Here is a 56,079-nt window from a genome sequence, read left to right on the forward strand (position 1 = left end):
TTCATGCTCAGCCGCGACGTCCTGGTCACCGCGGGCCACTGCGTGCACTGGGGCGGCCAGTGGGTCACCTCGTACACGGTGACCCCGGGTCGCACCGGCAACACCAAGCCGTTCGGCACGTGCAGCGGCGGCATCAACGACGTCTGGACGACCGGGAACTGGATCAACGGCTACCCGTCCGACCACGACTACGGCATCGTCAAGCTCACCTGCGACATCGGCTACTCGACCGGCTGGTTCGGCTGGTGGTACAACCCCAGCGAGAACCTGGTGAACCAGTACTTCTACGTCGAGGGATACCCGGGCGACAAGCCGTACGGGACGATGTGGTGGGACGGCGACACCACCTATTCGCAGACGGCGAACAAGCTCTGGTACTGGATCGACACCGCGGGCGGCCAGAGCGGTTCCCCGGTCTACCACTACAACTCCGTCACCCCGGGACTCTGCGGCGGCTGGTGCGTGACCGGCATCCACACGAGCGGCGTGGCAGGGAGCAACCCCACCAACAGCGGCACCCGGTTCCGGCCTGATGTCATGTCGTTCATCAACTACTGGATCTCGCGGCCGTAACGGCTCCGGCACGTGGGCGTCCCCGCACGCGGGGACGCCCACGTGGCGAGTCCGGGCAACCTGGGAGGGTCTGTGTTCCGTCTCTGTGGCATGACGATTCGACTGGTGGTTCCCGCAGTGCTGGCGCTCGGTCTGGTGCTGGCCGGGTGCGGACAGCGGCCCGACGCGGTCGGCCCCGGCGCCCCGGCCATCGGGACCGCGGACGGCGGGGCCGAGCTGCGTGGCAAGACGTTCGTGTCGACCGCGGTCACCGACCAGGGGCAGCCGCGGACGATGGCCGAGGGCACCAAGGTGGAGCTCAAGTTCACCGCCGACGGCCTGCTGAACGCCAACGCCGGGTGCAACATGCTGACCGGCCCCGTCCGACTGGACCGCGGCACGCTCACCATGACCGACCTCAGCATCACCGATCTGGGCTGCGACCCGGTCCGGCACCAGCAGGACGAGTGGCTGTCCGCGTTCCTCGACGCGAAGCCGAGCTGGAAAGTCGCGGGCGAGGAGTTGTCCCTGTCGACGCCGACGGGCGCGATCGTGCTCGCCCAGCAGCGGGCGCTGCCGCTGATCGGCACCCAGTGGCAGGTCGACACCCTGGTCGACGGCCAGACGGCGGGCTCGGTGCCCGCGGGCGCGACGTTCGTGTTCAGCGCGGACAAGGTGACCATCACCGGCCTGTGCAACCTGCGCGAGGTGCCGTACCAGGCCGCAGGCACCACGCTCACCTTCGAGTTGGGCCCGATGACCCTGATGGCGTGCGCGCCGGAGATCATGACCGTCGAGAGCGCGGCCGTCGCGGCGTTCTCCGGCGCGGCCACCTACCGGATCGAGACCAACACCCTCACCATCACCAACGGCGACAAGGGCCTGCGCCTGCTCGCCCGCCCCTGACCACAGCGCTCCCGGCAACGGTCCGGCCCGCCGACCCGATGCACCCAGTACCCACCGGTGTATCAGCGGCGGCGCCCGAGGCATCACGGGTATGACCACCCACGAGGAGCGCACCATGACCGACGACCATCCACCGCTGAGCTGCAAGCAAGACGACCTGGTGGTGCACGTGCCCCACCTGGACCTGGTGACCTCCGTGCTGGCCGGGCTCGGCTACGGGTTCGCCCGCGAACCGGAGGTCGACCAGCGGCTCGACCTCGCTCTGCTCACGCTGACCGAGCCCGCCGAGTCCGGGCCCAAGCGGGTCGAGGACATCGAGACCGTGTTGTCCGAGGTGCGGGAGAACGCCCGTGGCCGCTTCGGCGGATGGGTACCGCTGATCGGCAAGAACCGCCATCTGGAGCATGTGATCGGCTTCCCGCAACCGCAGTCGCACTCGGCGCGGGACCCGAAGCCGGTGCCGCGCGGCCCGAAGGTGAACCCGAACCGGGAGGCAGGCCGAGGTGTGCGGGTGGGCATCCTGGACACCCGGTTGTACCCGCATCCTGATCTGATCGGCCGGTTCATCGCCGATCGAGCCGACCTCCGGTTCCCGGCGCCCACGGAGATCCTGCACCAGCGCGCGGGCCACGCCACCTTCGTCGCGGGTCTGGTGCTGGCCGCCGCCCCGGCGGCGGAGCTGGTCGTGCGGGCGGTGCTCGACGACAGCGGTCGGGCCACGACCTGGGACACCGTGCGCAGGATGGCGAGCTTCGCCGACAGCGGGATCGACATCCTCAACCTCTCGCTCGGCTGCCGCACCGCCGACGGCAAACCGCCGCTGCTCATCGGCCGGGCCGTCGAAGTCCTGAACACCGGGATGCTGATCGTGGCCGCCGCGGGCAACCACGCGCTGGCGCCCAATGGCAACGCACCCACCTGGCCTGCCGCGTTGCCCGGGGTCATCGCGGTCGGGGCCACCGAAGCCGGGGGAACCAGCACCGCGGCCTTCAGCCCGAACCTGCCGTGGATCACCTGCACGGCGCCGGGGACGAACGTGGTCGGTCTTTACCTCACCGCGACGGTCGACGTCGAGCCGCGCCCCACCCAGTTCACCGGATACGCCGACTGGGAGGGAACCTCGTTCGCCACCGCCATTGTCAGCGGCGCCGTCGCGGCCGCTGTCGTGCCGGGCAAGGTCACCGCGCGCGAGGCACTGAAGCGGCTGCTGGCCGAACCCGGCAACGCGGTCGCCGAGTTCGAGCTGCGGCGTCCGGCGCTCAGCGGGTGACCGGGACCGACCACCGGCCCACACGCGGCCATTCGCGCGTCGTCTGGCATCACTGGGTCGGGTGCCTGCGTCTCGGGCGGTAGGTTCGCCCGGACGGTGATCAAGCGTGCGGGATGGGAGCCGGCGTGACGCAGGGCGAGCAGGCGGAGCATCAGGTCGTGATCACGACCACTGATGGCGAGGACGCCGCCGGTGTCCTGGCGAAGGGCATCGTTGGTGCTCGACTGGCCGCGTGTGTGCAGGTCGTTGGTCCGATTCGAAGCATCTATCACTGGGACGGCGAGGTTCAGGACGATCAGGAGTGGCAGTGCTGGATCAAGACCACCGGTGACCGCGTTGCTGAACTGACCGAGTGGATCAAGGCGAACCACAGCTATGACGTGCCGGAGGTTGTGGCATTGCCGGTGCTCGGCGGTAGCCCGGAGTACCTCGCGTGGGTCACCTGCGAGACCCGCCGGAACTGACTCCCGTGGTGTGCGAGCCCCTTCGCATGCGGCTGAGCTGCGCCAAGGGAACCGCTGAGCGGGTGACCGGGACCGACCACCGGCCCCGGTCACCCGCCGCGGCGGCTACGGCTGGAGGTCGGTGGCGGTCAGGAACGAGCCGTCCATGTAGAACGGCGTGGACGTGTGCTCGTGGGTGATCCACCAGGTGCCGTCGACCTTGCGCAGGCACACGGTCGCGCGGAACCACATCTCGAACCCCTCCGGGGCCTCGTGCGGGGTCGCGGCGAGCTTGTTCAGGCTGTGGCAGTAGGCGATGTCGCCGCCGACGGTCACCTCCAGGTCGCGGATCGTCAGGCCGATGGGGCCCGCGAACCCGTCCATCCAGCTCTGCCGGGCGGCGGCGTCGCGCACGTCCGGGCCAAGGTGGCGCAGCGGCGGCGCGAGGTCGTACTGCACGACGTCCGGCGCGTAGTGGGCGACGAGCCGCACGGCGTCGCGCGCCCACAGCGCCGTCGCCTGGTCGGCGATCACCTCGCGGATCTGGGCCTCGTCCTGGCTTGTGCGGACGCTGACGGTGCTGGTCATGGTGCCCTCCCGGGCTCCGGCGCCCCGGCTGGGCGCCACTCATCCGGGATGTAGAAGCAGCGGGACCGGTTTCGACATCCGGGTGAGAGTATTTTTCCGCAGCTTCGTGGAGGCACCGATGAAGTACTTGATCATGGTCTACAGCAACCCGGCGTCGCGGGCGCGCTGGGAGACGCTCACCGACGAGCAGCAACTGGAGTTCGGCCGCGGCCACCTCGGTCTCACCGAGAGCCTGGCCCAGTCCGGCGAACTGGTCGTGTCCGAAGGCCTGGCGGACCCGGCACTGGCCAAGCGCGTCTCGGTGCGCGAGGGCAGGACACTGACCAGCGACGGGCCGTTCGCCGAGGTGAAAGAGCTGCTCGCGGGCTTCTACCTGGTCGAGTGCGACAGCATCGACCGGGCGGTCGAGCTGGCCGCGCGGGTGCCCGACGCCGAGTTCGGCGAGGTCGAGGTGCGCCCGGTGCTGGACATGAGCGGGTGGGAGCTGTGACCCGCGGGTGAACACGACGACGGAGGTCGAGGACCTGCTGCGCGAGTTGGCGCCGCGGGTCCTCGGCGCCCTGGTCCGGCGCCACGGCGGGTTCGACGTCTGCGAGGACGCGGTGCAGGAGGCCCTGCTCGCCGCCGCGCTGCAATGGCCGACCGAAGGCGTGCCGGACAACCCGCGGGGCTGGCTGACCACCGTCGCGTCCCGGCGGCGGACCGAGTCGTGGCGGGCCGACTCGGCGCGGCGGCGCCGGGAGGAGACCGCCGCCGCGCAGGCGCCGCCGAACCCCGACCCCGCCCCTGCCGTCGACGACACGCTCACCCTGCTGCTGTTGTGCTGTCACCCGTCGCTCACCCAGGTCTCGCGGGTGGCGCTGACCCTGCGGGCGGTGGGCGGGCTGAGCACCGCGGAGATCGCCCGCGCGTTCCTGGTCCCGGAGGCCACCGTGGGCCAGCGGATCAGCCGGGCCAAGCAGCGGATCAAGGCCGACGGCGCCGAGTTCCGGCTGCCGCCGCCCGCCGAGGTCGCCGAGCGGACGGCGGCGGTGCTGCACGTGCTGTACCTGATCTTCAACGAGGGCTACACCGCCAGCTCCGGGGCCGCCCTGCACCGCGTCGAGCTGACCGGCGAGGCGATCCGGCTCACCCGGCAGGTCCGCGACCGGCTGCCCGACGACGGCGAGGTCGCCGGGCTGCTCGCCCTCATGCTCCTCACCGACGCCCGCAGGCCCGCCCGGACCAGGCCGGACGGCGCGCTGGTCCCGCTGGCCGAGCAGGACCGCACCCGGTGGGACGCTCAGACCATCGCCGAGGGGGTCACGCTGATCACCGCGACGCTGGCGAGCGCGCCGATCGGCCCCTATCAGCTCCAGGCCGCCATCGCCGCCGTGCACGACGAGGCGGCGAGTTCGGCGGACACCGACTGGCCGCAGATCCTCGGCCTCTACCACCTGCTCGACGCCATCGCGCCCGGGCCGATGGTCACCCTCAACCACGTTGTCGCGGTGGCCATGGTGCACGGCCCGCGGGTCGGCCTGCGGCGGCTCGCGGCCGCGGCGGCCGACCCGGCGCTCGCGGGCCACCACCGGGTGCACGCCGTCCGCGCCCACCTGCTCGACCTCGCGGGCGACCGGGACGCCGCGCGCACCCAGTACGAACTGGCAGCCCGCAGCACGCTCAGCGTCCCGGAGCAGCGCTACCTCAACTCCCGCGCCGCCCAGCTCACCTGAACCGACTCAGCCCTCGAAGTCGTCCGGGTTCGGGCCGTAGCGCGTGCCGGTGTCCAGGCCCGCGAGCACCGCGAGGTCGTCGTCGGCCAACTCGAAGTCGAACACCTCGATGTTGGCCTTGATCCGCGCGGGCGTCACCGACTTCGGGATCACCACGTTGCCGAGTTGGACGTGCCAGCGCAGCAACACCTGCGCGGTCGACTTGCCGTACTTCTCCGCGATGCGGCTGACCGTCGGGTCGGCGACCAGGTTGCCCTGGGCCAGCGGGCTCCACGCCTCGGTCGCGATGGCGTGCGCGGCGTGGTACGCGCGCAGCTCGGCCTGCGGCAGGTTCGGGTGCAGCTCGATCTGGTTGACCGCCGGAACCGTGTCGGTCTCGGCGAGCAGGCGCTCCAGGTGCGGCACGTGGAAGTTGGACACGCCGATGGACCGGGCGCGACCCTCGGCGCGGATCTTCTCGAACGCGCGCCAGGTGTCGACGTAGGCGTCGCGGCCGGGCGAGGCCCAGTGGATCAGGTACAGGTCGACGTAGTCGAGCTTGAGCTTCGCCAGGCTCTCGTCGAACGCGCGCAGGGTCGAGTCGTAGCCCTGGTCGGAATTCCACAGCTTGGTGGTGACGTACAGCTCCGCGCGCGGCAGGCCGGACGCGGCGATCGCGGCGCCGGTCCCGGACTCGTTGCCGTAGATCGCGGCGGTGTCGATGCCGCGGTAGCCGGCCTCGATCGCGGTGGTCACCGCGTCGCCGACAGCGGCGTCGGGTACCTGCCACACGCCGAAACCGAACTGCGGGATGGTGGTGCCGTCGTTGAGCTTGACGTCAGGAACGTTGGGCATGAACCGACTTCCTCTGCGTGACCGGCTTGATTCGTCCACCAGCGAACAACTGCCTGCCGCCCGGTATTTCTTCCCGAACCGCCGCGCGGCCCCACCGATTCACTCGATAGGGCCGCGCGGTGCAGGTGCTCACCCGCTGTAGGCGTCCAGCGGCGGACAGGAGCAGACCAGGTTGCGGTCGCCCTTGGCGCCGTCGATGCGGCGGACCGGCGGCCACACCTTCGCGGCGGTGATCCCGGCCGGGTACACGGCCTCCTCGCGGGTGTACGGGTGGTCCCACTTGCCCGCGATCGACGCGGCCGTGTGCGGTGCGTTGGCCAGCGGGTTGTCGGCCGCGGGCCAGTCCCCCGCCGCGACCCGGTCGATCTCGCCCTTGATGGCGATCATGGCCGCGCAGAAGCGGTCCAGCTCGGCCAGGTCCTCGCTCTCGGTCGGCTCGACCATCAGCGTGCCCGCAACGGGGAACGACATCGTCGGCGCGTGCAGCCCGTAGTCGGCGAGCCGCTTGGCCACGTCGTCCACGGTGACGCCGGTGACCTTGGTGATCCCGCGCAGGTCGAGGATGCACTCGTGGGCGACGAAGCCGCCCGCCCCGGTGTAGAGGACCGGGAAGTGCTCGTCGAGCCGCCGGGCGACGTAGTTGGCAGACGCGACCGCGGTGAGCGTCGCGCGGCGCAGGCCGTCGGCGCCCATCATCCGTACATACGCCCAGGAGATCGGCAGGATCGACGCGCTGCCCCACGGCGCGGCGCTGATCGGGCCGACCCCGGTGGCCGGTCCGGCCAGCGGCTGCAGCGGGTGGTTGGGCAGGAACGGCGCGAGGTGCGACCGCACGCCGATCGGGCCGACGCCGGGGCCGCCGCCGCCGTGCGGGATGCAGAAGGTCTTGTGCAGGTTCAGGTGCGAGACGTCCGAGCCGAACTTGCCGTAGCGGGCCAGGCCGATGAGCGCGTTGAGGTTCGCGCCGTCGACGTAGACCTGGCCGCCCGCGTCGTGCACCAGCCCGCACACCTCGCGCACGGTGTCCTCGTACACCCCGTGCGTGGACGGGTAGGTGATCATGATCGCGGCCAGGTCGGCGCGGTGTTCCTCGACGGTCGCGCGCAGGTGGGCCAGGTCGATGTTGCCCGAGTCGTCGCACTTGACGACCGCGACGCGCATGCCCGCCATGACCGCGCTGGCCGCGTTGGTGCCGTGCGCGCTCGACGGGATCAGGCAGACGTCGCGCTCGCCGTGGCCCTGGCTCCGGTGGTACGCGCGGATCGCGAGCAGGCCCGCGAACTCGCCCTGGCTGCCCGCGTTCGGCTGCAGGCTCACCGCGTCGTACCCGGTCAGCTCGGCCAGCCATGCCTCCAGGTCGGCCACGATCCGCAGGATGCCCGCGGCGTCCTCGGCGGGCGCGAACGGGTGCAGGTCGGCGAACGCGGGCCAGGTGATCGGCTCCATCTCGGCGGTCGCATTGAGCTTCATCGTGCACGAGCCGAGCGGGATCATGCTGCGGTCGAGCGCGACGTCCTTGTCCGACAGGGTCCGCAGGTAGCGCAGCAGCGCCGTTTCGGAGTGGTGCGTGGCGAACACCGGGTGCGTCAGATAGTCCGACGTGCGGACCAGCGCGGCGGGGATGGCGTCGGCGGTGTCGGCGTCGAGCGCGTCGACATCGCCGGTCACGCCGAACGCCTGCCAGACAGCGCGCAGGTGCTCGCGGGTCGTGGTCTCGTCGGCGGCGACGCCCACGTGGTCGGCGTCGGCCAGGCGCAGGTTGACGCCCAGCTCGCGCGCCGCGGCGACGACGTCGGCCGCCTTGCCGGGCACCCGGGCGAGCACGGTGTCGAAGAAGGCGCCGTGCGCCACGTCGACCCCGCCCGCGCGCAGCCCGGCGGCCAGCACCGCGGCCATCCGGTGCGCGCGGGTCGCGATCGCGCGCAGGCCCTCGGGGCCGTGGTAGACCGCGTACATCGACGCCACGACAGCCAGCAGCACCTGCGCGGTGCAGATGTTGGACGTGGCCTTCTCGCGGCGGATGTGCTGCTCACGGGTCTGCAGGGCGAGCCGGTAGGCCAGGGCGCCGTCCGCGTCGGTGCTGACGCCGACCAGGCGGCCGGGGAGCTGGCGCTCCAGGCCCTTGCTCACGGCCATGTAGCCCGCGTGCGGCCCGCCGAAGCCCATCGGCACCCCGAAGCGCTGCGTGGTGCCCACGACGACGTCCGCGCCGATCTCGCCGGGTGGGCGCAGCAGGGTGAGCGCCAGCAGGTCGGCGGTGACCGCGACCTTGGCGCCGCGCGCGACCGCGTCGGCGATCAGCGCCTCGTGGTCGCGCACCGCGCCGGACGCGCCGGGGTAGGACAGCAGCACACCGAAGAAGTCGCCCTCGGGCAGCCCGTCGGCCAGGTCGGCGACGACGACCTCGATGCCGAGCGGCTCGGCGCGGGTCTCGATGACCGCGATCGTCTGCGGGAAGGTGTCCGCGTCGACCACGAACCGGGCCGACTTCGACCGACCCGCCCGGCGCACCAGCGTCATCGCCTCGGCCGCCGCGGTGGACTCGTCGAGCATGGAGGCGTTGGCCGTGGGCAGCCCGGCCAGGTCGGCGACCATGGTCTGGAAGTTGATCAGCGCTTCCAGCCTGCCCTGGGAGATCTCCGGCTGGTACGGGGTGTAGGCGGTGTACCAGGCGGGGCTCTCCAGCACGTTGCGGCGGATCACCGGCGGGGTGAGCGTGCCGTAGTAGCCCAGGCCAATCATCTGGGTCAGCACGCGGTTGCGCCCGGCCAGCTCGCGCAGCTCGGCCAGCGCGCCCGCCTCGGTCGCGGGCGCGGGCAGGTCGAGGGTCAGCTCGCCCTCGCGAATCGACTCCGGCACCGCGTGCCGCGCCAGCTCGTCGAGCGACCCGACGCCGATCGCGGCGAGGATCGCGGCCAGCTCGGCGGGCCGGGGCCCGATGTGGCGGTCGGCGAACGGGGTGCCGTGCTCCAGCGCGGCGAGGGGGATGCGGTCCATGTGCGAGCCTCCGGCGTTCGGGGTCGGGCCGAGAGCGGGCGCGTGCCCGCTGGGCCCTCCCCCTCTGTCCGTGCCCGGTTGGCCGGGCGCCTGAGAGCTTCGTCCGCGGGCGGACTTGCACCTTCGGCGGGGCGCCCCGGTGGTGACCGGGAAACCCGCTTTCCAGAGGCGTCTCGCCCGCGCGGTCCGTTTGCCTGAGAGGTTCCGGGGAGGAGTTGCTCCTTCGGCGCCGATCCGGTGGGTGCACCGGTCGACTCTCCCGCGCGGGTTTGTGCGACGACCAGGTGAGTCTAACCCGTCGGGGCGTAACTCGATTGCCCGCGGCCGGGTGTTCGCGGTCCACTGCGGACATGGACACCGCCGCGCTCGACGCCTTCGACCAGCAGCTTCGCCGCGACCTGAGCCCCGGCGACGGCCACACCGCCGTCGAGCGCACCGCCCGGCTCACCCGCCAGGTCAGCACGATCCCGCAGGGCTGGTCCGGGATTGTGTGGTCCGACCTGGACGAGGACACCGCCGACGCGGCCATCGCGGCGGAGGTGGCGCGGTTCCGGGGCGTCGCGGGGTTCGAGTGGAAGCACTACCACCACGACCGCCCGGCCGACCTGCCCGCGCGGCTGCTGGCCGCGGGCCTGACCGCCGGACCGGACGAGGCCGTGCTGGTCGCCGAGGCCGCCGCGGTGCCCGACTTCGCCCCGCCCGCCGGGGTGACGCTGCTCGACGTGACCGACGCGGCCGGGATCGAGCGGGCCGTGGACGTGCACGGGGACGTCTTCGGCTACGACGTCGGCGGGCTCCGGGCCCGGCTGCTGGCCCAGCTCGCGGCCGCGCCGGACACCCTCGACATGGTGCTGGCCGTCGCGGGGGACGTCGCGGTCAGCGCCGCCCGCACGGAGTACTACCCCGGCACCGAGTTCGCGGGCCTCTGGGGCGGCGGCACCCTGGAACCCTGGCGCGGCAAGGGAATCTACAAAGCCCTGGTCAGCCACCGGGCCCGCCGGGCACAGGCCCGCGGCGCCCGCTACCTCCAGGTCGACGCGCTGCCGACGAGCGGCCCGATCCTGGCGCGGGTCGGGTTCACCCGGCTCACCACGACCACGCCGTACACCTTCGGCTAGCCGGCGTTGCGGGTCTTGCGTCGCTGGGTCAGTTCGTCCTCGGTCGGCTGGGTCAGCTCGACGCCGTCCGCGCGTTCCGCGGGGAACTCGTGGATGGTGCCGCTGATCTCGCGGATCGCGCCGCTGACCGCGATGCCGAACACGCCTTGGCCGCCCTGGAGCAGGTCGACGACCTCTTCCGGCGAGGTGCACTCGTAGACCGTGGTGCCGTCGCTGAACAGGGTGATCTTGGCCAGGTCGCGCACGCCGCGGCGGCGGAGGTGCTCGACGGCCACCCGGATGTTCTGCAGCGAGACGCCCGTGTCGAGCAGGCGCTTGACGACCTTGAGGACCAGGACGTCCTTGAACGAGTACAGCCGCTGCGACCCGGAGCCGTGTGCGCTGCGCACCGTCGGGACGACCAGACTGGTGCGCGCCCAGTAGTCGAGCTGCCGGTAGGTGATCCCGGCGATCTGGCACGCGGCAGGACCCCGGTAGCCGACGAACTCGTCCGGCAGTGAGGCGTCCGGGAACAGTTCGCCCTGCTCTCCGGCGTCAGCCCCGACGGGACCGTGCTCGAACACGCCTGCCTCCCCTCGTCCGGCCACCGCTGGCCGGCGAACGAGACCGCACGTTCCGCTGTGGGGAACCGTCGGCCGAGCGGATCGACCGGTGTGCTCCTGCACCGAATCACACCGGCGCGATTCGCTCATCCCTGACGGTAAGACGGGCACGGGTACAGGTCAACGCGACGCGCGGAACAAGAGCGAAGCCAAGCAAACCACACTGGTTCGAGACCCGCCGCAACGCAGGCAACCACGCAGTTCGTCCACCCACCCGGACGGCGCGAAGCCCCAACCACACCGAATCGCGCCGCGCCACACCGTGGTTTACCCACCTCGACGGCGCGCAGCGCCGAGCCACGCTGGATCGCGAGAGAACGCACCGTGGGTGACCACGCAATTTGGTTACACACCTCGATGGCGCGCAGCGCCGAGCCACGCTGGATCGCGAGAGTCCGCACCGTGGGGGTCTGGGGCTCGGGCCCCCAGAGACAACGCGGAGCGCACCCGGCTCATGCTCTCCATGAGCATGGGTCCCCCATGCGCGGCGCGGCGCGGCTCTCAGGTGTCGGCGCCGCGGAAGTCCTCTGGCGAGACGGAGTCGAGGAACTCGCGGAACTTCTCGACCTCGTCCTCCTGCTCGTCGGGGATGATGAGCCCGGCCTCCTGCAGCACCGAGTCCTCCGCGTGGATCGGCACGCCGACCCGCAGGGCCAGGGCCACCGAGTCGCTGGGCCGGGCGGACACCCGGACGTCGCCGTCGAACACCAGTTCGGCGAAGAAGGTGCCCTCGCGCAGGTCGGTGATTCGGACCTGTTCCAGTTCGCGGCCGAGCGCGCCGATGACGTCTTTGAGCAGGTCGTGGGTCAGCGGCCGCGCGGGCCGCACGCCCTGCTGCTCCAGCGCTATCGCGGTCGCCTCGACCGATCCGATCCAGATCGGGAGGTACCGCTCTCCTTCGGTCTCACGCAGCAACAAGATCGGCTGGTTCGCGGGCAACTCCACCCGCACTCCCACGACGCGCATCTCGCTCATCGGGCTCGCCTCCCTCCGCTCGCTGGGGCATCGGCGTCCCGTCCTGTCGAGGATCGCTCATCGCCTACTTCGACGCTACCCGCCATCCGGTCCCCACGCCGGAGTATCTCATGGTGATCAGATCACAATGGGCTACCACGTGGGGTGGAAAATCAGTTTCCGGTCACTCGCCGCAGACCGGCCTTCACCAGCAGCGAGTGCAGTCCGACCGAAAGCGCCGCCAGTTCGCGCGCGATCTCGTCGGCGCGCGCCCGCGCCGCCGGGTCGCGCTGCCGGTACATCGGCGCCACGATCTGTTCCAGCAGGCCGACCTCGCGGTCCGCCGACGCCCGGAACGCCCGCAGGTGTCGGGGTTCGATGCCGTACTCGGCCATCGCCGCCGCGGTGCGGGCCACCTCGACCGCGGCCGAGTCGTAGAACCCGGCCGGGCCCGGCCGCAGCAGGCCGTACTGCTCCAGGTCCGCCAGCAGCGCCTCGTCGGTGCCCGCGCGCGCGAGCAGTTCCTCGCGGGTGAGCCGCAACTCGGGGCGTGGGGCGAACTCCTGCGCCGCGGGCGGCTCGGTGGGCACGGCGACCAGCCCTCGCGGCGGGCGGGGCACGGCCACGACGACCTCGGGGGTGCCGCCGCGGTCGGCCTGGTCGAGCTGCTCCCGGATCACCTTGAGCGGCAGATAGTGGTCGCGCTGCGCCGCGAGCACGAACCGCAGCCGCGCGATGTCCGCCTCGGTGAACCGCCGGTATCCCGACGGTGTGCGCTCGGGGCTGACCAAGCCCTCGGTCTCCAGGAACCGGATCTTGGAGATGGTCACGTCCGGGAAGTCGGGGCGAAGTCGCGCGAGTACCGCCCCGATGCTCATCCCGTCACGCGCGGACCGACCGGCCGCCGTCACGGTGATACCTCCTAGGCGCCCGCGCCCGCGGGGGTGAGGAACACCAGGCGGAACTTGCCGATCTGAACCTCGTCTCCGCCGGAGAGCACCGCCTGGTCGACCGGCTCGCGGTTGACGTAGGTGCCGTTGAGGCTGCCGACGTCGATCACCACGAACTCGCCGCCCTCACGGCGGAACTCCGCGTGCCTGCGGGACACGGTGACGTCGTCGAGGAAGATGTCGCTGTCCGGGTGCCGTCCCGCGCTGGTGGTGTCGCGGTCGAGCAGGAACCGGGACCCCGCGTTGGGTCCGCGCTTGACCACCAGCAGGGCGGTTCCGGCCGGAAGGGCGTCGACGCCCGCCGGGACCGCGGAGGGGGCTTCCACCACACCCTCCGGGTCCGCTTCCTTGAGGAAATCTGCCCGGAATACCGAAGTCCGCTCCGGAGACTGCTCCGGCGGGACGCCGGGCCCGTCGTTCGTGCTCACCTGAGCTCTCCTCCTGCTGGTCAATTCCGCTGAACAGGGCTAAACGTACCGTGCGCGATCAGCAGGGGGGATGGTGGCACCCCTCCCGGTCGCGCGCGGCCGAACGAAGATCGTCTCACGCCTCGGTGATCGCCTGGTAGGCGTCGGCGTCGAGCAGCGCGTCGAGCACGTCCGGGTCGTCGACGGTGATCTCGAAGAGCCAGCCCTCGCCGTAGGGATCGGAATTGAGCAGCTCAGGCTGGTCGACCACCGGATCGTTGACGGCGACCACTTCGCCCGCCACCGGGGCGTAGATCTCGGACACGCTCTTGGTCGACTCGACTTCGCCGACCGGCGCACCCGCGTCCACCCGGTCGCCGACCTCGGGAAGCTGGACGAAGACGACGTCGCCGAGTTGCGATTGCGCGTACTCGGTGATGCCGACGCGGATGATGACCTCGCTCTTGGTCGCCACCCACTCGTGTTCGTCGGTGTAGCGGAGTTCTTCGGGAATCACCTTGTGTCGCCCTCTCACGACTGGGACAGGTCGGCAGATCCTAGTGTCCCGAGTTGGAGGTTCGGTGCCGGATCCGGTGATCCGCGTGGTGGCTGGCAAGGCGGCGGGAAGTTCGTAGTACCGGGTTGTACTTGGGCTTTCCGGCAACGCGGCCAGGCGCCGCGCGGGCGCCGGAGGCGGTGCCTAACCTCTGACTCGGGACACTAGAGTGCGCAGCGCCGCCCGCGTCTGCACGACATAGAGCAGGCCGGACCAGAGGAAGAGCAGGCCGCCCCAGATGGCCAGGCCGTAGGCGATCGGGCGGGCCGCGGTCGCGGCCGTGGACGCGCCCTGGCCGAGCAGCAGCAGGGGGAACGAGTACATCAGGTTGAACGTCGCGGCCTTGCCGATGTAGGTCACCTCGGGTGGGGCGAACCCGCCCCGGCGCAGGACCGCGATGCAGACCGCGACGAGCAGGTCGCGCCCGACCAGCACCGCGGCCACCCACCACGGCACGATGTCGCGCAGCACGAACGCCAGGATCGTGGCCAGGGTGTAGAGCCGGTCGGCGGCGGGGTCGAGCAGCGCGCCGAGCCTGCTGGTCTGGTTGAGCCAGCGCGCGATCTTGCCGTCGAGCCAGTCGGTGAAGCCACTGAACATCAGCACGGCGATGGCCCAGCCGTCGGCCTGCGGGCCGAGCAACAGGTAGAGGAAGACCGGGACGCCCGCGAGCCGGAGCATGCTCAGCACGTTCGGGATCGTCCACACGCGGTCGGACAGCTCACCCGCACTGCTCTGCGCATCCTCGGCCATGGCCGAAGCGTATTCGGCGGCACCGCCCGGGCCGACATGAGCCCGCGGGTGCGAGTCCGCGCAGGTCAGGCAGCCGATCGGTCGTCGCGGCCGGGTGACCACCCCTGGCGCTCAAGCGCCTCCGCGGTGAGCGCGCAGGGCCTGCCGAACCCGTCGAGGCCGATCCAGCGGGCGCCGCCGCGGCCCGGCTCCAGCACGAACGCGTGGCCGCGGCTCCACACCACGCTGCACGGCGCGGTGGGCAGCCCGCGCGGGGCCGGATCGGCGTCCTCACTCATGCCATCCCCTCGCAGGCTCGGTGATGCCGCTCGCAAGCTCGCTCATTGCCGGTGCCTCCGACAGCAGTGTCCGGCGCCGGTCCGCGGGCGCGGAAGCCCGTCCACATCATGGACGGGCGCCGCGCGGTCAGCCGCGCAGCTCCGGGAAGTCCTCGTCGAGGTACTCGCCGGGGACCCGGGCGGTGGCGTCGGCGTGGACCTCGTTCTCCCGGCCGCGCAGCTCGACCCGGCGGATCTTGCCGGAGATCGTCTTGGGCAGCTCGGCGAACTCCAGGCGGCGGATTCGCTTGTAGGGCGCCAGGTGCTCGCGGGCGAAGCCGAGGATCGAGCGGGCGGTGTCCGCGTTCGGCTCGTGGCCCGCGGCCAGCACGACGTACGCCTTGGGCACGGCGAGCCGGATCGGGTCGGGTGAGGGGACGACCGCGGCCTCGGCGACGGCCTCGTGCTCGATGAGCACGCTCTCCAGCTCGAACGGCGAGATCCGGTAGTCCGACGCCTTGAACACGTCGTCGGCGCGGCCGACGTAGGTGATGTAGTCGTCCGCGTCGCGGGAGCCGACGTCGCCGGTGTGGTAGTAGCCGCCGCGCATGGCCTCGGCGGTGCGCTCCGGGTCGTCGGAATAGCCGACCATGAGCCCGACCGGCCGGGCGCTCAGGTCGATGCAGATCTCGCCCTCGTCGCGCACCTCCCCGCTGGCCGGGTCGACCAGGGCGATGGTGAACCCGGGCAGGGCCCGGCCCATCGAGCCCGGCTTGACCGGCTGGCCCGGGGTGTTGGCGACCTGGACGCTGGTCTCGGTCTGCCCGAACCCGTCGCGGATCGTCACCCCCCAGGCGCGCGAAACCCGCTCGATGACCTCGGGGTTGAGCGGCTCCCCCGCGCCGACGACCTTCGCGGGCGGCGTGCGCAACTGGGTGAGGTCCGCCTGGATCAGCATGCGCCACACCGTGGGCGGCGCGCAGAAGCTGGTGACGCCGCACCGGTCCATTTGGGACATCAGGGCGGTCGCGTCGAACCGGGCGTAGTTGTGGATGAAGACCGTCGCCTCGGCGTTCCACGGCGCGAAGACGTTGCTCCACGCGTGTTTCGCCCAGCCGGGCGAGGAGATGTTGAGGTGCACATCGCCGGGTCGCAGGCCGATCCAGTACATAGTGGACAGATGGCCGACCGGGTAGGACACGTGGGTGTGCCGCACGAGCTTGGGCCGCGCGGTCGTCCCGGAGGTGAAGTAGAGCAGCAGCGTGTCGGTGGCCCCGGTCGGCCCGTCCGGGGTGAACTCGTCGGCCGCGGCGGCGCTGTCGGCGTAGCCCGCCCACCCGTCGACCGGGTCGCCCACGGCGATCCTGGTGTAACGGCCGGGCACGTCGTCGAACTTGGCGGCGTCGGCCGAGCGGGCGATGACGTGCTTGGCGAGACCGCGGTCCACCCGGTCGCGCAGGTCGGCGGCGGCGAGCAGGGTGGTCGCCGGGATGATCACCGCGCCGAGCTTCATCGCGGCGAGGATGGTCTCCCACAGCTCACCCTGGTTGCCGAGCATGAGGATCACCCGGTCGCCGCGGGCGACACCCTCCGCGCGCAGCCAGTTCGCCACCTGGTTCGACCGGCGCGACAGCTCCGCGAAGGTCCACTTCCGCTCGGCCCCGTCCTCCTCGACGATCCACAGCGCTGGCCTGCTCGCGGTCGGCTCCTCGGCGGCGACCACGTCGAACCAGTCGAGGGCCCAGTTGAAGCTCGACAGCTCGGGCCACCGGAACTCCGCGCGGGCGCGGTCGTAGTCCTCGCCGTGGTCGATCAGGAAATCACGGGCGGCCCGGAAAGCCGCGGTGGCCTCGCTCACGGTGTGCTGCTCCTCGACGAATAGGAAACCGTGGCTGGCAGCCTGCCGGACCGTCCGGGCGAACGCCACCCGCACATGGGGAGGGTCTACTCGCCGCGGAACTCCGGCGGCCTGCGCTCCAGGAACGCCTGCACGGCCTCGCCGAGGTCCTTGCTGGGCAGGAAAGCGGCGTTCCACGCGGAGACGTAGCGCAGGCTGTCCGCGACCCGGCGCTCGCGGTCGTGGCCGAGCACGTCCTTGGTGCCCTGCACGGCCAGCGGCGGGTTCGCCGCTATCTCGGCCGCCAGCGCGCGGGCGGCGTCGAGCAGCGCGGCCTGGTCGGGGTGGACGTCGTTGACGAGGCCGATGCGCAGGGCGCGGCCGGCATCGATGTCCTTGCCGGTGAACGCCAACTCGCGCAGATGGCCCTCGCCGATGATCCCGGCCAGCCGCTGCAGGCTGCCGATGTCGGCCACGATCGCCAGCTTCACCTCGCGCACGCTGAACTTCGCGTCCGCGCTCGCCACCCGGATGTCGGCCGCCGCGACGACGTCCACGCCGCCACCGATGCACCAGCCGCTCACCGCCGCGATCACCGGCTGCCTGCACGCCGCGACGGCGGTGACCGCGTCCTGCATGGCGCGGATCTTGTCGAGGAACCGGGTGCGCGGCGCGGCCAGCGCGCCGTCGCCGAGCAGTTCGCCCCACGCGGGCATCATCGCGGGCAGGTCGAGGCCGTAGGAGAAGTGCGCGCCGCTGCCGGTGAGCACGATCGCGCGGACCTGAGGGTCGGCGTCGAGCGCGCGGAACACCAGCGGCAGCTCGCGCCAGAAGTCCGGGCCCATGGCGTTTCCCTTGCCCGGTCCGAGCAGGGTCACCTCCGCCACGTGGTCGGCCACGTCGACCTTCAGCGACACCAGGTTCTCCGTCATGGCGCCGATATTACCCACCGGTACGCCCGCGCAGCGCTACTCCTGGTGTTCCTCGGGTTCGCCCGATCGTGTCCGCGCCGGTAGGGCAGGCTCCACGGGGGCTCGGGGTAGGTTCCGAAGCCGAGCCCCGGGAGTGATGGGAGGCCGCATGGCAGGCCAGAGCACGATGTCGACGCCGATCTTCGACGAACTGCTGCGCGAGATGACCACGGGCACCGCCGAGCCGCGGCCCCAGCCCGACGCCCAGCCGCCCGTGCCCGCACCCGCACCAGCGGCGGCCGGGCGGCGCAGGCACCGCTCGGAGTGAACCGGCGGCGGGATTGACACCTGCCGCGGGCGTTTCGGACACTCTGGCCATGAACCCGGGGGATGCGCACCGCATCTTGCACCACAGGCACGTCACCAAGCCGCCGCGACCGCGCGGCGTCCCGGTGGCCGAACCGAACGGCCGATGACCGCGCGGACGATGTTCGAGCCGCTGCGGCACGCCATGTTCCGCAGGCTCGTCACCGGCCGGATCACCACCTACGTCGGCAACGCCGTCGCCCCGGTCGCGCTCGCCTTCGCGGTGCTCGACCTCACCGGCTCGGTCGTCGCGCTGGGGATCGTGGTGGGCGCGCGGTCGGTCGCCAACGTGGCGCTGCTGCTCATGGGCGGCGTACTCGCCGACCGGCTGCCGCGCGGGGTGGTCCTGCAGGGCGCCAGCCTCGCCGCGGCCGCGTCGCAGGCGGCCACCGGGGCGACCGTGCTGCTGGGATTCGCCACCGTCCCGCTGCTGATCGTGTTGAGCGTGGTCAACGGCGCGGTGTCGGCGGTATCGCTGCCCGCCGCGTCGGCCCTGACGCCCCAGACCGTCCCCCCGGACCTGCTGCGTCCCGCCAACGCGCTCGCCAGGATGGGCATCAACACCGCGATGATCACCGGGGCATCGGTCGGCGGCATGGTCGCCGCGCTGGCCGGGCCCGGCTGGGCGATCTCCGCGACCGCCGCGGTGTTCCTGGTGGCGTCGATCTGCTACGCCAGGGTCCGGGCGCCCGAGGTCGCCGCGAGCGCGCCGACCCGGCCGCTGGCCGACATCCGCGCGGGCTGGCGCGAGTTCACCGCGCGCACCTGGGTGTGGTCGGTGGTCGTGGCGCTCATGGTGGTCAACGCGGCCGTGACCGGCGGCATGCAGGTACTCGGCCCGTCGGTCGCGGACGCCACGATCGGCCGGATCGTCTGGGGTTTCGTCCTCGGCGCGCAGACCGCGGGGGCACTGGTGGGCGGCATCATCGCCAGCCGCAGGCAGCCGCGGCGGGCACTGCTGTTCGGCACCGCGCTGGTGGGGGTCGCGGCGGCACCACTGGTGGTGCTGGCGCACTGGCCCGCCATGATCCCGCTGCTCGCGGCGATGTTCCTGACCGGGGTGGCGGTGGAGCAGTTCGGCGTCGCTTGGGACGTGTCTTTGCAGGAGAACGTGCCGCCGGATCGGTTGGCCCGGGTCTACTCGTTCGACGCGGTGGGCTCGTTTGTCGCCATTCCGCTGGGGCAGATCGCGATTGGTCCGTTGGCGCAGCAGTTTGGGGTCTCGGCGACGTTGACGGGGGCGGCGGTGTTGGTGGTCCTGGCGATCGGGGGTGCGGTGTGTAGTCCTGGCGTTCGCGGCCTGGTGCCGCGGGAGGCGCTTGCTTGAGGTTGGGCGCTCGATCGGGGCTCGTGGGCGGCGGCTCATCGGCTCGTGGGGATTGGTAGGCTCTGCGGGGGTGCGCATCGATCGGTGGCGGGTGAGGGTGGCGCGCATAGATCGGTGGGGGCGGAGCGGATTTTATGGTGTCGCGTCTCGGAACAGTGCCCTGCCCTGCCGTGCCCTGAGCATGGTCGTGTCAGTGGCTGCCGGTGTCGGCGGGCTGCCAACTTTGCCCGCCGGGCAACAAAAATGGGGTCAGCTAATGCCGGCGGCGTCCATTCCGCGCAGTTCGCGCTTGAGGTCGTGGATCTCGTCGCGGAGGCGGGCGGCTAGTTCGAACTGGAGGTCCCGGGCCGCGTTCATCATTTGGTCGGTCAATTGTTGGACCAGGTCTGCCAGCTCAGCGCGGGGCATGGACTTGACGTCCTTGTCGCCGACTATGCCTGCGCTGCGGGCCTTGCCGGGTTCGCCTGCGGCGCGCTTGCCACGGGAGGAGTTGCGGCCGGAACCGCCGACCGGGACGGTGCCGTCGTCGGTTTCCTCGGCCTCGGTGAACACGCGGTCGAGGATGTCGGCGATCTTCTTGCGCAGCGGCTGCGGGTCGAGGCCGCGCTCGGTGTTGTAGGCGACCTGCTTGGCGCGCCTGCGATTCGTCTCGTCGATGGCGTGCCGCATCGAGTCGGTGATTCGGTCGGCGTACATGTGGACTTGGCCCGACACGTTGCGGGCCGCGCGGCCGATGGTCTGGATCAGTGAGGTGCCGCTGCGCAGGAAGCCCTCCTTGTCCGCGTCGAGGATCGCGACCAGCGACACCTCGGGCAGGTCGAGGCCCTCGCGCAGCAGGTTGATGCCGATCAGCACGTCGTACTCGCCCAGGCGGAGTTGGCGCAGCAACTCGACCCGGCGCAGCGTGTCGACCTCGGAGTGCAGGTAGCGCACCCGGATGCCCAGCTCCAGCAGGTAATCCGTGAGGTCTTCGGACATCTTCTTGGTGAGCGTGGTGACCAGGACCCGCTCGTCGCGCTCGGCGCGGACGCGGATCTCGTGCACCAGGTCGTCGATCTGGCCCTCGGTGGGCTTGACGACCACCTCGGGGTCGATCAGGCCGGTAGGCCGGATGACCTGCTCGACGAACTCGCCGCCGGCCTGGCCCATCTCGTACGGGCCCGGCGTGGCCGACAGGTACACCGTCTGGCCGATCCGTTCGGCGAACTCCTCCCAGGTCAGCGGGCGGTTGTCGACCGCGCTGGGCAGCCGGAAGCCGTGCTCGACCAGGTTGCGCTTGCGGGACATGTCGCCCTCGTACATGCCGCCGATCTGCGGCACCGTGACATGCGACTCGTCGATGACCAGGAGGAAGTCGTCCGGGAAGTAGTCGATCAGGGTGGCGGGCGCGGTGCCCGCGCCGCGGCCGTCGATGTGCCGGGAGTAGTTCTCGATGCCGGAGCAGAAGCCGACCTGGCGCATCATCTCGACGTCGTAGCTGGTGCGCATGCGCAGCCGCTGCGCCTCCAGCAGCTTGCCCTGCTGCTCCAGGCTCGCCAGCCGCTCCTCCAGCTCGGTCTCGATGGCGCCGATCGCGCGCTCCATCCGCTCGGGACCGGCGACGTAGTGCGTGGCCGGGAAGATCCGCAGCTCGTCGCACTCGCGGACGATTTCGCCGGTGAGCGGATGCAGGTAGTAGAGCTTGTCGATCTCGTCGCCGAAGAACTCGACGCGGATGGCCAGTTCCTCGTACGCCGGGATGATCTCCACCGTGTCCCCGCGCACCCGGAAGGTGCCGCGGGCGAAGGCGATGTCGTTGCGGGAGTACTGCACGTCGACCAGCGCGCGCAGCAGCATGTCCCGCTCGACCGTGCCGCCGACCTGGAGCCCCACCGAACGGTCCAAATAGGACTGCGGGGTGCCCAGGCCGTAGATGCACGACACCGACGCGACCACGATCACGTCGCGCCGCGAGAGCAGGCTCATCGTCGCCGAGTGGCGCAGCCGCTCGACGTCGTCGTTGATCGACGAGTCCTTCTCGATGTAGGTGTCGGTCTGCGGGATGTACGCCTCGGGCTGGTAGTAGTCGTAGTAGCTGACGAAGTACTCCACCGCGTTGTCGGGGAAGAACTCGCGCAGCTCGTTGGCCAACTGGGCGGCCAGGGTCTTGTTCGGCGCCATCACCAGCGTCGGCCGCTGGACGCGCTCGATCAACCAGGCGGTCGTGGCCGACTTGCCGGTGCCGGTGGCGCCGAGCAGCACGACGTCCTCCTCGCCGCCGCGGATGCGCCTCTCCAGCTCATCGATGGCGGCAGGCTGGTCGCCCGCGGGCTGGTAGTCCGCGACCATGCGGAACTTCCCGTTGATGCGCGGGACGTCGCTGACGGGTCGGTGCACGGAGTGCGCGAGTACTGGGTGTTCGGTCGGAAATGCCACACCGGAGAGGCTACGCGCGCCCACCGACAATCTCCGGCGGGCGAAGCGGCGGCCTCAGCAGTCGCACCCACAGCAGTCACACCCGTCACAGCAGTCACAGCCGGAGCAGCCGCAGTCGCAGCAGTCGCAGCGGTGGCACCAGCCCGGTTTGGGCTCGCCGCTCCACGGGTCGTGGTACGGGTCGGCGCAGCAGTACTGACAGGTGCAGCACAGGGCCAGCGCCACGCCGCAGCCCGCCATCGAGCCGCGCCGCCTGCCCCAGGGCCGCCGGTTGGGCTCGTCGTGTGGCGGCTGCCACCCGGGTGGCGGCTGCGCTCCCGGCGGCGGCTGCCACCCGGGCGGGGGCCGCCATCCCGGGGGCGGCTGGTGCCGGTGGGCGTCGAGGTGGCCGAAGGTGCGCGTGACGGCGGTGCCCAGCTCGTGCGCCAGCAGCGCGTGCACGAGTTTCCCGTCGGCGAACTCGGTCTCCCGCAGCGCGAGCCGCACGCCGAGCACGGCGTCGTCGCACAGCCTGCGCGCCTCGGCGAGCGTCGTACCGGTGGCGGCGAGCGGGTTCCACGCGCCCGCGGCCGCGTCGTCGGCCAGATCCTCGACCGCGTCGAGCAGGTGTGCGACCCGGCCGAACAGCCGCCCGGCCTCGGTCAGCGGCGCGACGTTGCCCGGCCTGCCCGCGAGCACCGCGGTGTGCGCGAACGCGGCGGCGGTGGCGGTCTCGGTCGGTTCGGTGGCCGCCAGCACGGACGCCCCTGTGCCCAACGTCGACTCCAGCTCGCCCTGCCTACCCACGGCGTCGAGCAGCACGGCCGTGGCGAAGCCGATCCGCTCCCCCGTCGCCGCGCCCTGACGCGCCCAGCGGGTGGCCACCCGGCGCGCGACGCCCGCGACCGGTCGGCGCCGGAACGGGCCGTCGCCGTCCTCGACGTGGTCGCGGACCTTCGCCGAGGCCAGCACCAGCGACACGGCGGCGGCCAGCGCGGCGCCCGCGCCCTCGGCGACCGGGGCGGCGCGCATGCCGCGCAGCGGGCACGGCCCGGCCACCCGGCGTCCGCCTACGGTCGGCGACTGCGCCTCGACCAGCGCGGACACCACCAGGCCGTCGTAGTTGGTGACCGTGCGGGCGAGTTGGCCGTGGTCGTCGCGCAGCGCGAGGCAGAGCCCGCACAGGTGCGCCATCCACGACGTGCGCAGGGTTGGTGACAACCGGTGGCCGCAGGGCCGAATGATGCCGAACACGCTGGCCGACCTCCGCGGGTCCCATTACCAACAGGCGTCGGGAGCTTAGCCGGATTCACCCGAACGGACCTCGGATTCCCGCCGAAAACGCTGGGCTCGTGTCGGGGTGGGTAGGCACGATGTCGGCATGGCCGCGAACTTCCCGGTACCCGTCCCGATCGCCCGGCGCGACGACGTCCACCACGAGGTGCATCCGCCGAAGGTGGAGCTGTTCGACGTCGCCGCGCTGACCAACACCGACCCGAAGGGCTTCGTCCGCCGGGTCGACGAGTACCGCGAGACCGAGCACGGGCTGTACATGGCCCGCCCGGTCGAGGGCCACCGGCGGATCGCGTACTTCGAGTCGATGCTGCTGCCGGAACTGGGCCTGCGGGTGTCCAAGTGGCGCGGGCGGCCCGGGGTCGACCTCGGCCACGACTTCTACCTCGACGTCGTGGACATCACCGACGGACCGGTGTGGCGCACGCTCGACCTCTACCTCGACGTGCTGGTCCGGGCCGGCCGCGGTCTACGGGTCGAGGACAGCGACGAACTGCTGGCCGCGTTCCGCGCGCGGCTGGTCGACCTGGCCGCCGCCCAGCGCGCGATGGAGCGGACCAACCGGACCGTCGACGGCATCGCTCAGGCGGGCTACGACGTCGACGCGTGGCTGGCGGGCCACGGAATCACCGTCGAGTGGCGAACCTGGCCCACCCGTTAGTGGCGAATTGCCCGATTCGCGCACCGCGTGTCAGCGTCTCGGTATGAAGTTCACTCGAAAGAGACCCGAATGCGCAAACTCGTGACATAACAAATCGGCCCAGGTGATCACAGAACGCAGGCTCACGACTACGCTCGGCCGCGTGGGCACGGCCATCACGCCGCAACTGGTCGACATCGTCGACACGGTCACCGCGGTACGCAGCTACTCCTCCGGGATGTCCCGGAGCCTTCGGATCTGCCAGGTGGAGCGCTGGGGTCTGCGCATGGAGTGCCCCACGCCGGAGGATCCGTTCTCCGACGCCGAGGTCACCTGGCTGCTGCCCGACCTGAACCTGCGGCTGTCCCACGCCAAACCGCGCTCACGGCACGCCAAGGGCGGCCCCAGCGTGCTCACCGCGGTCCGCGTGCTGCGCGACGGGCGGCACTGGCGCACCACCGACCTGCTGCTCGGCCTGGCCGCGCCGGGCGGCACGTCGGCGCGGATCGTGCGCTCCGAGGAGTTCGCCGCCGCGGTCGCGGGCCAGGTCCTGCGCGTCGGCGACGCCGACCTCGCGCTGTGCACCGTGCACAAGACCCTGGAAGAGCTGAGCCGGTTCCGGCACGACCTGTCGTCCTGGCTGGCCTACAAGCACATCTTCGAGGTCTGGCCGCCGTTCTGAGTGCTCACGGGGTCCAACCGGACCGCCGCGCCCACTGCTCGGCCCGGGCCGACGCCTGGGCGAACCAGGGTCCCTTGGCGTCCCCGTAGTCCGGGATGGCCGCGAAGGCGCCCACGAGATCGCGTTTGACCCGCTCGTACTCGCCGCGGGCCGCCTCGTCGGCGCGGAGCCAGGCGGGCATCAGCAGCGCGTAGCGCCAGCCTGGCCCGCCCTCGGCGCGAAGGTGCACATTCGCCCAGCGCATCGGGTCGGCGCCGACGTGGGTGCGCTTGCGCCACAGCGCCGGATCGGTGTGCGGCGGCTGCGGGGTGTCGTCGTCGAACCCGGGCAAGTACGGGAAGCCCGCGGCGCCGAGGACGCCGTCGAGGGAATCGTCGAGGGCGGCGACGGTGACCTGGAAGTCGAGCACGTCCTTGGCGGCCAGCCCCGGCACGGCGGTCGACCCGATGTGGTCGACCCGCAGCGCGGCGTCCCCCGCAGCGAGCCGCAGCCGGGCCAGCACCCGGTCCGCTTGTGCCTGCCAGGTCGGATCGGGCTCGACCAGCCGCGGCGCGCGGCGCCGGGTGTGCCGGTGCAGCCGGACGTTGGCCTCGAACCGGACCAGCCGGTCGGCCCACAGCTCGTCCACCGCGGCCAGCACCTCGTCGCGGGGACCGGTGTTGTCGAGCCAGACGTCGGCCGCGGCGCGGCGGTCCGCTTCGGTGGCCTGCGCGGCGATGCGGGCCCGCGCGTCGGACTCGGTGAGCCCCCGCGAGTGCACCAGCCGATGCACCCGGACCTCGACCGGCGCGTCCACGACGATCACCAGGTGGTACCGCGGCGCCAGGCCGTTCTCCACAAGCAGCGGCACGTCGTGCACCACCACCGCGTCGGCGGACGCCTGGGCCATCAGCTCCGCGGTACGCACGCCGATCTTGGGGTGCACGATCGCGTTGAGCGTCGCGCGCGCGTCGTCGGTGCCGAACGCCAGGGCCGCCAGCGCGGGTCGGTCGAGCGTGCCGTCCTCGGCGAGGACGCCGCCGCCGAACGCGGCGACCAACTCGGCGAGCCCCTCGGTGCCGGGCTCGACCACCTCTCGCGCGATGCGATCGGCGTCGATCACGACGGCACCGTGCTCGGCCAGCCGACCCGCCACTGTGGACTTCCCGGACCCGATCCCGCCTGTGAGGCCGACACGCAGCATGGCCGCATTCTGGCAGCAGGATGCCGGACCGGATCACATCCGTCCCTGACACGTCGCCGTCCCCACGACAGTCCGCAACGACAGGCCGCCGTCCTCTCGTGGTCGACCAGAGACCTCTGCGTCGTCATTGCCGCCATGGCCGCGGTCCGTGGACGGCACACCACCGTCGCCATTCGCCGCCAGTCAGCCTCGCGGTGGCCAACCCTGCGACCGCACGAACTCCACCGGTATGAAGGTGACCAGTGAGCGTACCATTCAGCGAGTGCGTCCGCCGCGGAATCGACGATGCCTGAATCGATCGCACGGCCGACAGCGGACCAATACTCGGCGCACGAACATCCTTGTCGAGTGGCCTTGCGACAAAAAGGCCAGGCTGACCCCTACCTATCGGTGACTGTGTTTTCCCGCTCCCGGCTTGCCACCGACACCGTTGCAGGTGGTGCAGGTGACCTGGACGTAGTACGCCTTTCCGTTGTCCATCCTGGTCGTCCGCACCACGCCGCGGCCCCCGCAAGTCAGGCACTTGAAACAGTTGTCACAGGTGGGATCGTATCCGGGCATCGAAACTCCTTCACTTGTGCACTTCGGCGGTGAATCCGACCCAAGCGATCTTCCGGGCAGGTCGACCGTCGATCGAGATGGTCGCCTGCCAAGGGCATGCGGGCATCCCCGTTACGAGCCAGATCAGCAACACCGGCAACCAGAAAATGATCTTGGTGTACATCCAGAGGAAAAACAGCGGATTGCGCATCAAGAACTCCCGCCAGCCGATTCCGGCGACCGCCAGCTCGCGGAGTCCGCAGCGGCGCAGATAAGTGAACCCGGCGACAACCATCCCGACCAGGTAGGCCAGCGGGAGCAGTGGCAGAAACTCCATGACGGATCCTCTCGGCAGCGTCAGCAATACGCAAAGCCGCGGCAACTCACGATATCTGTACCCAGATAATCGCCGTCTTTCGCATGCTGTTACGGACCTGCGAATCGTATTTCATGACAAATTCGCGCCAAAGAACGGACATGCACCACGGGGTGAGTACCGTGTCTGCGAGCGAGCGAGCGGGCACAGCCGCCGCGCGGCGGCTTCATCAACCTGGTTGGGTCAGCTCCAGTGAGCACGGCACCGCATACGACAGGGACAGTGCCCTCGAACACTGTCCGGCTAGATCACACGCCGCCAGAGAGCTTCTCGCGCAGTGCCGCGAGCTGCTCGTCGCTGGCGAGGGTGCCACCGCTCTGCGCGGGCTTGTCCGTGCCCGCGGAGGAGTAGCTCTGCTCGCCGCTCGCCGCGGTGGTGACGCCGGGGACGGCACCTTCGGCCGCGGCTTCGGCGTCGGCCTCGGCGGCCTTGACGATCTGCTTCATGTGCTGCTCGTAGCGGGTGTGCGCCTCCGCGTACTGGCGCTCCCACTCCTCGCGCTGCTTGTCGAAGCCGTCCTGCCATTCCTGGGTGTCCGGGTCGAAGCCCTCGGGGTAGATGTAGTTGCCCTCGGGGTCGTACTCGGCGGCCATGCCGTACTGGGTCGGGTCGAATTCGGTCTCGGTCGTGAAGCCCTCGTTGGCCTGCTTGAGCGAGAGCGAGATCCGGCGGCGCTCCAGGTCGATGTCGATGACCTTGACCATGACGTCGTTGCCGACCTGCACGACCTGCTCCGGGATCTCCACGTGCCGCTCGGCCAGCTCGGAGATGTGGACCAGGCCCTCGATGCCCTCGTCCACCCGGACGAACGCGCCGAACGGAACCAGCTTGGTGACCTTGCCCGGCACGATCTGGCCGATCGCGTGGGTGCGGGCGAACTGGCGCCACGGGTCTTCCTGCGTCGCCTTGAGCGAGAGCGACACGCGCTCGCGCTCCATGTCGACGTCGAGAACCTCGACGGTGACCTCCTGGCCGACCTCGACCACCTCGGACGGGTGGTCGATGTGCTTCCAGGACAGCTCCGAGACGTGCACCAGGCCGTCGACGCCACCGAGGTCCACGAAGGCACCGAAGTTGACGATCGAGGACACGACGCCCTTGCGGACCTGGCCCTTCTGGAGCTGGTTGAGGAACTCGCTGCGCACCTCGGACTGGGTCTGCTCCAACCACGCGCGGCGCGAGAGCACCACGTTGTTGCGGTTCTTGTCCAGCTCGATGATCTTGGCTTCGAGCTCGCGGCCCACGTAGGGCTGCAGGTCGCGCACGCGGCGCATCTCGACCAGCGACGCCGGGAGGAAACCACGCAGACCGATGTCCAGGATGAGGCCACCCTTGACAACCTCGATGACCGTGCCCTTGACGGGCTCGTCCGACTCCTTGAGCGCCTCGATCGTGCCCCAGGCCCGCTCGTACTGAGCGCGCTTCTTGGACAGGATCAGGCGACCCTCCTTGTCCTCCTTCTGGAGGACGAGGGCCTCGATCTCGTCGCCGACCTTGACCACGTCGGCGGGATCGACATCATGCTTGATCGACAGCTCGCGCGAGGGGATGACGCCCTCGGTCTTGTAGCCGATGTCGAGCAGGACCTCGTCCCGGTCGACCTTGACGATGGTTCCTTCGACGATGTCGCCGTCGTTGAAGTACTTGATCGTCGCGTCGATGGCGGCGAGGAATTCCTCCTCGGACGCGAAGTCGTTGATCGCGACTTGCTGCTTCGGCGCGGTGACAGCCGGGACAATGGTGGTGTCGGTGGACATAGGGTAGGTGGCTCCGGTACGGATTGGGGTTGTCGGGTTCACTGCTGTGCGGGCACGGCGGAATCGTGTTGCCGACGGACACCCGAACTACCAGGACACACACCGCCAACGCCGCGCGACCAGAAGGCGATTCCCAGCGGTCAGAAACCCAGGTCAGCGCGATACCACTGCGCGGAGGTATCGTACGCGGCCGCGCGATGGGCGGGCAAACCCGGGGTACCTCGAACGGCCGTGGTCAGCGCCCGGCTGCCAGGATGGCGCAGTGTCCAGCACCAGCGCCGAGAAGTCGCTCGGCACCACGGGAGTCGCCCGCGTCGAGGTCGGCTCCGCGGAATCCGTTGCCGCCAACATCGCGTGGTGGGACGCCGACGCCGACGACTACCACGCCGAGCACGGCGAGTTCCTCGGCGTGGCCGACTTCGTCTGGTGCCCGGAGGCGCTGCGCGAGGCCGACGCGGGCCTGCTCGGCGACGTCGCGGGCCGCGCGGTGCTGGAGGTCGGCTGCGGGTCGGCGCCGTGCGCGCGGTGGCTCGCCGACCAGGGCGCGCGGGTCGTCGGGCTCGACCTGTCCGCTGGGATGCTGCGGTACGGGGCCGCGGCGAACATCGCCACCGGCATCGAGGTCCCGCTGGTCCGGGCCAACGCCGAGCGGCTGCCGTTCGCCGACGGGGCGTTCGACCTGGCCTGCTCGGCGTTCGGCGCGGTGCCGTTCGTGGCCGACGTGGGCGCGGTGTTCCGCGAGGTCGCCAGGGTGCTGCGGCCGGGCGGCACGTGGACGTTCGCGGTCACGCACCCGATGCGGTGGATCTTCCCGGACGACCCCGGGCCGGACGGGCTGCGGGTCACCGGCTCGTACTTCGACCGCACGCCGTACGTCGAGGTGGACGCGGCGGGCACACCGACCTACGTCGAGCACCACCGCACGCTCGGCGACTACGTCGGCGCGCTGACCGCGGCCGGGTTCACCCTGTTCGACCTGATCGAGCCCGAGTGGCCGGCGGGGCACACCCAGCAGTGGGGCCAGTGGAGCCCGCTGCGCGGCGAGCTGTTTCCCGGCACGGCGATCTTCCGGTGCCGCCGATGACGCGCTCGCTGGTGCGCGCGCAGTCCGCCCGGTTCGCCGACCTGGACCCCCTGCTGCCCGCAGCCGTCGACCCGCCGCACGGCGACGTGATCACCGCGGCGTTGTCGGGCGGCGACCGGGTGGCGGGGGTGCTCACCCGCTCTACGCACGAGCGGGGCACACCGCAGTCGCTGTGGTCGGCGCTGGCGGTGTGGGAGCTGCACCCGCTGCTCGGTGACGCGGGCGGTGGGGCGCTCGACGCGCTGCTGCGGCAGTGGACGCGGCTGGTGGACCGGATCTCCCCCGGCCCAGACTCGGCGTGCGTCGTCACGTGGCCGAGCCGCGACATCGACGCGACGCGGACGCTGCTGGCGCACGGGATGGTCCCGCTGTCCGTACTGGCCGTGCGCACGGCCGCGGCGGACCGGCCGGTTGCCGACACCGGCCTGGAGATCCGCCGCGCGGGGGTGGCGGACCTGCCGGTGCTCGTCGACCTGGCGATGGCCGAGTTGGCGTACTCGGTGCGGGTGGGGAGCGCGGTGCCGCGCGCGGACGCCGCCGCGATCAAGGAGGCCGCGCTGGTCCGGCATCTCGGCCTGGGCGACCCGGTGTGGCTCGCCGAGCGCGAGGGCGTCGCCGTCGGGTACGCGGAGGGCTGGCACACCGAGTCGGCGCCGGGCACGTGGGCCGAGACGCGCGTGCGGCACGGCCGGTGGGGGTATGTGAACTGTCTGTCGGTGGCGCCCGCCGCGCGCGGTGCCGGGGTCGGGCGGGCGCTGATGGCCGTCGCGCACGGCGAGCTGCTGGCGGACGCGGCGGGCACGTTCCTCTATTACAACCCGCCGAACCCCGTGTCGCCGGTGTTCTGGTCGCGGCAGCACTACCGGCCACTGTGGACAGTGTGGGAGGTCCGGCCCGCGGCGGCGCTGCGCTGACGAAACCGCCCGGACCGGCGTAGATTCCAAGGTGACGGCGTGCCCAGAACGGTTGGGGGTCGCGGCGATGGCCGAGAAGCACCTCCCCCGGGGCCTGCTCGGCGCGGTGGCCATGGTGGCGGTCGTCGCGGCGGTGGTCCCGGTGCTGCACAGCCCCATGCCCGCGCCGAAGCCCACGCCTGTCGACATCAAGCCGGTGCTGTCGCTGTCCAGCGAGGTCTACGGCCTGGAGCTCGCGGGCGGAACACAGGCGTACGCGGTCCGCGGCGACTGCGTGCGCCCGCACTGTTTCCAGGAACTGCGCGGCACCGACGACGGCCGCACCTGGACGCCGCGCAAGCTGCCGGTGCGCGAGGTGACCGCGCCTGCCGGGCTCACCGCGCAGGTGCACCCGCTGGGCCTGGGCAGGCTCGTCGCCGACACGCTGTCCGTGGAGACCGAGCACCTGCGCTGGTACAGCCACGACAGCGGCCGCAGTTGGGTCCCTGTCGCGGCGGAGGTCACCGCCACCACCGACCGCATCCCGGCGGGCACCGTGGTCGAGGCGCGCTGCCCCGGGTACGCCACGCAGGACTGTCCACGCCGGATCGTGGTGACGCTGCCGACCACCGGGGAGCGGCGGGAACTGGCCGCACAGCCCGGTTTCGCGGTCCAGGCGGTCGACCCGGTGCCCGCGGGCGACGGCAACTGGTGGGTCTCGGGGTGGCTGCCCGACCGCACCACCTGGGCCGTCGGCGTCACCCGCGACCAGGGCCGAACCTGGTCGGTCGCGCCGCTGACCTCCACCTTGGTCGAGGTCACGGCAGTGTCCGTGGTGGGCTGGGGCCCGGCCATGTACGCGGTCGCGCAAGGCCCGGTCGGCAGCGGCCGCAGCGGGCTGTCTGCCATCCACGAGTCCACCGACGGCGGCGCCACCTGGCACCAGACCTGGCGGGGCGACGGCGTGCGGTCGCCGCGGACCCTCGCCGGGTCGCTGATCGTGCGGCCGAACGGCCACCTGCTGGCGGTGTCGCACGCGGGCCAGAAGCACCGCAGCACCGACGGCGGCCGAACGTTCGAACCGGTCGACGAGGGCCCGGAACTGGCGTGGGTGCGCTGGACCAGGGCGGGCTACCTGTCCGGCGGCTCCGGCCGCCAGACCAACGACTACCTGCACTCCCCCGACGGCGTCACGTGGACCGAACTGCGCGTCGGCTAACCAACGCGCATTCGGGGTTCGCCGACCTGGTGGACAGCGGGCGCCCGGCAGGCGAGTGCCCGTTCGACCGCGCTCAGCACGCCGTCGGAGATCTCGCGGTGGGTGAGCCAGCGGGTGCGGCCCGCCTCGCCGACGAAGCCGAGGACGACCTGCTGGGTCGGGTGGCCGTCGAGCAGGGGGTCCGGGACGGGGCCGGGAGTGCTGCCGTGCACCTCCACCACCGGCGCGCCCGGCGCCAGCAGCGGCGCGACGGCCGCCAGCACCGGGCCGCGCGCCGAGCCGTGCACCCAGGCGACCAGCAGGTCGACCGGTCCGCCCAGGGCCTGCCCGGCGCGGTCGGCGAGGTCGGCCGGGTCGCTCCAGTCGGCCGCCACCCACAGGGCGCGGCCCGCCAGGTTCAGCGGGTCGGCCAGCGGTTCGTACCGCCTGCTCGGCAGCACCACCCGCCAGCCATCCGCGACCAATGTGGACGTACATCGGGCCAACATCCCGGTGCCCCCGAGGACCAGTGCGCGCCGCGTCACCCCGCCACCTCCGTTCGGACCAGCCGAAAGGCCAGGCTACCCCGGGTGACTCAGCCCTGTGGGTCGAACTCCGCGCGCTCGGTCAGGCTGAACCAATTGCCCGAGTCGTCGCGGAACACCGCCTCGATGCCGTACGGGCGCTCGGCGGGCTCGCTGAGGAACACCACGCCGCGCTCGGTCAGCTCCCGGTGGCTCTTGTGGCAGTCGTCGGTGACCATGGCGCCGGGTCCGATCGCGCCCTTGGCGACCAGCGCGCGGATCTGCTCGGCGGTCTCCGCGTCGTGGCCCATGGCGGTGTCGGCCAGGATCAGCTCGATCTCGGGCTGGCCGACCGGGCCCACGGTGAGCCAGCGGATGCCCGCGCCCGCGCCCTCGAACGCCGGCCCCATCGCCACGTCGCTGCGCACCTCGAAGCCGAGCTTCTCGGTGTAGAACGCCTTCGCGGAATCCTGGTCGAGCACGTAGACCGTGCTGTGCGAGAAGGTGATGCCCATGTCGTCCTCCAGTCGTGTGTCTCCTTGGGACAGACGCTAGAGCGTGCCGGGCGGGGTTTGCTTATCGGGGATTGCGGGCCGCGTCCAGGCCATCACGAAGCACCCGGGCACCCGCGGCGGACCGCCCCTGGCCACCACCCGCCGCCGGTACTCGGTCGGCGAGCAGCCGACCAGTTCGGAGAACCGGTTGGAGAACGAGCCGAGGCTGCTGAAGCCGACCAGCACGCAGATCTCGGTGACGGTGAGGTTCGCGGCGCCGAGCAGGTCCTTGGCCCGCTCGACGCGCCGCCTGCTCAGGTAGGCGCCGGGCGGTTCGCCGTACGCGGCACGGAATTCGCGCGCGAAATGGTACCGGGAGAACCCCGCGGCGGCGGCCATGGCGACGAGGTCGAGCGGATCGGCGTATCGGGAGTCCATGAGGTCACGGGCACGCCGCAGATGCACCAGTACCTCCGCGGTTGGTCCACTCACGACGCGCATGACCCCATCTCACCGGAACGCTCTGCCTGGGGGATTCAGCATAGTCAGCGGCCCGCGCGGAACGGCGTAGGTTCGCGGGAACCTGGCGGCGTGCTCGTGCCTCTCTGCGGGCAGGAGTTAGGGGTGACGGGTGTCCGAGCAGGAATGGTTCGCGGAGCTGTACCGGTCGGTGTACCGGCGGCTGGTGTTCGCCGCGTACGCGCTGGTGGGCGACCTCGGCGAGGCCGAGGAGATCGCCCAGGAGGCGTTCGCCGTCGGCTACCGGCGGCGGTCCGCGCTCGCCGCCGCGGACAGCCCTGAGGCGTGGCTGCGCACGGTCGCGGTGAACCTGGCCCGGCGGCGCGGCAGACGCGGGGCGATGCTCGACCGCATCCTGCGCCGCGAGAGCGTGCCCGTGATCGAACCCGCCCGCGACCACCTCGACCTGCACGCCGCCATCCGCGCGCTCGGCGCCGACCAACGCGCGGTCGTGGTGCTGCACTACCTCGCCGACCTCCCGATCGACGACATCGCCGCGCTGTTGGACATTCCGGCCGGGACGGTCAAGTCCAGGCTGGCGCGCGCCAGGCGCGCGCTGGCCGAACGGCTCGACACCCGATCCACGGAGGTGGAACGTGCCTGACCTCGACCGTGAACTCGGCGAGCTGCGCGCCCGGCTCGACGTGCGCCGGCCCGAGCTGCGCGACGTCCTCGACCGCGTCCGCGCCCGCCGGTCCCGGCGCCGGTTGCAGCTCGGCGCGGTGGTGGCGGTGGTCGCCGTCGCGGCGATCATCCCGGTGCTGCGCGGCCCGCGGGCAACCCTGCCGGTGACCCCGCCCCCGGCCGTGGTGAGTCCGCCCGTGGACACCGCGCCGATGGATCCCACCGGGCCGCACGAGCTGGTCTTGGACAGCGGCCGACGCGCCTACGTCGTCCACGCGCGGTGCCAGGCGCGGGGCTGCACGCAAGAGCTGCGGGTCAGCGAGGACGGCCGGACCTGGACCACCCGCGCGCTGCCGGTGAGCGAGATCCCGTACCCCGACGGGCTCACCGCCGAGGTGCGTCCACTCGGCCCGAACCGGGTCGTCGTCGATTCGCTGACCGTGGACACCGAGCGTTCCCGCTGGCACAGCGGCGACGGCGGCCGCACCTGGACGCGGATCGCGGCGGAGGTGACCGGCGTGATCGATCACGTCCCCGCGGGGACCCTGGTGGAAGCGCGTTGCCTCGGCCAGGAGCAGCAGGACTGCCCCCGGCGGGTTGTCGCCACCGTGCCGGACACCGGGGAGCGGCGCGAGCTGGCGACGCAGCCGCCGTTCGAGGTGGTGTCGGTCGACCCGGTGCCCGCGGGTGACGGCAACTGGTGGGTGTCGGGGCTGGTGCCCGGCACCGATCGGTGGCTGGTCGCGGTCACCCGCGACCAGGGGCGGACCTGGTCGGCGGCGCCGCTGCCCGCGGTGGACGGCCAGGTGGGCGGGGTGACCGTGGCGGGCTGGGGCCCGGTCATGTACGCCGTCGCGCAGGGCATGCTGCTGGGCGAGCGCTCCGGGCTGCAGGCCGTGTTCGAGTCGACCGACGGCGGCGGCTCGTGGCGGCGGACCTGGTCCGGGGACGGTGTCCGGTCACCGCGGACCTTGGCGGGCACCATGATCGCGCGACGGGACGGCGGCCTGCTGGCGGTGTCGCGAGAGGGGCAGCAGTTCCGCAGCGGGGACGGCGGCCGCACGTTCGAGCCGGTGGCCGAGGGGCCCGCACTGGCCTGGGTGCGCTGGACGGGCGGGGGCTACCTGTCCGGCGGTTCGGGGGGCGGCACCAGCGACTACCTGCGCTCCCCCGATGGCGTGAACTGGTCCGAAGTCCGCATCGGCTAGTGGTTGCGACACCTCCCACCCGCCGCCGCTCAGTGCGCGGCGTCGTTCCAGGAGCGGCCGAAGCCGACGGAGACGTCCAGCGGCACCCGGAGTTGGTAGGCGCTGCCCATTGCCTTGCGCACCAAGGATTCCACGGTGTCACGCTCGCCCGCGGCGACGTCGAGGACGAGTTCGTCGTGCACCTGGAGCAGCATCCGGCTGCGCAGCCCGGCGGCGGTCAGGTCGCGCTGGACGTTGAGCATGGCGACCTTGATGATGTCGGCCGCGCTGCCCTGGATGGGGGCGTTGAGCGCCATCCGCTCCGCCATCTCGCGGCGCTGGCGGTTGTCGCTGGTCAGGTCGGGCAGGTAGCGGCGGCGGCCGAAGATGGTCTCGGTGTAACCGTCCTTGCGGGCCTGGGCGACGACCTGCTGCAGGTAGTCGCGCACGCCGCCGAAGCCCGCGAAGTACTCGTCCATCAGACCGCGGGCCTCGTCGGTGGAGATGCGCAACTGTTGGGACAGGCCGTAGGCGGACAGTCCGTAGGCCAGGCCGTAGTTCATCGCCTTGATCTTGGCGCGCTGTTCGCCGGTGACGTCGGTGGGCTCGACGGAGAACACGCGGGCGGCGGTGGCGGCGTGGAAGTCGAACCCGGACTGGAACGCCTCGATCAGCGCCGCGTCGCCGGACAGGTGCGCCATGATGCGCATCTCGATCTGGCTGTAGTCGGCGGTGAGCAGCTCCGCGAAATCCGGGCCGACGATGAACGCGTCCCGGATCGTGCGGCCCGCCTCGGTGCGGATCGGGATGTTCTGCAGGTTCGGCTCGGTGGACGAGAGCCTGCCGGTGGCCGCGATGGTCTGGTTGAACGTGGTGTGGATGCGCCCGTCGTCGGTGATCGACTTGAGCAGGCCGTCGACGGTCACCCTGAGCCGGGTCGCGTCGCGGTGTTCGAGCATGTGCCGCAGGAACGGGTGCTCGGTCTGGGCGTAGAGCGTGGTCAGCGCCTCGGCGTCGGTGGTGTAGCCAGTCTTGGTGCGCTTGGTCTTGGGCATCTCCAGTTCCTCGAACAGCACGACCTGGAGCTGCTTGGGCGAGCCGAGGTTGATCTCCTTGCCGATGACCTCGAACGCGGCCCGCTCGGCCTCGCGGACGCGCACGGCGAAGTGCGCTTCGAGCTCTTCGAGCTTGTCGGTGTCGACGGCGATGCCCACCGCCTCCAGCTCGGCGAGCACGCGCAGCAGCGGCAGCTCCATGTCGGCGAGGAGCTTGTCCTGCCCGGTGGTGTGCAGCGCGGTGTCGAGCGAGTCGGCCAGCTCGGCGATCGCGCGGGCGCGCAGGATCTCGCCCGCGGCGAGCTTGCGGTCGTCCTCGCCCTCGTCGTCGAGCAGGGAGAGCTGCTGCTCGCCGTCGGTGTCCTCGACGCGCAGCTCGCGCTGCAGGTAGCGCAGGACGAGGTCGTCCAGGGTGAAGGTGCGCTGGCCGGGGCGCACCAGGTACGCGGCGAGCGCGGTGTCGGTGGCCAGGCCCGCCAGCTCCCAGCCGCGGTGGCGCACGGCGTGCAGCGAGCGCTTCACCTCGTGCGCGAGCTTGGGCGACGCCGGGTCGGCGAGCCAGCCGCGGAACGCCGTCTCGTCGTTCTCGGTGAGGGTGGTGACGTCGACGAACACGCCCTGCCCCCCGGCCGTCGCCAGCGCGACGGACCGCAGCTCGACGGACTGCCCGGACACGCCTACCACGTTCTCCCGGAAGGAGAGCCCGATCCGGGTGCCCCGCGGGGCGTGCGCCGCGAGCCAGCCCGACAGCTCCCCCGGCGCCAGCGCGCCGCCGCTGACCTCGAAGCCCTCGTCGGCCTCGGGCTCGGCGGTGGACAGCGTGGCGAACAGCCGGTCGCGCAGCACGCGGAACTCCAGCTCGTCGAACAGCCGGTGCACGGCGTCGCGGTCCCACGGCCGAACCGCCAGCTCGTCCGGCTCGACGCCGAGCGGCACGTCGCGGACCAGCTCGGTGAGCTCGCGGTTGAGCACGACGTGAGCCAGGTTCGCCCGCAGCGCGTCGCCGACCTTGCCCTTGACCTCGTCGACTCGGTCGATGAGTTCGCCGAGCGAGCCGAACTGCTGCATCCACTTGGTGATGGTCTTCTCGCCGACGCCGGGCACCTTCGGCAGGTTGTCGCTGGGGTCGCCGCGCAGGGCGGCGAAGTCGGGATACTGCGTGGGCGTCACGCCGTACTTGGCCAGCACCGACTCCGGGGTGAACCGGGCCAGCTCGGACACGCCCTTGACCGGGTAGAGCACGGTGACCTGGTCGGTGACCAACTGCAGGGCGTCCCGGTCGCCGGTACAGATCGCCACGTGGAAGCCCTCGGCGGTGGCCGCCGTGGTGAGCGTGGCGATGAGGTCGTCGGCCTCGTAGTTGTCCAGCGACAGCGTCGGGATGCTGAGCGCGGCCAGAACCTCCTCGATCAGGCTGACCTGGCCCTTGAACTCGTCCGGGCTGGCGCTGCGGTTGGCCTTGTACTCGGCGTACGCCTCGGTGCGGAAGGTGCGCCGGGACACGTCGAAGCAGACCGCGAGGTGCGTGGGCTCCTCGTCGCGCAGCAGGTTGATCAGCATCGAGGTGAAGCCGTAGACCGCGTTGGTGTGCTGGCCTGTGCCGGTCTGGAAGTTCTCCTTGGGCAGCGCGAAGAACGCCCGATAGGCCATCGAGTGGCCGTCGATGAGCAACAATCGACGGGTGTCGGTGGCCGTGGCTGGTGTGGTTCGGATCTCGGTCTTCGCGGGCACGCGGCGAGTCTAGGCTGAGACACCGACAACACTGACGTGTCACCCATTGGAGGCTCGGTGAGCAGTCCAGACCCAGCGAAGCTGCCCGGTATGCGCGTGGACCTGTTCGATCAGCTCCTCGCGGACAAGCTCGGCATCGTCGTCACCGACTGGGACCCGCAACGCGTGGTCGGCACCATGCCGGTGAAGGGCAACCGCCAGCCGTACGGGCTGCTGCACGGCGGGGCGAACGCGGTGCTGGCCGAGACGCTGGGCTCGATCGCCGCGATGCTCAACGCGCCGGAGGGCAAGGCCGTGGTCGGCCTGGAGCTGTCGTGCACCCACCACCGGGCCGCCCACGACGGCCTCGTGACGGCTGTCTGCACACCGTTGCACGTCGGCCGCAGCACCTCGACCTTCGAGATCGTGATCACCGAGGAGAGCGGCAAGCGCACCTGCACCTCCCGGCTGACCTGCGTGACGCTGGACCGCCCGCCGACCACGCCATGAGCGGACGCGCGCTCGTGGTGCTCGCCGCCGCGGCGGCCCTGGCGGGCTGTGGCGTCGAGCAGGCGGCCGCGCCGAGCCGGACGACCACCACCGAGACGCCCGCGCCCGACCCGGTCGAGGTGTGCGCTAACCAGCTCGACTACTGGGTGGGCCAGCGGCTGCAAGGCGTCAGTGACACCTACGAGTACCAGGCGATGGGGCTCACCGGCGACCAGTACGAGGCGCTGCTGCCGCTGTCCGACGAGGCCGTGCGGCAGCGTGACGCCGGGACGCTGCCCGCGGGCTGGGTGCGCCAGGAGGCCACCACGCTGTGCCGCGGCATCGTCGCGGAGGAGTCCGCGAAGCCGTCGACCCCCGGATGGCCGTGAGGGCCGCACCCGGGGTCCGGGTGCGGCCCTCACGATCGGGTGATTCTCAGTCCTCGCCGAGATAGGCGGCGCGGACGCGTTCGTCGGCCAGCAGGTCGTGCCCGGGGCCTTCGAGAGTGGTGCGGCCCAGGTCGACCACGTAGCCGCGGTCGGACAGGGCGAGCGCGGCCAGCGCGTTCTGCTCGACGAGCAGGATGGTGGTGCCCTGCCCCTTGAGCTCGCGGATGGTGTCGAAGATGCGCTGGGTCATGATCGGTGAGAGCCCCATCGAGGGCTCGTCGAGCATGAGCAGCCGCGGCTTGGACATCATCGCGCGGCCGATGGCGAGCATCTGCTGCTCGCCGCCGGAGAATAGGCCCGCCTTCTGGTTGCGGCGCTCGCCGAGGACGGGGAACAGGTCGTAGACCCGCTGCATGTCCTGGGCCACCCCGGCGTCGCGGCGGACGTAGGCACCCAGTTGCAGGTTCTCCGCCACCGTCATTCGGCCGAAGAGTCTGCGGCCCTCGGGGCACTGCGCCACGCCCTTCTCCAGGATGGAGTGCGCGGCCAGGTCGCCGATCGGGCTGCCCTCGAACAGGATCTGCCCGGACTTCGCCTTGAGCAGCCCGGAGATCGTGCGCAGCGTGGTGGTCTTGCCCGCGCCGTTGCTGCCGATCAGGCTGACGATCTGGCCCTCCTCCACGGAGAACGAGATGTCCCGGACGGCCTCGATCGCACCGTAGGCGACGCTGAGGTTCTGTACCTCCAGCAGTGCGGTCACCGATTTCCTCCCTCTGTGCCGCCGTCGTGCTCGCGGACCGGCTCCATGACCGCGGTCCGCTCGGCGGCGACCTCCTCGGCGTAGTGACGCACCTCGGCCTGCACCTCGTCCGGGGGCTTGCCCAGGTAGGCCTCGATGACCCGCGGATCGCCGCGCACCACCTCCGGGGTGCCCTCGACCAGCAGTTCGCCCTGCACGAGCACGGAAACGTGGTCGCACAACGAGAAGATGAACTTCGTGTCGTGCTCGATGACCACCACGGCGATACCCAGCTCGCGGATCGCGAAGATGAGCTGGCGGGCCGCCTCGGTCTCCTGCGGGTTCATCCCGGCGGTCGGCTCGTCGAGCAGCAGCACCGCCGGGTCGGTCGCCAGCGCGCGGGCGATCTCCAGGCGGCGCTGGTCGCCGTAGGGCAGGTTGCGGGCCAGCTCGTCGTCCAGTGTGGACAGACCGACGAACTCCAGCAGCTCCAGCCCGCGGGCCTTGGCCGCGGCCTCGCCCTTCTTGAAGGCGGGGCCGTGGAACAGCGAGGCCACCGGGCCCTGCTTCATCCGCGAATGCCGTCCCACCAACACGTTCTCCAGCGCGGTCATGCTGGGGAAGAGCCGGATGTTCTGGAACGTGCGCGCCACCCCGGCGACGGTGACCGCCGCCGGGTCGCTGGGCAGCTTGGCGCCGCGGAGCCGGACCGTGCCCTTGGTCGGGGTGTACAACCCGGTGAGGCAGTTGAAGAACGTCGTCTTGCCCGCGCCGTTCGGCCCGATCAGCCCGAGGATCTGGCCCTCGCGCAGTTCGATGTTGACGTCGGACAGGGCGGTGAGGCCACCGAAGACCATCGAGACGTTGGTCGCGGTCAGCACGGGTTCGCGCACGCGGACGCCCTGTGACGTTGATTCGCTCGCAAGCTCGCTCATCGCGCGGCCCCCGCCTTCGCGTCGCCACCGGTGGTGTCGTCGTGCACGTTGAGCTCCTCGATCGGCACGCCTTCGGCGCCCTCGTCGGCCAACTCGGCCCTGCGGTGCCGGTCGGGCACCAGGCCCTGCGGCCGGAACCGCATGATCAGCACCAGTGCCAGGCCGAACAGCATCAGCCGGTAGTCGGCGAAGTCACGCAGCTTCTCCGGCAGCACCAGCAGCAGCGCCGCGCCCAGGACCGCGCCCGGGATCGACCCCATGCCACCGAGGATGACCGCCGCGAGCAGCGTCACCGACTCGATGAACTGGAAGCTGTCATAGGCCACGGTGGACGTCTTGTGCGCGAACACCGCGCCCGCCAGACCGGCCAGCGTGGCACCGATCAGGAACGCGAGGATCTTCGCCTGGCCGGTCTTGATGCCCATCGCCCGCGCGGCGTCCTCGTCCTCACGGATCGCGATCCACGCCCGGCCGATCCGCGAGTTCTTCAGGTTCGCGAACACGACCATCACCAGCGCCACCAACACGATGATCAGCACGTAGTAGAGGACACCCGAGGGCAGTTCCACCGCGCCGATCGTGAGCGGCTTGTCGAACGAGGCGCCGAACCAGTTGATCGGCGGCACGCCGGGGATCGCGTTCGCGCCGCCGGTCAACCCGCCGATGTCGTTCTGCGCGGACTTCTTGAAAATCTCACCGAAGGCCAGCGTCACGATCGCCAGGTAGTCCCCGCGCACCCGCAGCGTCGGCGATCCCACCACCGCGCCGAAGATGCCCGCCACGATCGCGGCGATGATCGCCACCAGCACGAACGGCAGGTCGATGTCGAACGCTGCCGCGGCCGCACCCGAGAAGTTCGCCGCCACGAACGCGCCGATGCCCAGGAACGCCACGTAGCCGAGGTCGAGCAGTCCTGCCAGGCCGACCACGATGTTGAGGCCGATCGCGGTCGCGGCATAGATGCCGATGTTCGCCGCGGTCGTCATCCAGTAGTCGGTGCCCGCCTCGGTGAACGGCAATGCCAAGGCGCACAACAACAACACCCCGACGCTGAACAGCTTGTGCTGGTCGGACAGCGCGGAGATCCACCCGGTGAGGCCGATCCCCTGCAGCGCGCCCAGCGCACCCGCGAGGAAACCCAGCAGCGACAGGAAGATCGCGCCCGCGTACGGGTTGCCGACGCCGCCCTGGCCGCCCGCGTTGAGCAGCATCGCGACCAGCAGCAGCAGCACGACGAACGACACCAGCAGCACCGTGTAGGCCACCAGGGTGGGGACCTTGGTCTTCCAGTGCAGGATCGGCTCGATCGTGCCCGCGATCGCCGAGACGATCACCAGCACACCGGCGACGATGCCGACGATGCCGCCGAAGGCGTACGAGCCGTCGATCGCCGTGATCGCGCCGATGCCGCCGCCGTCGAACAGGATGAACAGCGTGTTGATCGCCGCGACGGCGACCATGCCCCACCCGAGTGCCCGCTGGACGCGGTTGCGCACCGGGATCGGCGCGAACGCCACGACCAGCACCGCGATGCCCAGTACCAGGGTGTGCAGTCGGAAACCGCTCACCGCCCAGGGCGAGTCGAAGAACTGGAGCGTCGCCTTGTCGGGGTAGGGACCGTCGTTGAGTACGAACGTCGCCCACGGCAACAGCGCCGCGATGATCGCCAGCACACCGCCCGCGACCGTGAGCTGCTTGGCCATCTCGGGCTTCAGCACTTCCTTGAGCCGATTCATGCGCGCACCCTTTCCGGCTCACCGAACAGGCCCTGCGGCCGGAACACCAGCACGCCGATCAGCAATATGAAGATCCACACCAGGTCGTACTGGGTGCCGCCCGGCATGTACTGCCCGGACAGGGTCTTCATCAGACCGATCGCGAAGCCGCCGATCACCGCGCCCTTGATGCTGCCCACGCCGCCGAGCACGGCCGCGGTGAACGCGAAGATGCCATACAGGAAGCCGACTTCGGTGTCGATGTTGGTGTAGTGGATGCCGTAGAGCACCCCCGCCACCCCGGCCAGCGCCGCGCCGATCACGAAGGTCAGCACGATCGTCCGGTTCGGGTTGACGCCCATCAGCCGCGCGGTGTCCGGGTCTTGCGCGGTGGCCCGCATCGCCCGCCCCATCCGCGACCGGGAGATGTAGGTCTGCAACACCACGGCGCCGATCAACGAGACGACGATCATCAGGATCGCTGTGGCACCAATGGTGATCCGGCCGCCGAAGATGTCCAATGTGTACTGCTGGTCGATGAACACGCGCGGGAACGGCACCGGCGCGGTGGCGCCCGGATACCAGATGCGCACGGCTTCCTTGAGGATCACCGACACGCCGAGCGCGGTGATCAACGGCGCCAGCCGGGGCGCGTTGCGCAACGGCCGATACGCGAACCGCTCCATGATCACCGCCAGGATCACCGCGACCAGCGCGCCACCGATCGCCATCAGCGGCAGTGCCAGCCACCAATCGCTCTTGAGAGCGTCGGGGAGCACATAGGAATAGGTGGCCAGCGAAGCGAAACCGCCCACCATGAAGACCTCGCCGTGGGCGAAGTTGATCAATTGAATAATGCCGTATACCATTGTGTAGCCCAGCGCGATGAGCGCGATCGCGGCGCCCAACACAAGGCCGTTGATAAGCTGCTGGAGCAGCGTGGCCACGTCTACCTCCATGAGGACGGGGGCAGGCTTGTCGCCTGCCCCCGCCACGTCCGTCTGTTGGGCAGAGAGTCGTTTCTCAGCCGCCGAAGGTACCGGTCTCGTCGGCCACCCACTTGCCGCCCGACACCTTGTAGACGGTCAGCAGCTTGTTGGTGCTGTCGCCGTACTCGTCGAACTTGACACTGCCGGTCGCGCCCTCGGCGGAGTACGACTGGACGTTCTTGAGGACGTCCGTCCGCTTCGAGTCGCTCCAGTCGCCGCCCTCGACGGCCTTGGCCAGCGCCGCGATGATGGCGTTGGTGGCGTCGAAGGAGAACGCGCCGTACGCGCTGTAGTCGTCCTTGAAGCCCTTGGCCTTGTACGCGTCGACGAACGCCTTGGCGGTGTCCAGGGTCTCGGTCGGCGCACCGACCGAGGTGGAGAGGTCACCCTCCTTGCCGCCCAGCTCGATGTACTTCGGGTCGAAGATGCCGTCGCCACCCATGACCGGCACGTTCAGCCCGGCGTCCTTCATCTGCTTCGAGAGCGGACCCGCCTGCGGGTACTCGCCGCCGTAGTAGACCGCGTCCGGGTTCGAGCCGCGGATCGAGGCGATGACACCGGAGAAGTCGGTGTCGCGCTCGCCGACCTTGGCGCTGGTGGCGATCTTCGCGCCGTCCTTCTCGGCCTGCTTCTTGAACTCCGCCGCGAGGCCCTCACCGTAGGTCTTGCCGTCGGTGATGATGGCGATGTTCTTCTTGCCCGCCTTGCCGACCAGGTACTTGGCCGCGAACGGGCCCTGCAGGTCGTCGGTGGCGCAGACGCGGAAGTAGTTCTCGAATCCGCGCTTGGGCGCGGTCGCGTAGTCCGCGCCGCGGGTCAGCGACGGGTTGGTGTTCGCGGGCGAGATCTGGACGATGTTCTTGCCCTTGAGGATCGGCTGCACGCTCTGCGCGACCGAGGAGTTCAGCGTGCCGACGACGCCGACGACACTCGCGTTCGACGACAGGCGGGTGGCCGCCTGCGCACCGACCTGCGCGGTGGCCTGGTCGTCCTCGGTCTGCACCGCGAGCTTGTAGCCCTTGACGGCGCACTTCTCGTTGGCCTGGTCCGCAGCGAGCTGGGCGGAGTTCTTGATGCCCAGTCCGAGCGCTGAGAGGCCACCGGACTGCGGCGCGATGACGCCGATGACCAAGGTGCCCTTGCTCTGGTCACAGCTCTGGCTGCCGCCACCGCCCGCACCCGACTCGGTCTTGTTGGTGCCACAGGCCGTGAGCAACAACGCGCCAGCGACCAGCACCGCGGCCTTCACCGTCTGGTTTCGCACGTGATGTCCCTTCTCCGCTTTCGTCCGGCAATGCGTGTATGCATGCCGAACCCCGCCCTCGTACCTATTGGAGGGTTGCGCCGGAACGTAGTGACCGAATGCGACGTAGTCACGCACCTGGGCTGCTCGTGACCAGACTGCAACGAAAGTTCGCGATGGTGTTCGCGCTGCGGACATCGGCCCCGCGAGCACCCCGGGATCGCGATATCGACTTCACAACGGCAGGTCACCGTGCGTCACGATTGCCCTACCCTACTGGACGTGCCCGACCGGAAACGTGTGCTCGCGTGGGTGGCCGCGGCCGTCCTCGTCGTGGGCACGGTCGTCGTCCTGCGTACTCCCGGTGATGGTGCCGATCGGACGGGGCCGACCACCGGCAGTGTCCCGCCACCGGTTCGGGTGACCCGCTACGCCGCCGACGGGGTGGTGCTGCCGGAACCGGGCGCCCGCCCCGAAGCACCGCGCGACGTGGTGGCCGTGCCGTCGCCGGGGCGGGTCCTGGTGTCCTGGTCGGACAGTCGCGCGGTCGCCCACGAACTGCGGTGGACCGGCGGCGGGCAGGCACCGGGCACGCGCCTGGTCACCGTGCCGGACACCCAGCTCGACGGTCTGGTCGACACCCAGGAGTACCGGATCGAGGTCCGCGCGGTCGACGCGTTCGGCCGCCGTTCGGAGCCGACCAGGGTGGCGGCCACCCCCGGCCGCGGCGACCCGAGCTGGCGCGCGGGCCTCACCGGCCTGCTCGACGACTTCCCGGACTCCTCGACCCTGCGCGCGGACGTGCCGGGGTCGCGATGGCACCTGTCCGGCTATCGCGGCTGCGTCGATCTCGGCGAGCGCGGCCCGGGGGAAGCCGGGCTGCCGGTGGATCTCGGCTGCGGCGCGGACGAGGCGGTGCTGCGCGCCCGCGGCCCGCTGCGGCTGCCGGACCGGCCCGGCGACGACGGCGTGCTGGCCCGGTTCGTCGTGCTGACCGACGCGGCGGGACCGCAGGGCAGGCTGACCCTGGACCTGGTGCCCGGCCCCGCCGACCGGGTCGGCACCGCGCGCGGGACGGTGCTCGCCGGGCCGGATCCCACCCTGCCCGCCGGCGCGATCCGGGCCGTGATCGACGACGCGGGCGCGCGGGTGAACACCGGCCCCGACCTGGACCCGGCCGTCCCGACCGCGACGGTGTCGCCGCCGCCCAAGCGGGGCGCCGGGGCGCTGCACCTGTTCGAGCTGCGGGTAAGCACGACCGGGGTGACCGTGCTGCAGGACGGCCGGATCGTGGCTGTCGCCGCCGTGGTGCCGCGCTGGCGGGAGGCGTCGGCGCTGGTGGGGTTCCGGGGGCCGCAGGGGCGCCGATCACGGGTGCACCTGGCGTCGGCCGGGTTCACCGGGCCCCCCGCGCCGGTGCCGCCGGTGATCGAGGTGCCGGTCAACGTCGCCACCCGCCAGGTGCTGAGCCCGGACGCGCCCGCGCCTGCCTCGGGCACCACCCGCCGTCCGCTGCGGGACGCGCTGGCCGCGCGGTTCATGGTCACCATGGCGGTGTCGGCGGGCCTCGACGCCACCGCGGTCCAGGTGCAACTCGGCTCGGAGCTGCTGCCCGCGCGTCCTGCCGTGCCGGGTCCGCCCGTCGCCGCGGGCTCGGTGGTCACCGTCATCGCCGACGTGCCACCCGGCCTGCTCGGCGGCGCGGGGCCGGATTCGCTGAGCCCGTTCGTGGTGCGGGCGCCCGGCGCGGGCACCGGGGCGGTGGTGCAGGAAAGCTACCTGGAGATCACCCCCGCCCCCGCGGCGGGTCCGCAGACCACGACCCAGCCGCGCCGGACCGACCGCGAACGCCCCACCCGCGACGCCCTGCCGACGTCCACTGTGGACTTGGGCGATTCGGCGGGCGCGCCGCTGCCCGCGTCCACAGTGGCCCCGGTGGGCAGGCTGGTGGTTTCCGTTGTGCTGGACGGTTCCGCGGCGCAGTGGGACACCGGCTCGGTCGCGGGCGTGCAGGGATTCCAACTCTGGCTGGACGGCCGGATCGCCGCGGGAGTGCCGACGTCGATCGACGGCCCGTCGGCGGGCGGGCGCTACGTGATCCCGTTGTCGCTGACAGACTCGACTCCAGGCAAGCACGTGCTGGAGGTCCGTGTGTTCGGAGTGGACGGTTCGCAATCGTCGCTGCTGGAGAGCTTCACCGTCACCTAGGTGATGTTCTCCACCACGGCCTCGGCCACAGCCTTCATCGTCGTGCGCCGGTCCATCGCGGTGCGCTGGATCCAGCGGAACGCCTCCGGCTCGGACAGCGCCTGCCGGGACATCAACAGCCCCTTGGCGCGCTCGACGACCTTGCGGGTCTCCAGCCGGTCGGTCAGCCCCGCGACCTCGTGCTCCAACGCCTGCAGTTCGGCGAAGCGGCTCACCGCCAACTCGATCGCGGGCACCAGATCATGCTTGGCGAACGGCTTCACCAGATACGCCATCGCCCCGGCGTCCCGCGCCCGCTCCACCAGCTCCCGCTGACTGAACGCCGTGAGCATGACGACAGGCGCGATCCGCTCCCCCGCGATCGTCGCCGCGGCGTCGATCCCGTCCATCTTCGGCATCTTGACGTCGAGGATCACCAGGTCCGGCCGCAACTCCCCGGCGAGCCGCACGGCCTCCTCGCCGTCACCGGCCTCGCCCGCGACCTCGTAGCCCTCTTCGCGGAGCATCTCGACCAGATCAAGCCTGATCAGCGCCTCGTCCTCGGCCACCAACACCCGTCGTGGGGTGGGGCCGGACTGGGCCTCGGTAGCCAGGTCGGTCACCGGGGTCCTCCTGTAGTGGGTGTCGACAGCGCGAAATCGGAGCCTGCAGCGTACCGCCGCGGCGGCCGTCGGGGCCGGTAGTGGAACGTGATCGCGCCGACATCACCCGGTCGCGCGGCATCGGGGAACCTGCGCGCACCGCCCCGACGTGATCGCGTAGAGTCCCTGCCCGACGCCCCCGTAGCCCAATCGGCAGAGGCAGCGGACTCAAAATCCGTCCAGTGTGCGTTCGAGTCGCACCGGGGGCACGCACCGCATCCGCGCACATGCCCGTGACCGTTTCGGTCACGGGCATTTGTCGGCTCGTCCGGCATCTGGGGTGCGGGCGCGGTCGATCACCTCCTCGATGCGCAGCGGGCTGGCGGGGTGGTTGGTCAGGCACAGGGGCGTGGTGATCTGGCGGAAGCCGAACGACTCGCCCGCCACGTAGAACTGGGCGCGGGCCAAGCGGGAGATGTCGGCGACCGGGCTGCCCTTGGCCCTGGCCAGATCGTTGGCGGCGGCGATCTGGGCGGGGCTGTTGAGGCGGCCGAAGAACTGGGTCATGGCGTTGCCGACGACCTGGTTGTGCAGGCCCTTCGGCGCCTGGGTGGCGAACAGCAGACCGAGGCCGTACTTGCGGGCCTGGGAGGCGAGCACGATGGTGCTGCGGGTGCTCGCCGTGAGGGTGCCCGACGCGGCGAGGGTTTGGGCTTCGTCCATGACGAAGAGGGCGCCGAGCGGGCGGTCGCCCGCCGGGTTGCGCTTGATCCAGGCGAAGAGCTCCATCTGGAGTTGGTTGACGAAGTTCTGCCGCTGTTCCTCGGCGGGCAGGCCGACGAAGCTGATGACGGACACCCTGGCGCGTTTGCCCGCTCTCGGCGTGAGCAGCACGCCCGGGTCGACGGGGGTGCCACCGCCCGCGAACAGGGGGTCGTTGACCGTGGCAGCCTTGAGTGCCTCGGCCAGGTCGGCGGCGACGCGTCTGCCGTCGTTGAGGTTGCTCACGCCGTCGGGCAGGTCGGCGAGGACGTCGATGAGCCCGGGCAGGCTGCGCGACCCGGTGCGGGCGTGGTGGATGACCGCCTGCCGCAGTACCGCCAAGCCGATGTTGGCCTTGACGGTGCTCCCCGTGAGCCGGACCTGCGGGGCCAACGTCGCCACAGCCACCTCCACGGCGGCACAGAACTCGTCGTCGTCGTCGAGGACGCCCGCGAAGTCGGGCAGCGGCTGGAAGGCCAGCGGCCTGCCGTTGGCCCGGCCCGGGGTCCAGACCACGACGTCGGTCTCGGCCAGGTAGCGCTCGGCGAGCCGGGCGTCATCCGGGCCCCAGTCCGCGGGCGGGCGCGGCCAGGGGTCGCCGAGGCGGGCGAGGTCGTTGTTCGGGTCCAACACGATCGCGGAGACCCCGAGCAGCGCACACTCCTCCACGATCCGCCTGAGCAGAACGGTCTTCCCCGACCCCGAGCCCGCGAAGACCGCGGCGTGCTTGCGCAGCGCCGACAGCTCGATCCGCACCGGCTCCCCGGTGCCGATGACGGTGCCGAGCGTGATCTCCCCCTCGGCGCGCGGCGGCTGCGTCCCGTCCGACGGCTCCACCACTGGCGCCCCGGTGCCGACAGCGGCGCCAAGCGTGCTCGTCCGATTCGCGGGCGGCTGCGTCCCGTCCGCCTGCGCCACGGTGCCAAGCGTGGTCGTCCGGTTCCCGGGCGGCGGGTGCGTCCCGTCCGCGCGGTGCCCCGTGGGATTCTCCGGCAGCACGGCCGACAACAACTGTGACCGGCCCGCGGGTCGCCGGTCGATCAGCCACTCGTGTAGTTCGGTGCCGCCCCTGACGAACATCTTGTCGAGCGCCCAGAACGTGCGCACGTCCGACTCGGAGAGCTTGAGCCGCCGCCCGCCCGCTGCCTCGAACGCCCTGAGCTCGGCCTGGGTCTTCAGTCCTCTCGACCACGACGAGTTGCGGATGACGATCAGGTGCCGGTTGTCGGCGCCCGGACGCAGACCCGCGGCGGACCGCGCCTTGCGGAAACGGTGCAGCGCGGCAACGGGGTGTGGTGCGGAGATCGTCCGAAACGCCCAGTGCTCCTCCAGGTCGGACGCCTCGTCGACAGTGCGGGTGAGCCAGGCGTGCAGCTCGTCTCTCCCGTCCCTGGCCTCACACACCCACTCCATGTTGTCGTCGCCGACCTCGGTGATCCACCCGCGCAGCGCGGCGGAGAGCAGTCCGGGCATCACCTTGTCCTCGGTGCCCTGGTCGAGCAACGTCGAGGCATCGGCAGCCGACCGCAGCTGCTCGAACCAGGTGTCGAGTTCGGCGAAGCGGTCCGGCTTCGGGTCGGGGCGCGGCGGGGCGGTCGGACTGGGCCCGTGCTCGTCGAAGGTGGTCAGCTCGCGGGGCTGACCGGTGCGCAGACAGGCTTCGATGTGGGCGCCGATGCGCTTGAGCAGTTCGCGTGGCGTGCATTCCTCCCACGTCCCCTCGAACGCCGCGGGCGCCACCGGCCAGGTCGGGTGCGGCGGCACGAAACCCATGGCCTCGTACGCCAGGCCGAGCCGTCTCTCGACCAGCGCACGACCGAGTCGGGCGTCGGTGACCCGGCCCAGGGTCAGCGACTCGCGGAAGCGGTCCGGGACCGTGTCGGCGGCCTTGGCCTTGATCTGCGTCCACGTGTTGGGCAGGCACGCGAGCACCGTCACCGTCCTGCGGGTCACCTCGCGCAGCCGCATCAGCCCGTCGGCTATCTGGGCCACCAGCAGGTCGCCGTCCGCGCCGCGCCCGATGTCCTGGGTGTGCAGGGCGGACCGCGCGACCAGCGTGTCGAGCTGGTCGACGCCGATCACGATCGGGCCGGTCAGCGCCAGCAGCCGGGTGATGTCGTGCACCTGGGTCAGCGCGGACTTCGGCTGCGGCCGGATGCCCCACCTGCGCCGCTCGCCGTCCCTCGACTCCTCGAACCCGCCCAGGTAGTAGTCGCCGATGTAGCTCGTGGTCGGGTTCTCGCTCCCGTAGAGCACCAACGCCCGCGCGGTGTCGCCGCACTCCACGGCGAGCTGCCGGTCGAGCACGCGCAGCCCCGCGACGAACGCGTCGACATCCCTCGGCGCGATGCTGTGTCCACTCAGGACTCTCTCGGTTGCCCGCTGGTCGACCCCGCCGCGCAGGCACACCCGTCGCAGGAAACTCGTCAACTGCGAGTCGCCGGACCCGTCCGGTCGGGAGAGGCCCCTGCGCAGCGCCTCGGCCGTGTTCTCCCAGAAGGCGTCACCCGCGGTGAGTTCGTCGAGAAAGAAGTACCCGTTCGCCTGGTGTGCCTGTCGTCGGACGAGGCCGAGCAGGTGGGTCTTGCCGACCCCCTTCTGGCCTTGCAGCACGAGCCCGATCGGGCTCGGGCCGTCACTGGCCGCGGCGTCGCGGATGCCCACGTCGATCGCCGCGACCACCTCGGCGTGCAGACCGTCGACGTGGTACGGGGAGTCCCGCCACACGTGGTCGGGGGTGTCGGCCCAGTCGAAGCGCAGGCTCCCCAGCGCGGCCAGGTGCTCGATCATCATGACGTCTCGATGGAGAGCAGGTGGTTGTCCCCACCGCCGATGCGGATGGCCGCGTCGTGGTCGGCGGGCGTGAGCACCTTGCGGTTGGACTCCGGGACCAGGTGCGCCTGCCCGGTGCGGCTCAGTTCCTTGAGCACGGCGTCGACCTCCTCGGTCGGCGCGTTGCCGAGCATCGGCCGCAGGGCGACCAGTCCCACCCAGTCGCGCGGCGACCGGGCCAGCTCGCGGTAGGCGATCCTGATCCGGTGCTCGATCTCCGCGGCGGTCGGCTCGACGTCGACTTCGGTGACGGGCTCGATGTCGACTTCAGCGGCGGCCTCGACGTCGGCGGCGAAGACGTGGGCCAGGCGCAGGTTCTCCCGACGCAGGTAGCCGTCGAGCCCGCCGAGCAGGACGTACAGCGCGGCGGCGAGGGTGCTGCGGGGCGCCGGTGGCGGTGGCGTGGTCGCCGCCAGCTCACCGCCGCACCAGGCCCACCCGCGGTCGGTCAACTCGTGCACGAAACAGCGCCCCTGCTTGCGGCTGGCGACCAAGTCGAGGTCGTTGAGCTGAACGCGTTCCTTGCCGTCGATCACGAAGCCCACGATGGTCCGCAGCTCCGGGTTGGACACCTCGCGGGCGAGCACCATCAGCGTGAGCATCGCCGCGGTCTGCTTGTGTCCCAATCGATCGGTCATCCGAGATCCTTCCGCACCGTGGATGCCTGCCGCGCGGTCGCGACAGGCGTTGGTCGATTCGCTGGCTATTCGCGGGGAAACCCGTCGTGGTGCGCGCCACCCGGGTCCCGCGCGCGGACCTCAAGCACCCGCACGACCCACTCGATCGCGGTCCGGGTGTCCGGTGGCACGACCACGCGGCCCTCGTCGTTGCCCTGGGCGGAGCGAGGTCTGACCACCAGGGCGAGGTCGGCGGCGAGTTCCGCCGCGCGCACGCCGTCGCCCGAACCGATCGCGGCGAGCAGGCCACCGACGACCTCGTCCACGAGTTCCCACAGCCGCGGGCGCAGCAGCGCACGAACGGCTTTCCGCAGCACTCCCACGAGGTCGACGTCCTCGGCGTCGACGAGCGAGGTGACGCCGTTGAGCTGGTCGACCAGGCCGCGCGCCACCTCGGCCGGTCCGCGCGACGGGCCGAGCCGCAGGTACCGCAGGTTTCCGACATAGCCGGGCAGCGCGTTGGGCTCGGCGGCCGCGGTGAGCACCGGGATGACCCTGCGGTTCTGGCCGACGGTGCGGTGCAGGAACAGTTCGACCTCCGCGGACTGCCACCGGCTCACCGTCCGGTCGACAACCAGGCACAGGTGCTTGGTGTCGTCCTCGGTCCTGGTGAGCAGAGACCGGTCGCCCGACAGCGACAGCTCGGCCCGCACGCCGAGCATGTCCAGCTCCTTGATCAGCGCGGTCGCGACGTCCACTGTGGAGCGTGGGGTGCTCACCCGGACGTCGTGGGTGAACTCGCGGTTCCCCGTCCGAGCGGCGGCGACGTAGGCGTCGCGGTTCTCCGCCAGCACGGCCGTGCGGTCGAAGTTCTGCGCGACCAGCGCGGCCGCCGTCTCCAACGCGAAGCTGATCTGGTCCGCGGCGGGGATGGACTCGGAGCGGACCGGGAGCTGCTCACCGAAGCTCCAGTAGGAGATGTAGGGCAGCGTCAGGTGCCGGGACATCACCTCGGGCGAGACCTGGCGGTCGAGCCAGTTGCCGAACAGGCCCCTGGTCTCCTCAAGGCAGATGCGCCGCCACTGCTCGGACCGGTCGTACTCCTCGCGGGAGTCGAACCTGGACAGCAGGGGCAGGACGGTGAGCTGCGGCCGGTCGTAGGGCATGCGGTCGCGGGCGGCGTTGGCCAGCTTGGCGATCCCGACGGCGCCCCGAATGCTCTGCACGTTGGCCGTGAACAGCACGACAAGGCGGTCCGGGAGGTGGGCGGTGCAGATGCCGCCGATGTCGGAGACCCCGGTGCGGCTGTCGAGGAGGACGAAGTCGTAGGCGGCTGTCCACTGCGTACGGCACCGTTCGAGGTAGTCGCCGAAACCCGCCTCGTAGAGGCGCGCCCAGTCGATCCGCTGAACCCGGCCGACATAGTCGGCGTCGTCGCGGCCCGCGGCGAGGAAGTCGAGCGTGCCCACGCCGGTCAGCCGGGTCGTGTGGTCGACCGGGCCGGTCTTGTCGGCAAGGAAGTCGTCCACCAGGTCCACCACCCCGCCGGTGGGGTCGGCGCTCATCATCGGCCGGAAGTAGTCGTGCAGGCCGGGGGCCTCCAGATCCCAGTCCACGCACAGCACGCGGTGGCCCCAGCGCGCCAGCAGGACGGCGATGTTGGCCAGCGTGAAGCTGCGGCCGACACCCCCCTTGTAGGAGTAGAAGGTGACAACAGCGCCCGACATAGGTCAGAACCTCGGCAGCGTGGGAGTTCTGGGCGGGTCGGGGTCCGGCGTGTCCACCGGCCAATCGGGCCGCCACTCGGGCGCCCGTCCGATGAGATCCGCCAGTTCGATCGCGATCCGCTCCACCTCGCGATGGAAGCCGAGGTACTCGACGGTGTCCTGGAACTGCGGGTACGGCAGGTTCCACGGCTTGAGGTTCTGCATCCGCCGGTCCTTCGCGTACTTCGGGAAGTTCTCGGAGTCGCAGAAGATCACCGGGTAGATCAGGCCCTGCGGCCGCTCCAGCGATGCCAGGCCGACGAGTTTCTCCCGTCGTGCCATGGAGTGCCACTCGGCCAGGCACCACTCGTTGAGGAAGTACTTGGGCGAGCAGACCGGAAGCAGGATCCGGGTCCGCAGCAGGGCGGTCCGCACCGCCAGCGGCCAGTTGGTGCCACCGGGGATCCCGTCGTCGAAGAAGATCTTCACCTGGTGGTCGACGTTGTCGTCCAGCAGCTCCGCCAGCCGGGGGTAGAAGTGGGTGCGAACCCAGGCGGGCACCGTGGCGCCCTCGCGCTGGTAGCTGATGAACACGTCGTACTCGTACACGCGTGCCATCGCCCCTTCGCGAGCCCGACCACCGGCGGACCCGATCCTAACTCCTTGGCGCAGGAACAAAACAGGTGCGAAGCCGGGCAAAGACGGGACATTTTTGGCTGGAGCACTAGCATTCGGCCCATCGCGACGCGGCGTCCGGCGCACAAACCACTGACAGCAGGGAGAAACACGACAGAAACTGGACACGCACGCGACACCGGCCGCCCGCGTCCGGTGCGTCGCCGACAATGTCTGTCGCCCGGAGTACCCCAGTTCCGGCCAGCCCCAGGGAGTACCGATGTCCGACCGCGAGGCGCCGCGGGTGTTCATCACCTACGCGCACGAGTCACCGGAGCACAAGGAGCAGGTACGCCGGTTCGCGACGTTCCTGCGCGAACAGATCGGGTTGGACGTGCATTTTGACCGGTGGTACGACAACAAGCGCCGCGACTGGTCGGCGTGGGCCATCGACCACCTGACCAACGCGGACTTCATCCTCGTCATCGCCTCCCCCGCGTACAAGCGCCGGGCCGACGGCACGGCGGCGCCGGACGAGGGCCGCGGGTCGCAGTTCGAGGCGGCGATGATCCGGGACAACCTGACCAAGAACCTGCGCCGGGAAACCGAACGGGTCCTGCCGGTCGTGTTGCCGGGACGATCGATCGAGGACATCCCGACGTTCCTCAACGGCTACTCCACCACGAGGTTCCACGTCGAGGAGTTCACCGAGAAGGGGGTGTCGGAACTGGTGGCCGCGATCACCGGACACGGGCAGTACCCGATGCCCGAGCGCGGTCCGTGGCGGGACGGGGCCGCACCGGCGCGCCCACAGGTGCTGCTGGCCAACGGGCTGCCCTGGCTGGACCGCAGCTCGGACGTCCGCTCGGGCAGCGCGCGCATCGACGGCGTGCACTACGGCGACAGCATCGTGTTGCGGCCGACCTTGTTCACCGCTGGGGCGCGGGGCTTCGTCGAGGTGGACCTCGGCCGGGCGTACCGGCGGATGACGTCGGTGGTGGGCGTACTGGACGACGCCGCCGAGGCGTTCCAGGTGGGCCACTTCCGGGTCTACCTCGACGGCAGCCCGCAGCCGGAAAGCAGGGCGGCGCTGGGCAAGCCGGGAACCGTCGAGGTGGACGTCACCGGGGCACTGAGGTTGCGGCTGGAGATGTACCGCCCGGGGGTCGTGGCCTCGCCGCTGCTCTCCGGGGTGCTGGCGGCGGGCGGGCAGTCGAGCAGGTTGCCGGAGTTGGCATGGGGCAACCCGACCTTGTATTGAGCCACCTGGCCGCGAACTCGGTTTCCTCTTTGGTTGGAAGCGTCCGCCGCGGCGAGCACGACGAGGCCGCCGAGTGGTACACGGCGGCCCCGGGGCCGGCCGGTCTTCCGGCGAGCAGGTCCGACCCCTGCTGAGAACCAGGAGCGCCGGGCGGGGAGGCCACCGCGTCGAGTTGTCGGTGCCCACAGCGGTGAGTGCCCGTCCTTCTTGCCAGTTGCTCGTAGTTGCAACGTCGTCGCGTGCGTACATGTGCACGTATGGTGGGCGAAGCGACGAGGAGGACACTGTGCGGGTCTTGGCCGATCGGACGTATCGGGTGCTGTTCTCGGCGCAGGTGATCGCGTTGCTCGGCACCGGATTGGCGACCGTGGCACTGGGATTGCTGGCCTACCGGCTCGCGGGCGCGAGCGCCGGGGTGGTGCTCGGCACGGTTCTGGCGATCAAGATGGCGGCCAACGTGCTGGTGGCGCCCGTGGTGACCGCCCTGGCGGATCGGCTTCCCCGCCGCGCGTTCTTGGTCGGACTGGATCTGGTGCGGGCGGCCATCGCGGTCTCGCTGCCGTTCGTCACCGCGGTGTGGCAGGTGTTCGTGCTGGTCGTCGCTTTGCAGATCGCCTCGGCGGCGTTCACGCCGACATTCCAAGCCGTCATTCCCACGGTGCTGACCGAGGAGAAGGACTACACCCGCGCCCTGTCGCTGTCGCGGCTCGCGTTCGACCTGGAGGGGATTCTGAGTCCGGTGCTCGCCGCGGCGTTGCTGACGGTGATGAGCTTCTCGTGGCTGTTCGTCGGCACGGCGGCGGGTTTCCTGGGTTCGGCCATGCTCGTCCTCGCCGTGTCGCTGCCCCGTCCAGCCCGGACCGAGCGCGCCAGCGGGATCGTCGACCGTACGACGCGCGGGGTACGGATCCACCTGGCTACGCCGCGGCTGCGCGCGCAGCTCGGCTTGAACCTGGCCGCGGCGGCCGCGGGGGCGATGGTGCTGGTCAACACCGTGGTCATCGTCCGCGGCGATCTCGGGCTGACCGACACCTCGGTCGCGCTGGCGCTGGGCCTGTTCGGCGGCGGTTCGGCGCTCGCGGCGCTGCTGTTGCCGCGCGTGCTGGACGGGCTGCCCGACCGGGTGGTGATGACGACCGCCGCCCTCGCGCTCGCCGCGCTGCTGGGCTGCCTGGCGGCGGCCTATGTCGGCATGCCGGATCTTCGCCTGCCCGTGGTGCTGGCCGGGTGGTTGGTGCTCGGGATCGGGTACTCGGCGGTCCTGACGCCGGTCGGGCGGCTGGTCCGCCGGTCCGGCCACCCGGGCGACTGGCCGGTCCTGTTCGCCGCGCAGTTCGCGCTGTCCCACGCCGGATGGCTGCTCACCTACCTGCTCGCGGGTCTGCTGGGCGGCCTCGTCGGCGGCGGGCCGACCATGGGCGTGCTCGCCGCCGTCGCCTTGGGTGGGGCGGTCTACGGGGCGCGGGTGTGGCCGCGGACGGAGCCGCTCGACCTGGAACACG

At 71.1% G+C, this 56,079-nt stretch carries 51 protein-coding genes, 1 tRNA gene, 1 pseudogene and 1 riboswitch (2 of these 54 running past the window's edge); of the genes and pseudogenes, 22 read left to right on the forward strand and 31 right to left on the reverse strand.

Going from position 1 to position 56,079, the window contains the following annotated elements; all coding sequences use genetic code 11:
- From ACT4N7_RS04185 to cutA, 4 genes are all read left to right on the forward strand, one after another.
- A protein-coding gene (locus tag ACT4N7_RS04185) for a trypsin-like serine peptidase (RefSeq protein ID WP_444827227.1) crosses the window boundary here: on the forward strand, positions 1-573 show its 3' portion. It extends 396 nt beyond the left edge of the window; 573 of the gene's 969 nt are visible here — the last part of the coding sequence; its start codon lies off the left edge, out of view; its stop codon occupies positions 571-573.
- A 105-nt stretch (positions 574-678) separates the two neighbouring features.
- Entirely contained in the window at positions 679-1,458 is a 780-nt protein-coding gene (locus ACT4N7_RS04190) for an META domain-containing protein (protein WP_444827228.1), read from the forward strand.
- Positions 1,459-1,573: 115 nt separating this feature from the next.
- Positions 1,574-2,728 carry a S8 family peptidase gene (locus ACT4N7_RS04195; protein WP_444827229.1) on the forward strand — a complete coding sequence of 385 codons (1,155 nt, stop codon included), beginning with the start codon at positions 1,574-1,576 and terminating at the stop codon, positions 2,726-2,728.
- A gap of 125 nt (positions 2,729-2,853) precedes the next feature.
- Positions 2,854-3,192 carry a divalent-cation tolerance protein CutA gene (cutA, locus tag ACT4N7_RS04200; protein ID WP_444827230.1) on the forward strand — a complete coding sequence of 113 codons (339 nt, stop codon included), beginning with the start codon at positions 2,854-2,856 and terminating at the stop codon, positions 3,190-3,192.
- A 105-nt stretch (positions 3,193-3,297) separates the two neighbouring features.
- On the opposite strand, the gene ACT4N7_RS04205 is transcribed toward cutA, so the two are convergent.
- Entirely contained in the window at positions 3,298-3,759 is a 462-nt protein-coding gene (locus ACT4N7_RS04205; RefSeq protein WP_444827231.1) for a YybH family protein, read from the reverse strand.
- Positions 3,760-3,877: 118 nt separating this feature from the next.
- On the opposite strand from ACT4N7_RS04205, the gene ACT4N7_RS04210 reads away from it, so the two are divergent.
- Positions 3,878-4,249: a YciI family protein gene (locus ACT4N7_RS04210; protein ID WP_444827232.1), complete on the forward strand. Its 372-nt coding sequence runs from the start codon at positions 3,878-3,880 to the stop codon at positions 4,247-4,249.
- Positions 4,250-4,256: 7 nt separating this feature from the next.
- Positions 4,257-5,474 (forward strand): RNA polymerase sigma factor, encoded by a 1,218-nt coding sequence (locus tag ACT4N7_RS04215; RefSeq protein WP_444827233.1) that lies wholly within the window; start codon positions 4,257-4,259, stop codon positions 5,472-5,474.
- A gap of 6 nt (positions 5,475-5,480) precedes the next feature.
- Here ACT4N7_RS04215 and ACT4N7_RS04220 read toward each other — a convergent pair whose 3' ends face one another.
- The gene (locus ACT4N7_RS04220; protein ID WP_444827234.1) at positions 5,481-6,308 is read right to left on the reverse strand and encodes an aldo/keto reductase; all 828 of its coding nucleotides are present in this window, start codon (positions 6,306-6,308) and stop codon (positions 5,481-5,483) included.
- Positions 6,309-6,437: 129 nt separating this feature from the next.
- The gene (gene gcvP / locus ACT4N7_RS04225) at positions 6,438-9,305 is read right to left on the reverse strand and encodes an aminomethyl-transferring glycine dehydrogenase (protein WP_444827235.1); all 2,868 of its coding nucleotides are present in this window, start codon (positions 9,303-9,305) and stop codon (positions 6,438-6,440) included.
- A gap of 172 nt (positions 9,306-9,477) precedes the next feature.
- Positions 9,478-9,577: riboswitch (glycine riboswitch) on the reverse strand.
- A 78-nt stretch (positions 9,578-9,655) separates the two neighbouring features.
- On the opposite strand from gcvP, the gene ACT4N7_RS04230 reads away from it, so the two are divergent.
- Entirely contained in the window at positions 9,656-10,423 is a 768-nt protein-coding gene (locus ACT4N7_RS04230) for a GNAT family N-acetyltransferase (protein ID WP_444827236.1), read from the forward strand.
- Here ACT4N7_RS04230 and ACT4N7_RS04235 read toward each other — a convergent pair.
- The 9 genes from ACT4N7_RS04235 to ACT4N7_RS04275 all read right to left on the reverse strand — a co-directional run bounded on the left by ACT4N7_RS04235 (position 10,420) and on the right by ACT4N7_RS04275 (position 17,671).
- Positions 10,420-10,986 carry a MerR family transcriptional regulator gene (locus tag ACT4N7_RS04235; protein WP_444827237.1) on the reverse strand — a complete coding sequence of 189 codons (567 nt, stop codon included), beginning with the start codon at positions 10,984-10,986 and terminating at the stop codon, positions 10,420-10,422. The genes ACT4N7_RS04230 and ACT4N7_RS04235 overlap by 4 nt on opposite strands.
- A gap of 540 nt (positions 10,987-11,526) precedes the next feature.
- Complete coding sequence (locus tag ACT4N7_RS04240) at positions 11,527-12,000, reverse strand: bifunctional nuclease family protein (RefSeq protein WP_054046144.1); 474 nt, start codon at positions 11,998-12,000, stop codon at positions 11,527-11,529.
- 152 nt (positions 12,001-12,152) lie between these two features.
- Positions 12,153-12,890 (reverse strand): transcriptional regulator FtsR, encoded by a 738-nt coding sequence (gene ftsR / locus ACT4N7_RS04245; RefSeq protein ID WP_444827238.1) that lies wholly within the window; start codon positions 12,888-12,890, stop codon positions 12,153-12,155.
- A gap of 11 nt (positions 12,891-12,901) precedes the next feature.
- The gene (garA, locus tag ACT4N7_RS04250; RefSeq protein ID WP_444827239.1) at positions 12,902-13,357 is read right to left on the reverse strand and encodes a glycogen accumulation regulator GarA; all 456 of its coding nucleotides are present in this window, start codon (positions 13,355-13,357) and stop codon (positions 12,902-12,904) included.
- A gap of 115 nt (positions 13,358-13,472) precedes the next feature.
- On the reverse strand, positions 13,473-13,853 hold the full coding sequence (gene gcvH, locus ACT4N7_RS04255) for a glycine cleavage system protein GcvH (protein ID WP_444827240.1): 381 nt from the start codon (positions 13,851-13,853) through the stop codon (positions 13,473-13,475).
- A 183-nt stretch (positions 13,854-14,036) separates the two neighbouring features.
- The gene (locus ACT4N7_RS04260) at positions 14,037-14,645 is read right to left on the reverse strand and encodes a CDP-alcohol phosphatidyltransferase family protein (protein WP_444827241.1); all 609 of its coding nucleotides are present in this window, start codon (positions 14,643-14,645) and stop codon (positions 14,037-14,039) included.
- Positions 14,646-14,710: 65 nt separating this feature from the next.
- Positions 14,711-14,923, reverse strand: a complete 213-nt coding sequence (locus ACT4N7_RS04265; protein WP_444827242.1) for a hypothetical protein — start codon at positions 14,921-14,923, stop codon at positions 14,711-14,713.
- 127 nt (positions 14,924-15,050) lie between these two features.
- Positions 15,051-16,760, reverse strand: a complete 1,710-nt coding sequence (locus ACT4N7_RS04270) for an AMP-binding protein (protein WP_444827243.1) — start codon at positions 16,758-16,760, stop codon at positions 15,051-15,053.
- Between the two features lie 86 nt (positions 16,761-16,846).
- Entirely contained in the window at positions 16,847-17,671 is an 825-nt protein-coding gene (locus ACT4N7_RS04275) for a crotonase/enoyl-CoA hydratase family protein (protein ID WP_444827244.1), read from the reverse strand.
- Between the two features lie 148 nt (positions 17,672-17,819).
- On the opposite strand from ACT4N7_RS04275, the gene ACT4N7_RS04280 reads away from it, so the two are divergent.
- A complete protein-coding gene (locus ACT4N7_RS04280; protein WP_444827245.1) occupies positions 17,820-17,978 on the forward strand; it encodes a hypothetical protein in 159 nt (52 codons plus the stop codon).
- Positions 17,979-18,122: 144 nt separating this feature from the next.
- Positions 18,123-19,343, forward strand: coding sequence for an MFS transporter (locus tag ACT4N7_RS04285; protein ID WP_444827246.1), 1,221 nt, complete (start codon positions 18,123-18,125; stop codon positions 19,341-19,343).
- A 249-nt stretch (positions 19,344-19,592) separates the two neighbouring features.
- On the opposite strand, the gene uvrB is transcribed toward ACT4N7_RS04285, so the two are convergent.
- Both uvrB and ACT4N7_RS04295 read right to left on the reverse strand, forming a co-directional pair.
- On the reverse strand, positions 19,593-21,758 hold the full coding sequence (uvrB, locus tag ACT4N7_RS04290; RefSeq protein WP_444827247.1) for an excinuclease ABC subunit UvrB: 2,166 nt from the start codon (positions 21,756-21,758) through the stop codon (positions 19,593-19,595).
- 54 nt (positions 21,759-21,812) lie between these two features.
- Positions 21,813-22,991 (reverse strand): DUF5685 family protein, encoded by a 1,179-nt coding sequence (locus tag ACT4N7_RS04295; protein WP_444827248.1) that lies wholly within the window; start codon positions 22,989-22,991, stop codon positions 21,813-21,815.
- A 127-nt stretch (positions 22,992-23,118) separates the two neighbouring features.
- Between ACT4N7_RS04295 and ACT4N7_RS04300 the strand changes: the two genes are divergently transcribed.
- Complete coding sequence (locus ACT4N7_RS04300; protein WP_444827249.1) at positions 23,119-23,691, forward strand: DUF402 domain-containing protein; 573 nt, start codon at positions 23,119-23,121, stop codon at positions 23,689-23,691.
- A gap of 142 nt (positions 23,692-23,833) precedes the next feature.
- Positions 23,834-24,352, forward strand: coding sequence for a DUF402 domain-containing protein (locus ACT4N7_RS04305; protein ID WP_444827250.1), 519 nt, complete (start codon positions 23,834-23,836; stop codon positions 24,350-24,352).
- 4 nt (positions 24,353-24,356) lie between these two features.
- Here the strand turns inward: ACT4N7_RS04305 and coaE are convergent, their stop codons facing one another.
- From coaE to rpsA, 3 genes are all read right to left on the reverse strand, one after another.
- Positions 24,357-25,535 (reverse strand): dephospho-CoA kinase, encoded by a 1,179-nt coding sequence (gene coaE, locus ACT4N7_RS04310; RefSeq protein ID WP_444827251.1) that lies wholly within the window; start codon positions 25,533-25,535, stop codon positions 24,357-24,359.
- A gap of 571 nt (positions 25,536-26,106) precedes the next feature.
- The gene (locus ACT4N7_RS04315; RefSeq protein WP_444827252.1) at positions 26,107-26,412 is read right to left on the reverse strand and encodes a hypothetical protein; all 306 of its coding nucleotides are present in this window, start codon (positions 26,410-26,412) and stop codon (positions 26,107-26,109) included.
- A gap of 287 nt (positions 26,413-26,699) precedes the next feature.
- Entirely contained in the window at positions 26,700-28,208 is a 1,509-nt protein-coding gene (rpsA, locus tag ACT4N7_RS04320; protein ID WP_444827253.1) for a 30S ribosomal protein S1, read from the reverse strand.
- A gap of 262 nt (positions 28,209-28,470) precedes the next feature.
- On the opposite strand from rpsA, the gene ACT4N7_RS04325 reads away from it, so the two are divergent.
- The 3 genes from ACT4N7_RS04325 to ACT4N7_RS04335 all read left to right on the forward strand — a co-directional run bounded on the left by ACT4N7_RS04325 (position 28,471) and on the right by ACT4N7_RS04335 (position 31,404).
- Positions 28,471-29,292: a class I SAM-dependent methyltransferase gene (locus ACT4N7_RS04325; RefSeq protein ID WP_444827254.1), complete on the forward strand. Its 822-nt coding sequence runs from the start codon at positions 28,471-28,473 to the stop codon at positions 29,290-29,292.
- Positions 29,289-30,206: a GNAT family N-acetyltransferase gene (locus ACT4N7_RS04330; protein WP_444827255.1), complete on the forward strand. Its 918-nt coding sequence runs from the start codon at positions 29,289-29,291 to the stop codon at positions 30,204-30,206. The genes ACT4N7_RS04325 and ACT4N7_RS04330 overlap by 4 nt, the downstream gene beginning before the upstream one ends.
- A gap of 67 nt (positions 30,207-30,273) precedes the next feature.
- A complete protein-coding gene (locus ACT4N7_RS04335) occupies positions 30,274-31,404 on the forward strand; it encodes a WD40/YVTN/BNR-like repeat-containing protein (protein ID WP_444827256.1) in 1,131 nt (376 codons plus the stop codon).
- Here ACT4N7_RS04335 and ACT4N7_RS04340 read toward each other — a convergent pair.
- The 3 genes and pseudogenes from ACT4N7_RS04340 to ACT4N7_RS04350 form a co-directional block, all read right to left on the reverse strand.
- Positions 31,401-31,928 carry a hypothetical protein gene (locus tag ACT4N7_RS04340; protein WP_444827257.1) on the reverse strand — a complete coding sequence of 176 codons (528 nt, stop codon included), beginning with the start codon at positions 31,926-31,928 and terminating at the stop codon, positions 31,401-31,403. The two genes, ACT4N7_RS04335 and ACT4N7_RS04340, sit on opposite strands and share 4 nt — an antisense overlap.
- Before the next feature lie 50 nt (positions 31,929-31,978).
- On the reverse strand, positions 31,979-32,422 hold the full coding sequence (locus ACT4N7_RS04345; RefSeq protein WP_444827258.1) for a VOC family protein: 444 nt from the start codon (positions 32,420-32,422) through the stop codon (positions 31,979-31,981).
- Between the two features lie 48 nt (positions 32,423-32,470).
- Positions 32,471-32,902 (reverse strand): annotated as a pseudogene (locus tag ACT4N7_RS04350) (helix-turn-helix domain-containing protein); the annotation flags it as partial.
- A gap of 130 nt (positions 32,903-33,032) precedes the next feature.
- Between ACT4N7_RS04350 and ACT4N7_RS04355 the strand changes: the two are divergent.
- Both ACT4N7_RS04355 and ACT4N7_RS04360 read left to right on the forward strand, forming a co-directional pair.
- Positions 33,033-33,524 carry a sigma-70 family RNA polymerase sigma factor gene (locus ACT4N7_RS04355; protein ID WP_444827259.1) on the forward strand — a complete coding sequence of 164 codons (492 nt, stop codon included), beginning with the start codon at positions 33,033-33,035 and terminating at the stop codon, positions 33,522-33,524.
- Positions 33,517-34,752, forward strand: a complete 1,236-nt coding sequence (locus ACT4N7_RS04360) for a WD40/YVTN/BNR-like repeat-containing protein (RefSeq protein WP_444827260.1) — start codon at positions 33,517-33,519, stop codon at positions 34,750-34,752. The genes ACT4N7_RS04355 and ACT4N7_RS04360 overlap by 8 nt, the downstream gene beginning before the upstream one ends.
- A gap of 29 nt (positions 34,753-34,781) precedes the next feature.
- Here the strand turns inward: ACT4N7_RS04360 and polA are convergent, their stop codons facing one another.
- Positions 34,782-37,436, reverse strand: a complete 2,655-nt coding sequence (polA, locus tag ACT4N7_RS04365; RefSeq protein WP_444827281.1) for a DNA polymerase I — start codon at positions 37,434-37,436, stop codon at positions 34,782-34,784.
- A gap of 171 nt (positions 37,437-37,607) precedes the next feature.
- Here polA and ACT4N7_RS04370 point away from each other — a divergent pair, with 171 nt between their 5' ends.
- Together ACT4N7_RS04370 and ACT4N7_RS04375 are read left to right on the forward strand one after the other, a co-directional pair.
- Complete coding sequence (locus ACT4N7_RS04370; protein ID WP_444827282.1) at positions 37,608-38,006, forward strand: hotdog fold thioesterase; 399 nt, start codon at positions 37,608-37,610, stop codon at positions 38,004-38,006.
- Positions 38,003-38,374 carry a hypothetical protein gene (locus ACT4N7_RS04375; RefSeq protein ID WP_444827261.1) on the forward strand — a complete coding sequence of 124 codons (372 nt, stop codon included), beginning with the start codon at positions 38,003-38,005 and terminating at the stop codon, positions 38,372-38,374. Before ACT4N7_RS04370 ends, ACT4N7_RS04375 begins: the two co-directional genes overlap by 4 nt.
- A 46-nt stretch (positions 38,375-38,420) precedes the next feature.
- Here the strand turns inward: ACT4N7_RS04375 and ACT4N7_RS04380 are convergent, their stop codons facing one another.
- The 5 genes from ACT4N7_RS04380 to ACT4N7_RS04400 all read right to left on the reverse strand — a co-directional run bounded on the left by ACT4N7_RS04380 (position 38,421) and on the right by ACT4N7_RS04400 (position 44,016).
- A complete protein-coding gene (locus tag ACT4N7_RS04380; RefSeq protein ID WP_444827262.1) occupies positions 38,421-39,134 on the reverse strand; it encodes an ABC transporter ATP-binding protein in 714 nt (237 codons plus the stop codon).
- Positions 39,131-40,048: an ABC transporter ATP-binding protein gene (locus ACT4N7_RS04385; protein WP_444827263.1), complete on the reverse strand. Its 918-nt coding sequence runs from the start codon at positions 40,046-40,048 to the stop codon at positions 39,131-39,133. The genes ACT4N7_RS04380 and ACT4N7_RS04385 overlap by 4 nt, the downstream gene beginning before the upstream one ends.
- Positions 40,045-41,784, reverse strand: coding sequence for a branched-chain amino acid ABC transporter permease (locus ACT4N7_RS04390; RefSeq protein ID WP_444827264.1), 1,740 nt, complete (start codon positions 41,782-41,784; stop codon positions 40,045-40,047). Before ACT4N7_RS04390 ends, ACT4N7_RS04385 begins: the two co-directional genes overlap by 4 nt.
- Positions 41,781-42,710, reverse strand: coding sequence for a branched-chain amino acid ABC transporter permease (locus tag ACT4N7_RS04395; protein WP_444827265.1), 930 nt, complete (start codon positions 42,708-42,710; stop codon positions 41,781-41,783). The genes ACT4N7_RS04390 and ACT4N7_RS04395 overlap by 4 nt, the downstream gene beginning before the upstream one ends.
- A 76-nt stretch (positions 42,711-42,786) precedes the next feature.
- Positions 42,787-44,016, reverse strand: coding sequence for a branched-chain amino acid ABC transporter substrate-binding protein (locus ACT4N7_RS04400; protein ID WP_444827266.1), 1,230 nt, complete (start codon positions 44,014-44,016; stop codon positions 42,787-42,789).
- Positions 44,017-44,277: 261 nt separating this feature from the next.
- Here ACT4N7_RS04400 and ACT4N7_RS04405 point away from each other — a divergent pair, with 261 nt between their 5' ends.
- Positions 44,278-46,203: a hypothetical protein gene (locus ACT4N7_RS04405; RefSeq protein WP_444827267.1), complete on the forward strand. Its 1,926-nt coding sequence runs from the start codon at positions 44,278-44,280 to the stop codon at positions 46,201-46,203.
- On the opposite strand, the gene ACT4N7_RS04410 is transcribed toward ACT4N7_RS04405, so the two are convergent.
- Positions 46,200-46,805, reverse strand: coding sequence for an ANTAR domain-containing response regulator (locus ACT4N7_RS04410; RefSeq protein WP_444827268.1), 606 nt, complete (start codon positions 46,803-46,805; stop codon positions 46,200-46,202). The two genes, ACT4N7_RS04405 and ACT4N7_RS04410, sit on opposite strands and share 4 nt — an antisense overlap.
- Positions 46,806-46,979: 174 nt before the next feature.
- Here ACT4N7_RS04410 and ACT4N7_RS04415 point away from each other — a divergent pair.
- Positions 46,980-47,053, forward strand: a tRNA-Leu gene (locus ACT4N7_RS04415).
- Between the two features lie 37 nt (positions 47,054-47,090).
- Here ACT4N7_RS04415 and ACT4N7_RS04420 read toward each other — a convergent pair.
- The 4 genes from ACT4N7_RS04420 to ACT4N7_RS04435 all read right to left on the reverse strand — a co-directional run bounded on the left by ACT4N7_RS04420 (position 47,091) and on the right by ACT4N7_RS04435 (position 53,319).
- Entirely contained in the window at positions 47,091-50,339 is a 3,249-nt protein-coding gene (locus tag ACT4N7_RS04420) for a helicase HerA domain-containing protein (protein ID WP_444827269.1), read from the reverse strand.
- Positions 50,336-51,016, reverse strand: coding sequence for a hypothetical protein (locus tag ACT4N7_RS04425; protein WP_444827270.1), 681 nt, complete (start codon positions 51,014-51,016; stop codon positions 50,336-50,338). The genes ACT4N7_RS04420 and ACT4N7_RS04425 overlap by 4 nt, the downstream gene beginning before the upstream one ends.
- A 65-nt stretch (positions 51,017-51,081) precedes the next feature.
- The gene (locus ACT4N7_RS04430; protein ID WP_444827271.1) at positions 51,082-52,722 is read right to left on the reverse strand and encodes a CATRA system-associated protein; all 1,641 of its coding nucleotides are present in this window, start codon (positions 52,720-52,722) and stop codon (positions 51,082-51,084) included.
- A 3-nt stretch (positions 52,723-52,725) separates the two neighbouring features.
- Complete coding sequence (locus tag ACT4N7_RS04435; protein ID WP_444827272.1) at positions 52,726-53,319, reverse strand: TIR domain-containing protein; 594 nt, start codon at positions 53,317-53,319, stop codon at positions 52,726-52,728.
- Between the two features lie 277 nt (positions 53,320-53,596).
- On the opposite strand from ACT4N7_RS04435, the gene ACT4N7_RS04440 reads away from it, so the two are divergent.
- Both ACT4N7_RS04440 and ACT4N7_RS04445 read left to right on the forward strand, forming a co-directional pair.
- Positions 53,597-54,577 (forward strand): SEFIR domain-containing protein, encoded by a 981-nt coding sequence (locus ACT4N7_RS04440; RefSeq protein WP_444827273.1) that lies wholly within the window; start codon positions 53,597-53,599, stop codon positions 54,575-54,577.
- Between the two features lie 286 nt (positions 54,578-54,863).
- Positions 54,864-56,079: the 5' portion of an MFS transporter gene (locus ACT4N7_RS04445; protein WP_444827274.1), read on the forward strand. It continues 119 nt past the right edge of the window; 1,216 of the gene's 1,335 nt are visible here — the first part of the coding sequence; it begins with the start codon at positions 54,864-54,866; its stop codon lies beyond the right edge, outside the window.

Source organism: Actinokineospora sp. (assembly GCF_052390155.1).
GTDB lineage: Bacteria > Actinomycetota > Actinomycetes > Mycobacteriales > Pseudonocardiaceae > Actinokineospora.

Excerpts from the sequence above, each read along its gene's own strand:
- ACT4N7_RS04425 (WP_444827270.1), bottom strand. The coding sequence starts at position 51,016 with ATGACCGATCGATTGGGACACAAGCAGACCGCGGCGATGCTCACGCTG.
- gcvP (WP_444827235.1), bottom strand. The coding sequence starts at position 9,305 with ATGGACCGCATCCCCCTCGCCGCGCTGGAGCACGGCACCCCGTTCGCC.
- ACT4N7_RS04265 (WP_444827242.1), bottom strand. The coding sequence starts at position 14,923 with ATGAGTGAGGACGCCGATCCGGCCCCGCGCGGGCTGCCCACCGCGCCG.
- ACT4N7_RS04370 (WP_444827282.1), top strand. The coding sequence starts at position 37,608 with ATGCGCGTGGACCTGTTCGATCAGCTCCTCGCGGACAAGCTCGGCATC.
- ACT4N7_RS04230 (WP_444827236.1), top strand. The coding sequence starts at position 9,656 with ATGGACACCGCCGCGCTCGACGCCTTCGACCAGCAGCTTCGCCGCGAC.
- rpsA (WP_444827253.1), bottom strand. The coding sequence starts at position 28,208 with ATGTCCACCGACACCACCATTGTCCCGGCTGTCACCGCGCCGAAGCAG.
- ACT4N7_RS04275 (WP_444827244.1), bottom strand. The coding sequence starts at position 17,671 with ATGACGGAGAACCTGGTGTCGCTGAAGGTCGACGTGGCCGACCACGTG.
- coaE (WP_444827251.1), bottom strand. The coding sequence starts at position 25,535 with ATGCTGCGTGTCGGCCTCACAGGCGGGATCGGGTCCGGGAAGTCCACA.
- ACT4N7_RS04280 (WP_444827245.1), top strand. The coding sequence starts at position 17,820 with ATGGCAGGCCAGAGCACGATGTCGACGCCGATCTTCGACGAACTGCTG.
- ACT4N7_RS04315 (WP_444827252.1), bottom strand. The coding sequence starts at position 26,412 with ATGGAGTTTCTGCCACTGCTCCCGCTGGCCTACCTGGTCGGGATGGTT.
- ACT4N7_RS04385 (WP_444827263.1), bottom strand. The coding sequence starts at position 40,048 with ATGAGCGAGCTTGCGAGCGAATCAACGTCACAGGGCGTCCGCGTGCGC.
- ACT4N7_RS04420 (WP_444827269.1), bottom strand. The coding sequence starts at position 50,339 with ATGATGATCGAGCACCTGGCCGCGCTGGGGAGCCTGCGCTTCGACTGG.
- ACT4N7_RS04240 (WP_054046144.1), bottom strand. The coding sequence starts at position 12,000 with ATGAGCGAGATGCGCGTCGTGGGAGTGCGGGTGGAGTTGCCCGCGAAC.
- ACT4N7_RS04300 (WP_444827249.1), top strand. The coding sequence starts at position 23,119 with ATGGCCGCGAACTTCCCGGTACCCGTCCCGATCGCCCGGCGCGACGAC.
- ACT4N7_RS04440 (WP_444827273.1), top strand. The coding sequence starts at position 53,597 with ATGTCCGACCGCGAGGCGCCGCGGGTGTTCATCACCTACGCGCACGAG.
- ACT4N7_RS04195 (WP_444827229.1), top strand. The coding sequence starts at position 1,574 with ATGACCGACGACCATCCACCGCTGAGCTGCAAGCAAGACGACCTGGTG.
- ACT4N7_RS04285 (WP_444827246.1), top strand. The coding sequence starts at position 18,123 with ATGACCGCGCGGACGATGTTCGAGCCGCTGCGGCACGCCATGTTCCGC.
- ACT4N7_RS04435 (WP_444827272.1), bottom strand. The coding sequence starts at position 53,319 with ATGGCACGCGTGTACGAGTACGACGTGTTCATCAGCTACCAGCGCGAG.
- ACT4N7_RS04375 (WP_444827261.1), top strand. The coding sequence starts at position 38,003 with ATGAGCGGACGCGCGCTCGTGGTGCTCGCCGCCGCGGCGGCCCTGGCG.
- ACT4N7_RS04430 (WP_444827271.1), bottom strand. The coding sequence starts at position 52,722 with ATGTCGGGCGCTGTTGTCACCTTCTACTCCTACAAGGGGGGTGTCGGC.
- ACT4N7_RS04330 (WP_444827255.1), top strand. The coding sequence starts at position 29,289 with ATGACGCGCTCGCTGGTGCGCGCGCAGTCCGCCCGGTTCGCCGACCTG.
- polA (WP_444827281.1), bottom strand. The coding sequence starts at position 37,436 with ATGGCCTATCGGGCGTTCTTCGCGCTGCCCAAGGAGAACTTCCAGACC.
- ACT4N7_RS04335 (WP_444827256.1), top strand. The coding sequence starts at position 30,274 with ATGGCCGAGAAGCACCTCCCCCGGGGCCTGCTCGGCGCGGTGGCCATG.
- ACT4N7_RS04210 (WP_444827232.1), top strand. The coding sequence starts at position 3,878 with ATGAAGTACTTGATCATGGTCTACAGCAACCCGGCGTCGCGGGCGCGC.
- ACT4N7_RS04345 (WP_444827258.1), bottom strand. The coding sequence starts at position 32,422 with ATGGGCATCACCTTCTCGCACAGCACGGTCTACGTGCTCGACCAGGAT.
- ACT4N7_RS04205 (WP_444827231.1), bottom strand. The coding sequence starts at position 3,759 with ATGACCAGCACCGTCAGCGTCCGCACAAGCCAGGACGAGGCCCAGATC.
- ACT4N7_RS04390 (WP_444827264.1), bottom strand. The coding sequence starts at position 41,784 with ATGAATCGGCTCAAGGAAGTGCTGAAGCCCGAGATGGCCAAGCAGCTC.
- ACT4N7_RS04260 (WP_444827241.1), bottom strand. The coding sequence starts at position 14,645 with ATGGCCGAGGATGCGCAGAGCAGTGCGGGTGAGCTGTCCGACCGCGTG.
- ACT4N7_RS04220 (WP_444827234.1), bottom strand. The coding sequence starts at position 6,308 with ATGCCCAACGTTCCTGACGTCAAGCTCAACGACGGCACCACCATCCCG.